Raw genomic sequence first — 56515 nt, 5'->3', positions numbered from 1 at the left:
GTGGCCCAGGCGGAGCCGGAACGGGTCGCGGTGGCCCGCCAGCAGCTGCGCGAACTGCTGCACGACTGGCCCTCCGCCGACCAGGTCGACTCCGCCGTCCTGCTGGTGTCCGAGATGCTGACCAACGTCCTCGTCCACACCGACGCCGACGCACTGCTGCTGGCGGAGGTCCGCGGGGAGGCGGGCGGGCGCCGGATGCGGATCGAGGTCACCGACACCAGCGACGACCTCCCCCACAAGCGCCGCCCCGGCGAACTGGCCTCCTCGGGCCGCGGCCTCATGCTGATCGAACTGCTCGCGGACCTGTGGGGGGTGGACCCCCAGGGCCAGGGCAAGAGCATCTGGTTCGAGCTCTACGAGTCCCCCGGCGAGATCTCGGGCGAGATCTCCGGTGAGATCTCCGGTGAGATCTCCGCTTAGGACGGGACGCACGGCAGGCGTCAACATGCGTCCTCGCCATCACCCGTTCAAGTGACCACCGAGCGACTGGCGGCGACGGCTCCCGCACCCCCTGCACGATGTGTGCCCTGGCCGCGATCCGACCGCACGCAAGGAAGTCGCATGGGCAAGCCCGCATCCCCGAAGGACCGCAAGGGGTCCTCGTTCTCGCTGTCGTACGAAGGCGTCCAACGCGACCCCGCCAACCACATCACGGTGGGAAAGGGCGGATTCTCGTTCAAGGGATCGACGAAGGCCCTCATAGCGCTCGCCGTACTCACCGCGGCCGGCGCGGCGGCCTACGTGTCGCTGGCCGGTCAGGGCCAGGGCAGCCCGAGCGGTACGAGCGTGACACCGGGCACGAGCGTGACAGCGGGTGGAGCCGGGGCCGCGGCGGCGCCGACGTAGGTCCGGATCACCGCAGTCCCCGACGCCGGGCGTCACACAGGCGGTCGACGCGGGTCCGGCTCAGGTACGGGAGCACCGCAAGATCGTCCTGCGCTCCGGGTCCAACGTGGACCTGGACTTCGTCAACGGCTCCTCCGACATCATCTTCTCCCTGCCCGCGAACACCGCCGACGGTTATGCCCTCGCCGGCGAGAACGGCGACCTGGCCACCGTCAACGGCCCGGCGAACGCGGAGAGTTGCGCCGCGGCCACCGAGTTCGGATTCGTCATCGACCAGAAGAACATCCGCCGGGGACTCACGGCGTGCGTGCTCACCGACGAGAACCGGGTCGCCGCCCTCACCGTCCTCGGCTGGCAGGCCGACGACGTGAACTACGCCGGCGGCCTGTCCTCCGTCACCATGGACGTCACCACCTGGGAGAAGCCCGAAGGCGCGGCCTGACGCCCGGGCGGGCGGCCTACGGCCCGCCCTCGGTCATTCCGTGGACCGCCGGGATCGTCCCGAGCCGCCCCTTCTGGAAGTCCTCGAACGCCTGCTGGAGTTCCTCGCGGGTGTTCATGACGAACGGGCCGTAGTGGGCCATGGGTTCGCGGATCGGACGGCCGCCCAGCAGGACGACCTCCATGTCCGGGGTGTGGGAGTCCTGCTTCTCGTCCGCGCGCACCGTCAGGGACGAGCCGGCACCGAACACCGCCGTCTGGCCCAGGTGGATCGGACGGCGCTCCGCGCCCACCGAACCGCGACCGGCGAGCACGTACGCCAGACCGTTGAAGTCCTCACGCCACGGCAGGGTGAGCTCCGCGCCCGGCGCCACCGTCGCGTGGATCATCGTGATCGGGGTGTGGGTGATGCCGGGGCCCTGGTGGCCGTCCAGCTCACCGGCGATGACGCGGAGCAGCGCGCCTCCGTCCGGCGTCGACAGCAGCTGCACGTTGCCGCCCCGGATGTCCTGGTAGCGCGGCGCCATCATCTTGTCCTTGGCCGGCAGGTTCACCCACAGCTGCAGGCCGTGGAAGAGACCGCCGGACATGACGAGCGCCTCCGGCGGGGCCTCGATGTGCAGGAGACCGGAGCCGGCCGTCATCCACTGGGTGTCGCCGTTGGTGATGGTGCCGCCACCGCCCTGCGAGTCCTGGTGGTCGAAGATCCCGTCGATGATGTACGTGACGGTCTCGAAGCCGCGGTGCGGGTGCCACGGCGTGCCCTTCGGCTCGCCCGGCGCGTACTCCACCTCGCCCATCTGGTCCATCATGATGAACGGATCAAGGTGGCGGTAATGGATCCCGGCGAACGCCCGGCGCACCGGGAATCCCTCGCCCTCGAAGCCACTCGGCGCGGTCGTCACGCCGAGGACGGGACGGGCCACCGCGTCCGCCGTCGCGGCCACGCGCGGCAGGGTCAGCGGGTTGTCGACAGTCACTGCAGGCATGTCGGTACCTCCTCGTGGTGCGAGTTTAGTTGAGCATTGAACTTTCTGCCACCTCTAACGGAAAGAGCCCGGAGGGCATTCCCTCCGGGCTCTCTCCGTACGGGGCGTACCGCGTCAGTTGCTGAAGTACAGGTACTTCCATGCCCCGTACGTCGTCGAGTTCACGCTGTCGCCGGACGAGCCGTTGACGTACACCGACCGCATCCGCGCCCGGATGCCGGACTCACCCGGTGCCTCGAGCGTGACGGCCGACTTGCCGCTCGTGCCGAGCGGGAAGTACTGCGAGTCCGCCGAGTACCAGGTGCCCTGGTAGTAGACCTGGAGGTCGAAGCGCTGCTGACGGCCCGGGTAGTAGGTCATCGTCGTGGTGAGCAGCGGATCGGTGTTCTTGTGGAACCAGTAGTACGACGTCGACCCGATCTTCGCCGTCTTGTAGTGCTTGGAGACGGCGGTGGAGACCTTGACCCGGGCGTAGGCCGTGGACTTGACCGTCTTCGGCTTGTAGCGGGCGTCGCCCGAGAAGACCGCGGTGACGGCCGTGTCCCGGGTCATGTCCACCCAGGCACTGATGTTGCCGTCGGCGTTCACCGTGCCGGTCTTGATCAGCTTCTTGCCCCTGTCGCTACCGAAGGGGTCGGCGTAGATCGAGACCGAGCGGTTCTTGTACGTCGTGCCGAGGTGCGCGGTGAACTTGACGTCGGTGCCGTAGTTGTACAGCTTGCCGTTGTTGTTCAGGCTCAGGGACGTGGACGCGAGGGAGACGTCGACCGTGTCGGAGGCGCTGACGGCCGTGTGCTCGGCGTCGCCCGCGTACTTCACCGTGTACTTGACCTTGCCGCCGGCCGGCGGGGTGTCGGTGAAGGAGTACGAGCCGTCGGCCTTCACCGTGACGGACGCCAGGGCCTTGCCGTTCGGGCTCTCCAGGTCGGTGCGGGTGACGGCGAGCTTGGTGCCGGCGGCGAACGGCACGTTGGCCGTGAGCTTGCCGGTGACGGTGAGCTGCTTGGCGCGGGGCGCGGTCGCGGGCGCGTTGACCGTGAGGGTGGGCACGCTGAGCGCCGGGCCGGTGAAGGCCCTCAGGGTGTAGGTGTTGTCCGCGTTGCCGGCCAGGGCGAAGACCCGGGAGGAGTCGGGGGCCCAGACCACCTCGCCCATGCCGGCCGTCCCGGCGTCGAAGCGCCGCACCGGAGTGGCGGAGCCCGCCTTGTAGACGTTGACGTGGCGGTCGTAGGCCTGGGCGATCAGACCGCCGGGCGAGACGTCGCCGGACCAGCCGGTCTCGGTGAGGCCCGCGCCCTCGGTGAAGGCGCCGTCGGCGTAGGTCAGCTTGCGATAGCCGTTCCACAGCAGCTGAGAGGTGCCGGGGACCAGGTCGAGGTCGTTGGTCCAGTGGTCGGTGTCCGTCTTGGCGATCACCTGCGGGGTGGCGCCGGAGACGTCGAGGAGGTTGATCGCGCCCGAGCGGTCACCGCTGTCGTGGAAGGCGAGCAGACCGGGCGAGGACGGGTCCGCGTCCAGGACGCCCGCGTTGTAGTACGGGGCGACACCCTCCGGGAGCTGTCCGAGGGTCACCGCGGTGGTGGCGTCGGCGGCGGTGGGGTCGATGACGCCCAGGTTCCCGTGGAAGCCGCTCTCGTCGCTCGTGCGGTACGTGAACCACACCCGCCCGCCGGCGACGGCGGCCTCGCGCGGGTCGATGCCGGCGCCGAGGTCGTAGCGGGTCCGGACCTCCAGGGTCGCCGCGTCGAGGGCCACGATCTCGTGGGTGGTCGGCAGGACCGCGTAAAGGGTGTGGCCGTCGTCCGAGAGCGCGAGGTCGCTGGGGCGGCCGAAGCCGACGTTCACGTCGACCAGAGTGCCGCTGTAGTCGGTGGCCAGGATGCGTCCGTTGTCCTGGTCCGCGACGAAGACGCGCTGGAGCGCGCCGTCCGCGACCAGTCCGACGGGCTGGGTGAGCACGGCCGACGCGGCCGAGGCGGAACCGGCCGCGGCGACGCTCAGCGCCACCGAGGAGAAGAGGACCGCGAACGCCGTCGCGGCCGAGGTGCTGCGCATGCGCACAGTGATGAACCCCCACAGAAGATCCCGGGGTCGCCGGGAGATGAGAGCGCCGCGCGGCACCCGGACGCGGACCGCGGTGAGGCGGTGGCGTGCCGGGGCGCGGCTGCCGGAGGGAACTCTATGGCATGGCTGTGACAACCGGGCGAGGGTTTTCGACCACCGGCCGACGGCTGTCCGTACCGGCCGACGGCTATCGGTACCGGCCGACGGCTATCCGTACATCCGCCGCATCGCGAACTCGACCATCTGCTCCACGGCCTTCGCGTCGAAGACGATGCGGTGCTCGCCCTCCATGTCGAGGACGAAGCCGTAGCCCGTGGGCAGCAGGTCGAGGACCTCCGCGCCGGTGATGACGAAGTACTTGGACTCCTTGCCCGCATACCGCCGCAGCTCCTTGAGCGTGGTGAACATGGGGATCACCGGCTGCTGGGTGTTGTGCAGGGCGAGGAAGCCGGGATTGTCACCGCGCGGGCAGTAGACCTTGGACGTGGCGAAGACCTGCTGGAAGTCCTCGGCCGCCAGCTGCCCGGTGGTGAAGGCACGCACCGCGTCCGCGAGCGAGGGCGGGGACGGCTCGGGGTAGAGCGGCGGCTGCTGGCCGTACCCGCCCACTCCGCCGGCCATGGGCTGCTGCGGCGGGACGCCGTACTGCTGCTGGGCACCAGCGCTCTGGTCGTAGCCGTACATGGGCGTAAGCGTACCGAGGGGGGTGGGGTCGGCGGGCGGCTACCGGCACCCGGGAAACCGACAGCGACCCGACAGCGGCAGGACCTGGGTTCCGGGCGGTCCGCGCTCGTAGCGTCGGTGCATGCGCAGACATGGTGACGACGAGGTCCACGAGCACGACCGAGGGCTCTCCCACGACCTTCCGGTGCTCGCCCGCCGACGGATGATCCGGCTGCTGGCGGGAGCGGGGGCGGGGTCCCTTCTGGTGCCCCTGGCGGGCTGCACCGCCGAGGACGGCGCCTCCTCCGCCGCGGACTGCGCCGCCGTTCCGGAGGAGACCGCGGGCCCCTACCCCGGCGACGGCTCGAACGGCGTGAACGTACTGAAGGAGAGCGGGGTCGTCCGCGCCGACATCACACGCAGCTTCGGTGACTCCGCGGGCGGGACCGCCGAGGGGGTCCCGCTGACCCTCACGCTCACGGTGGTGGACGCCGGTTCCGGTTGCGGGACCCCGCGCAGGGGCGCCGCCGTCTACGTCTGGCACTGCGACCGCGAGGGCGGCTACTCCCTTTACACGCAGGGCGTCACCGAGGAGAACTACCTGCGGGGTGTCCAGGAGACCGACGACCGGGGCCGGGCCACCTTCATCAGCGTCTTCCCCGGCTGCTACCCCGGCCGCTGGCCGCACGTCCACTTCGAGGTCTACGGCAGCCTCCGGGACGCGATCCGGGCCACCGCGATCACGAGCACCTCGCAGCTCGCGCTGCCGAAGGACGTCTGCGAGACGGTGTACGCGACCGAGGGTTACGAGCGCAGCGTGGACAACCTCGGCCGGCTCTCCCTGGAGTCGGACAGCGTCTTCGGGGACGGTCACGACCGGCAGCTCGCGGCGGTCGAGGGGAGCGTCGGGGCGGGGTACACCGCCACGCTGACCGTCGCGGTGTGAACCGTCACAGATGGCCGGATCGGGGTTGCGGCTTATTACCGACGGGTAGCATCATCGTAGCTACTTGTTGGTATGTGAACTAGCGCGAGGAACCAGGTGCCTCGCCGAACTCTTTACGGAGCCGTCGCCATGGGGCACTACAAGTCGAATCTGCGCGACATCGAGTTCAACCTCTTCGAAGTACTCGGGCGCGACAAGCTGTACGGCACCGGGCCCTTCGCGGAGATGGACGTCGAGACCGCGAAGAGCATCCTGGAGGAGCTGACCCGCCTCTCGGAGAACGAGCTGGCGGAGTCCTTCGCGGACGCCGACCGCAACCCTCCGGTCTTCGACCCCGAGACGAACACCGCGCCGGTCCCGGCGTCCTTCAAGAAGAGCTACAAGGCCTTCATGGACTCCGAGTACTGGCGGCTCGGCCTGCCCGAGGAGATCGGCGGCACCACCTCGCCCCGCTCCCTGATCTGGGCCTTCGCCGAGCTGATCCTGGGCGCCAACCCAGCCGTGTGGATGTACTCCTCGGGCCCCGCGTTCGCCGGCATCCTCTTCGAGGAGGGCAACGAGGTCCAGAAGCACATCGCCAAGGTCGCCGTGGAGAAGCAGTGGGGATCCACGATGGTCCTCACCGAGCCCGACGCGGGCTCCGACGTCGGCGCCGGCCGCACCAAGGCGGTCCAGCAGGAGGACGGCTCCTGGCACATCGAGGGTGTCAAGCGCTTCATCACCTCGGGTGAGCACGACATGGAGGAGAACATCCTCCACTACGTCCTCGCCCGCCCCGAGGGTGCAGGCCCCGGCACCAAGGGCCTCTCCCTCTTCCTCGTCCCGAAGTACCTGTTCGACTTCGAGACCGGCGAGCTGGGCGAGCGCAACGGCGTGTACGCGACGAACGTCGAGCACAAGATGGGCCTCAAGGCCTCCAACACCTGCGAGATGACCTTCGGCGACCGCCACCCCGCCAAGGGCTGGCTGATCGGCGACAAGCACGACGGCATCCGCCAGATGTTCCGCATCATCGAGTTCGCGCGGATGATGGTCGGCACGAAGGCGATCTCCACGCTGTCGACGGGCTACCTGAACGCGCTGGAGTACGCCAAGGAGCGCGTGCAGGGCCCCGACCTCGCGAACTTCATGGACAAGACCGCGCCCAAGGTCACCATCACCCACCACCCCGACGTGCGCCGCTCGCTGATGACACAGAAGGCGTACGCGGAGGGCATGCGCGCCCTGGTGCTGTACACGGCCTCGATCCAGGACGAGATCCAGGTCAAGGAGGCGGCGGGCGAGGACGTCAAGGCGCTGGAGGGGCTGAACGACCTGCTCCTGCCGATCGTCAAGGGCTACGGCTCGGAGAAGGGCTACGAGCAGCTCGCCCAGTCGCTGCAGACCTTCGGCGGCTCCGGCTTCCTGCAGGAGTACCCGATCGAGCAGTACATCCGCGACGCCAAGATCGACACCCTGTACGAGGGCACCACCGCGATCCAGGGCCAGGACTTCTTCTTCCGGAAGATCGTCCGCAACCAGGGCGCCGCCCTCAACTCCCTCGCCGAGGACATCAAGAAGTTCCTGGCGCTGGGCACCGGCGGCGAGGAGCTCGCGGGCGCCCGTGAGCACCTGGCCAAGGCGGCCGTGGAGCTGGAGGCGATCGTCGGTCTGATGCTGACCGACCTCGCGGCCACCGAGCAGGACGTCAAGAACATCTACAAGGTGGGCCTCAACACCACCCGCCTGCTGATGGCCTCCGGTGACGTGGTCGTCGGCTACCTGCTCCTCAAGGGCGCCGCGATCGCCGCCGAGAAGCTGGAGACCGCCTCCGCGAAGGACAAGGCGTTCTACACCGGCAAGATCGCGGCGGCGAAGTTCTTCGCGGCCAACGTCCTGCCCGGCGTGACCCTGGCCCGCAAGGTCGCCGAGGGCGTCGAGCTGGACCTGATGGAGCTGGACGAGGCCGCGTTCTAGTCCAGCGGGACCGCGACCCGGCCCCGCCGGGTCGCGGTCCCTGCACGGGGCCTCGTGCCAGTCCCGGCGAGGCCCCGGCCCCACCCAGTGCGACTCCCGTCCCGTTTCGGCGGAGTCCCGTTCCCATCCGGGCGGAGTCCCGCTCCCGTCCGGGCGGAGTCCCGCTCCCGTCCGGGCGGAGGCCCGCTCCCGTCCGGGCGGAGGCCCGCTCCCGTCAGAGGGAGGCCCCGGTGCCGTCCCGACGGAGGCCGGGTCCCATCCCGGCGGAGCCACGTGCCCGTCCCGGCGAGGCCCAAGCCCCATCCGAGCGAGACTCCCGTCCCGTTTCGGCGGAGGCCCGTTCCCATCCGGGCGGAGGCCCGCTCCCGTCAGAGGGAGGCCCCGGTGCCGTCCCGACGGAGGCCGGGTCCCATCCCGGCGGAGCCACGTGCCCGTCCCGGCGAGGCCCAAGCCCCATCCGAGCGAGACTCCCGGCCCATCCCGACGGAGGCCCCGACCCACCCCGACGGAGCCGCGTTCCCGTCCCGGCGAGGCCCAAGCCCCACCCGGGCGAGACTCCGTCCCGTTTCGGCGGAGGCCCCGGTGCCGTCCTGACGGAACCCCGTTCCCGTCCCGACGGACGCCCGGCCCCATCCATCCGAGCGGAGGCCCAGGCCCCACCCGGGCGAGACTCCCCGCCCGTCCCGACAGAGACCCCGCCCCCGCCCCGACGGAGCCGCGTTCCCGTCACGGCGGGAGGTCGGTCCCGTCACGGCGGGAGGTCGGTCCCGTCACGGCGGGAGCCTGGGCCCGTCCCCCGCGGGGCCGCGTTCTAGGACACACCCGTACAGCAGCACGCAGTCCTCACGAGGGCCCGCTCCCGCCGCCGGGAGCGGGCTCTCGTACGTCGTTAAGGTGAACCCCATGAGCGCACCCCACCGCCTCGACCGCGGCCACACCGACGACCTCATGACGTTCCTGGCGGCAAGTCCCACGCCGTACCACGCGGTGGCGAACGCCGCCCAGCGGCTGGAGAAGGCAGGCTTCCGCCAGGTCGCGGAGACGGACGCCTGGGACGGGACGAGCGGCGGCAAGTACGTGCTGCGCGGCGGCGCGATCATCGCCTGGTACGTCCCCGAGAACGCGGCGCCCCACACGCCGTACCGCATCGTCGGCGCGCACACCGACTCCCCGAACCTGCGGGTCAAGCCGCTGCCCGACAGCGGGGCGCACGGCTGGCGCCAGGTCGCCGTGGAGATCTACGGCGGTCCGCTGATGAACTCCTGGCTGGACCGCGACCTGGGGCTGGCCGGCCGGCTGACCCTGCGGGACGGCTCGACACGTCTGGTGAACGTGGACCGGCCGCTGCTGCGCGTGCCCCAGCTCGCCATCCACCTCGACCGCGCGGTCTCCTCGGACGGGCTCAAGCTCGACAAGCAGCGCCACCTCCAGCCGATCTGGGGACTCGGCGACGACGTGCGCGACGGCGACCTTATCGCCTTCCTGGAGGAGGAACTCGGGCTCGGCGCGGGCGAGGTGACCGGCTGGGACCTGATGACGCACTCGGTGGAGGCACCCGCCTACCTGGGCCGGGACAAGGAGCTGGTGGCCGGACCGCGGATGGACAACCTGCTGTCCGTGCACGCGGGCGTGGCCGCACTGGCCGCGGTGTCCTCCGGCGAACCGCCCTACATCCCGGTGCTCGCCGCCTTCGACCACGAGGAGAACGGCTCGCAGTCGGACACCGGCGCGGACGGGCCGCTGCTCGGCGGGGTCCTGGAGCGCTCGGTGTTCGCCCGCGGCGGCTCCTACGAGGACCGGGCGCGGGCCTTCGCCGGGACGGTCTGCCTGTCCTCCGACACCGGGCACGCCGTGCACCCCAACTACGCGGAACGGCACGACCCGACGCACCACCCGCGGGTCAACGGCGGACCGATCCTCAAGGTCAACGTCAACAACCGCTACGCCACGGACGGTTCGGGCCGCGCCGTGTGGGCCGCCGCCTGCGAGCGGGCCGGGGTGCCCTTCCAGTCGTTCGTCTCCAACAACTCGATGCCCTGCGGCACCACGATCGGCCCGATCACCGCGGCCCGGCACGGCATCAAGACCGTCGACATCGGTGTGGCGATCCTGTCCATGCACAGCGTCCGGGAGTTGTGCGGCGCGGACGACCCGCATCTGCTGGCGAACGCCCTGATCGCGTTCCTCGAAGGGTAGTTCGCGCTCTTCGAAGCGTAGTTCGCGAGAAGTGGGGGTACCCGGGATTCCGGACCGGAACTACCGGACCGGACAGGGAGGCGACACTCATGGGCCTCGGCGGGTGCATCATTCTCATCGCCGTGGGAGCAATCCTCACGTTCGCCACCGACTGGCACATGCAGGGGGTCAACCTCGACCTGGTCGGTGTGATCCTGATGATCGTGGGACTGATCGGCGTGACGACGTTCAGCAGCATCGCCCGGCGGCGGCGCGTGGTGGTCCCCCCCACCACGTCGACGGTCGTCGAGGAGCGGCGCCGGGACGGATACTCCGACGGATACGGCGTGTAAGGGACATCGAGCGGGACGGCGGACGCACAGGACCACCACAGACAACCGTGAGCAATCCGTAATCACGGTTGTCTTGTCCGCTTGTGTGGAAATAGTGAAAACTCGGGATCCTTGAGAGCCCGGGGGGTCAGCAGTGCCGGGCGTGAACCACCAGCACACCCGGGGGCTCCCCCTTGCTCCACTCCACGACGACACTTGAGGCGGCGCCGCCCGCGGCGCCGCCTCCGGCGCACGGTCCGCGATCACCGCGCCCCCACCGGCACGCCGCCCGCCGCGCCCACGCCGCACCCGACGAACTCGACGGTCCACCGCGCCTGGTGGCGCTGATACCGGCCCACAACGAACAGGACCGCATCGCCGACGCGATCCAGGGCCTGTGGCGGCAGACCCGGCGCCCCGACCTCATCGTCGTCGTCGCCGACAACTGCACCGACGCCACCGCCGAGATCGCCGTCGCGCACGGCGCCCGCGTCTTCACCACCGAGGGCAACACCCACAAGAAGGCCGGCGCCCTCAACCAGGCCATCGCCTGGGTACTGCCCCATCTCGAGGATCGCGACCTGCTGCTGGTGCAGGACGCCGACACCGTGCTCAACCCCTGGTTCAGCGAGACGGCGATCGGCACCTTCAACCGCAAGGTCGGCGCCGTCGGCGGGGTCTTCTACGGCGAGAACGGCGGCGGACTGCTCGGACTGCTCCAGCGCATGGAGTTCCACCGCTACGCCTGGGAACTGGAGCGCACCGGCGGCAAGGCCCAGGTGCTCACCGGCACCGGCACCATGTTCCGCGCCCGTGTCCTGCGCGAGGTGCGCGCCGCCCGCCGCGCCGGACGGCTCGGCGGCGGCCAGGCCTACTACAGCCTCGCCTCGCTCACCGAGGACGACGAGATGACCAAGGCGGTCAAGACCCTCGGCTACCGGACCATGTCCCCGGCCGGCTGCGCGGTCACCACGGAGGTCATGCCGACCCTGGGCAAGCTGTGGCACCAGCGGCTGCGCTGGCAGCGCGGCGCCCTGGAGAACCTGCGCGACTACGGCTGGACACGTGTCACCGCCCGCTACTTCCTGCAGCAGTTCCTCATGGGCTTCGGCGCGCTGTCCTTCCTGGTCTACCTGACCTACATGGTCACCTACACCACGCTGTACGGCTGGCCCGGCTTCTCGCCCTTCTGGACCGCGATCGGGCTGGTCTTCGTGGTCGAGAAGACGGTCTCCGTACGGCGGGCCGGGCCGCGCGCCGTGCTGGTGGCGGCGCTCATGGTGCCCGAGATGCTCTACGACCTTTTCCAGCACGCCGTCTACTTCACCTCGCTGTGGGGCCTGTTGCGCCGCAGCGAGGAGAAGTGGGTGGCGACGTAACCCTCGGATACATCCCTCATAGGAGAAAAGCGCATGTACGGAAGAGTGATCGGTGCCGGCACGACCGGGGCCGGAGGCGCCACGCTGGCCGCGACCGGGCTGTGGCTGAACAGCATGGCGATGCTGGTGACCGCCACGACGCTGGTGGCGGCGGGGGTCGCCCTGTTCAAGCTGGTCCCGCGCAGGCGGTAAGGCTTACGCGCTCTCGTCCGTCCCGGCGAGGACCAGCGCGAGCCGGCTGGTCCCGGTCCGGGTCAGGCGGACCGGAACTCCCCAGTCCTGCTGGTGCACATGGCAGGCCGGGTACTCGGCGGAGCCGTCGCCGGACGCCGTGTCGCAGGACGCGGCCATGGCCGAGAGGTGCAGGACGCCCTGCTCGACCGCGGGGTTCAGTTCGAGGGTGCGGGACAGTTCTGTTCCCGCACCCTCGCCGTCCTTCAGCAGTTCGGGCGGGGTGGCGGAGACCAGGAGGCGGGTCGCGGGGCCGTACCGGGTGTCCGGCTTCTGGCCCGCCGGGGCCTGGAAGACCACGTCCAACCGGAGCCTTCCGGGCGCCACTTCGGTGGCCGCGCGCCGGGTGCGGTGGGCCTTCGCCGCGACGCGTACGGCCTCCTCGGGCAGTCTGAGCCGGGTCAGACGGTGCCGGGCCGACTCGACGACCACGATCTCCGCACCGACCAGGACCGCGTCGCTCGGCTCCCGCAGATCCGTGGCGAGGGTGGTGACCTCGCCGGTCGCCGGGTCGTAGCGGCGCAGGGCGTGGTTGTAGGTGTCGCTGACCGCGACCGAACCGTCGGGCAGCACGGTGACACCCAGGGGGTGCTGGAGCAGGGCCTGTTCGGCGGCGCCGTCGCGGTGGCCGAAGTCGAAGAGGCCGGTGCCGACGGCGGTGTGCACGGCCCCGTCCAGGTCGACCCAGCGCAGGGCGGAGGTCTCGGAGTCGGCGAGCCACAGCCGCTCGCCGTCCGGGGACACCGCGAGACCGGAGGGCTGGGCGAACCAGGCCTCCGCGCCGGGGCCGTCGACCAGGCCCTCGTTGGTGGTGCCGGCCACGGCCGTGACGGTCCCCTCGCCCGGGTCGTAGGTCCACAGCTGGTGGACGCCCGCCATCGCGATCCACACCAGGCCGTTCCACACCGCCACGTCCCACGGGGAGGACAGGTCCGTCTCGCGCGCGGGTCCTGCGGTGGGGGAACCCCGCCACCACTGCCGTCCGGTGCCGGCCGGCGTGGTGACCTCCCCGGTGCCGGGATCGAGGCGGCGCAGGGCGTGGTTGACGGTGTCGGCGACGACCACGCTGCCGTCGTCGAGGAGTGCGAGCCCCTGCGGTTCGCTGAACGCGGCCGTCCGCGCGGTCCCGTCGGCGAAGCCGCGCACACCGGACCCGATCCGCCGGACGACGCTCTCCCCGTCCGCGGCGAGCTCCACGAGCTGGTGCCGGGTGGTGTCACTGACCAGGAGGTGCCCGGACGGCAGCAGCAGCGCCTTGCCCGGGAAGCGCAGCGTGGTCGGCTCGGGCTCGGGCGCCACGTACGGCCCGTCGCCGCGCCGCAGGGTGCCCTTCGCGGCGTGCTCGGCCTCCAGCTCCGTCACCAGCCGGTCGATCGCGTGCACATGCCCCTCACCGGCATGCTGCGCGACCACGTACCCCTCGGGGTCGATCACGACGAGCGTCGGCCAGGCACGGACCGCGTACTGCTTCCAGGTCGCGAGCTCCGGGTCGTCGAGGACGGGATGGGCCACCCCGTACCGCTCGACCGCGTCCGCCACCGCCGTGTGCTCGGCCTCGTGCACGAACTTCGGCGAGTGCACGCCGACCACCACGACGGTGTCGGAGTGCTTCTCCTCCAGCTCCCTGAGCTCGTCGAGGACATGCAGGCAGTTCACACAGCAGAAGGTCCAGAAGTCGAGAACGACGATGCGGCCCCGCAGGTCGGCGAGGGTGTACTGCTTCCCGCCCGTGTTCAGCCAGCCGCCCTTGCCGATCAGCTCGGGGGCGCGGACACGGACGCGACGGGGTGCGGAACCGCTCATGGATCAAGGGTGCCACCCGGCACCGACAATCACCCGAGCGCCCGTCCCGTCGTCACGTCCACATGGGCCGGGATCTCGTCGTGGCGGTCGCCGACCGTGGAGGTGCCGGTGGGTTCGAGGAGGAGGATGTCGGTCGGGACGGGGGCGTACGGCTTGTGCTCGACGCCTCGCGGGACGGTGAAGACGGACAGCTTCGGCAGCACGACCGTCCGCTCCCCGGCCGGCCCGCGCAGGGAGATGTGCAGTTCGCCGTCGAGGACGAGGAAGAACTCGTCGGTGTCGTCGTGCACGTGCCACAGGTGCTCGCCCTCGACGTGCGTGACGCGGACGTCGTAGTCGTTGACGGCGGTGACGATGCGGGGGCTCCACTGCTCGGTGAAGGAGGCCAGGGCGGTGGGCAGGGAGACGGGTTCGGTTGCCATGGGGTCATCGTGCGGGGTGGTCTGGACGGCCTGCGAGTGCTAGGAATCGCTTATGGCGCAAGGATCCTCTCAGCCGAGCTCTCGTCCGCACCGGGTCGCGGTGATCGTCGACGAGGGCACCAACCCCTTCGAAGTGGGCGTCGCCACCGAGCTGTTCGGGCTGCCGCGGCCCGAACTGGGGCGGCCGGGACCGCTGTACGAGGTGACGCTGTGCACGCCGGCTCCCGAGGTCCGGATGAACCACGGCTTCTTCACGCTGACCGGGGTGCCGGGGCTGGACGCCGTGGACGACGCCGACACCCTCGTCGTGCCGGGGCGCCCCGACAACGTCGTCCCGCGCGGGGCGGCCGTACGCGAGGCGATCCGCCGCACGCACGCGCGTGGCGCCCGGGTGGTCAGCCTGTGCACCGGCAGCTTCGCGCTCGCCGAGGCCGGGCTGCTGGACGGGCGGCGGGCCACCACGCACTGGATGTGGGCCGGTGCCTTCCGCGAGCTGCATCCCCGGGTCCGGCTGGAGCCGGACGTGCTGTTCGTGGACGAGGGCGACGTCCTGACGGCGGCGGGCAGCGCGGCCGCGCTGGATCTCGGGCTGTACCTGGTCCGGCGCGACCACGGTGCCGAGGTCGCCAACGCGGTGTCCCGCAGGCTGGTCTTCGCCGCCCATCGCGACGGCGGGCAGCGGCAGTTCGTGGAGCGGCCCGTGCCCGACGTACGGGACGAGTCGCTGGGCCCGCTGCTCGCGTGGGCGCAGGAGCGGCTGGGGGAGCCGCTGACCGTCGCCGACCTGGCGGCCCGTGCGGCCGTCTCCCCCGCGACCCTGCACCGCCGCTTCCAGGCCCAGCTCGGTACGACTCCGCTCGCCTGGCTGACGGGGGAACGGGTGGCCCTGGCGTGCCGGCTCATCGAGCGCGGCGAGGAGCGGCTGGACGTGGTGGCCGCGAGGAGCGGTCTGGGCACCGCCGCGAACCTCCGCGCGCGCGTGCGGCGCGAGACGGGACTCAGCCCGTCGGCCTATCGGCGGCGTTTCGGGACCGGCGCCGGGGAAGCGGTAACGGCATGAGATTCCTCGTGCGCGACCGGCTGCTCGGCATCGGTGACGACTACTGGATCGAGGACGACCGGGGCAACAAGGTCTTCCTCGTCGACGGCAAGGCCATGCGGGTCCGGGACACCTTCGAGCTGAAGGACACCCAGGGGCGGGTCCTGATCGACATCCACCAGAAGATGTTCGCCCTGCGCGACACGATGGTGATCGAGCGGGACGGCGAGCCGCTGGCGAGGATCAGGCGCAAGCGCCTGTCGCTGCTGCGCAACCACTACCGGGTGGCCCTGGCCGACGGCCGCACCGAACTCGACGTCAGCGGCAAGATCCTCGACCGGGAGTTCGCCGTCGAGTACGACGGTGAGCTGCTCGCGGTGGTCTCGCGGCGCTGGCTGCACGTGCGCGAGACCTACGGCGTCGACATCGTCCGCGACGACGCGGATCCGGCGCTGCTCATCGCGGTGGCGGTGTGCGTGATCCACCTCGCCGAGAAGGAACGCGAGGACGACTGACGCGGCGCCCGGATCAGAGCACCCGGTCCTTCAGCGCCGGGAACTGTTCCCGCGTCACGGCCACCTTCCCGGGGTCGAACTCCACCGTGAGGACCTCCTCGCCGGCGCCCGCCTCGGCGAGGACCTGGCCCCATGGATCCACCACGATCGAGTGACCGGCCTGCGGAACTCGCGCGTGCGTCCCGGCCGTTCCACAGGCGAGCACGAACGCCTGGTTCTCGACCGCCCGCGCCCGGGCCAGCAGCGTCCAGTGGTCGCGGCGGCGCTCCGGCCAGCCCGCCGGGATCACCAGGGTCTCGGCGCCCGCGTCGACCAGACCGCGGAAGAGCTCGGGGAACCGGAGGTCGTAACAGGTGGCGACGCCGACGGTGGTCTCGGGCAGACGGACCGTCACCAGGTCCTCGCCGCGGCCCATCAGGACGGCCTCGCCCTTGTCGAAGCCGAAGCGGTGGATCTTGCGGTAGGAGGCGGCGAGTTCGCCGGAGGGGGAGAAGAGGAGGGAGGTGTTGTACAGGGTGCCGTCGGGGGTGCGCTCGGGGATCGAGCCCGCGTGCAGCCACACGTCCGCGTCGCTCGCGGCCTTCGCCATGACCTCGTGCGTGGGCCCGTCCAGGGGCTCGGCCGCGCCGTCGAACTCCTCGAAGGCGAACGCCCCGGTGGTCCACAGCTCCGGCAGCACGACGAGGTCGGCTCCGGCCTGTTCCCGTACCAGTGACGCCATGCGACGCCGACGCGATTCGACCGATTCGCCCTCATCCACGGCGATCTGGATCAAAGAGGCGCGCACACTACCACCGTCCTGGCATTCGAGCCGTCCCTTACGGGCCTACGATCGTCACACGAAAGCACTGCCGGGGTGCCTCACAGCAGCGTAACTTAGCGTTCCAAGACACCCGCCGACAGCCACCGCCTCCACTGGCAACGCCGCCATCACCAGCCCGTGCTCCGACCGCCGAGGGGTCCCGTTCCGTGAGTCTGCATCCCACCCTCCAGCCCTACGCCGACGCCTGGACCCACTCCATCGACGCGATATCCGAGCTGGTGAACCCCCTCGTGGAAGGGGAGTGGAACCGCCGCACCCCCTGCCCGGGCTGGTCGGTGCGGGACGTGGTGTCCCATGTCATCGGCCTGGACTGCGAGATGCTGGGCGACCCGCGCCCCATCCACACCCTGCCTCGCGACCTCTTCCACGTCACCAACGACCACCAGCGGTACATGGAGATGCAGGTCGACGTCCGCCGCCACCACACGGCCCCGGAGATGACCTCCGAGCTGGAGTACGTCGTCATCCGCCGCAACCGCCAGCTGCGGAACGAGTCCCGTGACCCCGGCACGAAAGTCCGCGGCCCGCTCGGCACCGAACTGACGCTCGCGGAGTCCATGCGTCAGCACGCCTTCGACGTCTGGGTGCACGAGCAGGACCTGCGCACGGCTCTCGGCCGGCCCGGGAACCTCGACTCCCCCGGCGCGCACATCGCCCGTGACGTCCTGCTCGCGGCACTCCCCGACATAGTGGCCGTCAAGGCGGACGCGCCCCGCAGTTCGGCGATCGTCTTCGACGTGCACGGGCCGATCGAGTTCCTGCGCACGATCCGGGTCGACATCCAGGGCCGCGGCACCCTGGAGACCGCCCCCGCCCTCGGCCCGGCGGCCACCCTCAGCCTCGACTGGGAGACCTACGTCCGTCTGGCCTGCGGCCGCGTGAACCTGGAGTCGGTGACGGACCGGGTGAAGGCGGAGGGCGACCCGGAACTGACGTCGGCGATCCTGCGGAACTTCACGGTGACACCGTAGGAATCGGGTGTGAGCCCTGCGTGGCCCCGCGGGCTACGCAGGGACGTGCACGGTCTCCACGCGGCTCGCCACCAGCCGCTCCCGCTCCCGGCGGGCCGCCCGGCCGCGCAGCCGGAGGATCTGGCTGATGCCGAGCGCCTGGAGCACGAAGACGGAGGAGAAGGCGACGGTGTAGTTGTCGTCGGTCGCGTCCAGGAGCACACCGACGGCGAACAGGGTGGTCATCGACGCGACGAACCCGCCCATGTTGGTGATGCCGGACGCGGTGCCCTGCCGCTCCGGCGGGTTCGCGGGCCGTGCGAAGTCGAAGCCGAGCATCGACGCCGGTCCGCACGAGCCGAGCACCACGCACAGCACGACGAGCAGCCACATCGGCGCCCGCTCGCCCGGGTAGGCCAGCGTGGCCGCCCACAGCAGCGCCGTCGCCCCCACGGTCCCGAGGGCCAGCGGCAGCCGCGCCCCGTGGTGCCGGGCGACGACCTGGCCGTAGACGAGACCGACGACCATGTTGGACAGCACCACGAGGGTGAGCAGTTCGCCCGCCGCCGCCCGGGACAGTCCCTGTGCCTCGACGAGGAACGGCAGGCCCCACAGCAGCAGGAACACCATCGCCGGGAACTGGGTCGTGAAGTGCACCCACAGTCCGAGGCGGGTGCCGGGTTCCCGCCAGGAGGCGGCGATCTGCCGTCGTACGTAGGCCGCTCCCCGGTGCGGGAAGGGCTCCGGCTCGTGGCCTTCGGGGTGGTCCTTGAGGAAGAGCAGCAGCAGGACCAGGACGACGACACCCGCGAGCGAGCTGCCCGCGAACGCGGGCGTCCAGCCGATGCCGTGCAGCAGCCGGGCCAGGACCAGCGTGGAGACCAGGTTGCCCGCCATGCCGGCGAGTCCCGCGAGCTGGGCGACCAGCGGGCCGCGCCGGGCCGGGAACCAGCGGGTGCCGAGGCGCAGCACGCTGATGAAGGTCATGGCGTCGCCGCAGCCGAGCAGGGCGCGGGAGGCGAGGGCGGTGCCGTAGGACGGTGAGAACGCGAAGCCGAGCTGTCCCGCGGTGAAGAGCACCACGCCGAGCGTCAGCACCTTCTTGGTGCCGAGCCGGTCGACGAGCAGGCCGACCGGTATCTGCATGCCGGCGTAGACGAGGAGCTGGAGGATCGAGAAGGTCGACAGGGCCGAGGCGTTCACATGGAAGCGGTCGGCGGCGTCGAGGCCGGCGACCCCGAGGGACGTACGGAAGATGACGGCGACGAAGTAGACCGAGACGCCGATGCCCCACACGGCCATTGCACGCCGGCCGCCCGGAGGGGTCTTTTCTGAGGAAGTGTCACCCGTAGGAGTGGACTTGCTCATCGGACCTCGCCCCGGGCGAGGTGGGAGAACCATTCGACATGCCCGTGGATCAGGCCGACGACCGCCTCAGCGTCACCGGAGCGCAGGGCCTGGAGGATCTGCTCGTGCTCGACGAGGGTCTTGGTGATGCGGTCCGGGTGGGCGTGCATGACGGCGACGCCCATCCTGAGCTGGCGGTCGCGGAGCTGGTCGTAGAGCTTGTTCAGGATCTCGTTGCCGCCGCTGCGGACGATCTCGGCGTGGAAGCAGCGGTCGGTGACGGCGGCGCCGGCCAGGTCGCCCGCGGCCGCCTGCTCCTGCTGTCGCGCCAGGAGTTCCTCCAGGCGCGCGATGAGCCGCGGTGAGGCGGGTACGGCCTTGCGTGCGGCGTGCTCCTCGACGAGCTGGCGGGTCTCGACGACGTCGGCGATCTCCTGCGCGGAGACGGGCAGGACCAGTGCTCCCTTTTTCGGGTAGAGCTGGATCAGCCCCTCGACCTGGAGGCGCAGCAGCGCTTCGCGCACGGGTGTGCGGGAGACCCCGACGGCCTCGGCGAGCTCGCCCTCGGTGAGCAGGGTCCCGCCCTCGTAACGGCGGTCCAGGACGCCCTGCTTGACGTGGGTGTAGACGCGGTCGGCGGCGGGTGGCTGTTTCACGGCCAGACTCATGCCCACAGCATAGATACAACACGTACGCATGATGAGCCCCGTCCAGCATGCGGACCTCACGGGGAACTCCCGTCGGCGAAAGTCACACCCGCCCCGGCCGGAGCACAACCTTGTGTGCTAGTTACGTGTCACACACGTGCGGCCCCACTTTCTTCCCCTTCCAACTCGGCCGCACTCAGGGGCATTCGACGTATTCGGGGTATTTCAGTTGATTACCGCCACCAAGGGCCTCCGCGTCCGCAGAGCCGCAGCCGTCGCGATCACGACCGGCGCAGTGCTCGCCACCGGAGCTCTCACCGCGGCACCCGCGCAGGCACTCACGACGCCGACCATCACCGCCAAGGGCGGATTCCTGATGAACAGCGCGACCGGCACGACCCTCTACAGCAAGGCGCCGAACACGAAGCGGCTCACCGCTTCCACCACGAAGATCATGACCGCGAAGGTCGTGCTCTCGCAGTCGAACCTCAACCTGGACGCCAAGGTCACGATCAAGAAGGCGTACAGCGACTACATCGTCTCCAAGGGCGCCTCGTCCGCGCGCCTGATCGTCGGCGACAAGGTGACCGTCCGTCAGCTCCTGTACGGGATGATGCTGCCGTCCGGCTGTGACGCCGCGATGGCCCTCGCCGACAAGTTCGGTACGGGCTCGACGGTCTCCGCGCGCACCAAGTCGTTCATCGCGAAGATGAACACGACGGCCCGAAGCCTCGGCATGACGAACACGAAGTTCGACTCGTTCGACGGCATAAGCAATGGTGCGAACGCCTCGACGCCGAAGGACCTCACGCTGCTCGCCCGCAACGTGATGAAGAACTCGACCTTCAAGTCCGTCGTGAAGACCAAGTCCTACACGGCCAAGACGATCACCAAGACCGGCAGCACCCGCACCATGGGTACCTGGACGAACACCAACACCCTGCTCGGCTGGAACGGCACGCTCGGCATCAAGACCGGCTCGGGCACCGACTCCAAGTACTGCCTCGTCTTCGCCGCCACGAAGAACGGCGAGTCCGTCATCGGCACCGTCATGACGTCCTCGTCGGCCGCCAACCGCACCACCGACGTGAAGAAGCTCATCAACTACGGCTACGCCAAGATCAGCTGACGTCCTCGGACATCGCGAAGGGGCCTGCCGCTGTTCGAGCGGCAGGCCCCTTCGGGTGTGCCGGGTCAGGCCCAGGTGATGAGTTTCTTCGGCTGTTCCAGGATCGCCGCGATGTCGGCGAGGACTTTGGAGCCGAGTTCCCCGTCGATGAGGCGGTGGTCGAAGCTGAGGGCCAGGGTGGTGACCTGGCGGGGCTTGACCTTGCCCTTGTGGACCCAGGGCTGGGGCTTGATCGCGCCGACCGCGAGGATGGCGGACTCGCCGGGCGGCAGGATCGGGGTGCCGGTGTCGACGCCGAAGACGCCGACGTTGGTGATGGTGACGGTGCCGCCCTGCATGGCGGTGGGGCTGGTGCGGCCCTCCTTGGCGGTGGCCACCAGTTCGCCCAGTTCCTGGGCGAGTTGGGGCAGGGTCTTGGTGTGGGCGTCCTTGATGTTCGGGACGATCAGGCCGCGGGGGGTGGCCGCGGCGATGCCGAGGTTGACGTAGTGCTTGAGGACGATCTCCTGGTTCGTCTCGTCCCAGGAGGCGTTGACGTCGGGGTTGCGCCTGATGGCCACCAGGAGGGCCTTGGCGATCAGCAGGAGCGGGTTGACCCGCAGGCCCGTGAAGTCCTTGTCCTGTTTGAGTTCCTCGACGAGCTTGAGGGTGCGGGTGACGTCCACCGTCACGAACTCGGTGACGTGCGGGGCGGTGAACGCGGAACCGACCATGGCCTGCGCGGTGGCCTTGCGTACGCCCTTGACGGGGATACGGCTCTCGCGGGCCGTGTCGTAGGAGGCGGCGGGGGCCTGCGGGATGTGCACCGGTGCCGGGGCCGGGGTGGCCTCGGGCTGCGTCAGGGGTGCGGGGGCCTGGGCGGGGGCGGCCGCCGCGTGGACGTCCTCGCGGGTGATGATGCCGTCCGGGCCGGAGGGGATCACCGTGGTGAGGTCGACACCCAGGTCCTTGGCCAGCTTGCGGACCGGGGGCTTGGCCAGCGGACGGGACTGCCCGCCGGCGGCCGGCGCGGGCGCCTGGGGAGCCGGGGCAGCCGGGGCCGGGCTGTGGCCGTTCAGCTCCGTCTGGATCGACACCGAGGCCTGCTGGACCGGCAGTTCGGGGCCCTTGCGGGGGCGGCGCTTGGTCGAGGAGGCGGCCACGCCGTAGCCGACCAGGACCGGCTGACGGCCCGTGCCCGCCGCCTTGGCCTCGGGCGCCGCAGGAGCCTCGGCGGCCGGGGCCTCGATGGACTCTCCGGGCGTCTCCGCGTCGGCGGGGGTGTCGCCGCTCACGTCGATCGTGATGATCGCGGTGCCCACGTCGACCGTGGTGCCCTCGGGGAAGCACAGGTCGCGTACCACCCCGTCGTAGGGGATGGGCAGTTCGACGGCCGCCTTGGCCGTCTCCACCTCACACACCACCTGCCCGTCGGTGACCGTGTCGCCCACCTGGACGTACCACTTGAGGATCTCCGCCTCGGTCAGGCCCTCGCCCACGTCGGGCATCTTGAACTCGCGCACGGACGCATCCGTCATCGTCGTCACGGACCTCTCCTCAGTACGCCAGAGCGCGGTCGACGGCGTCCAGGACCCGGTCCAGGCCGGGCAGGTACTCCTCCTCCAGACGCGCCGGCGGATAGGGGGCGTGGTAGCCGCCCACCCGCAGCACCGGCGCCTCCAGGTGGTAGAAGCACCGCTCGGTGATCCGCGCGGCGATCTCCGCACCGGAGCCGAAGAACACCGGCGCCTCGTGCACCACCACCAGCCGCCGCGTCTTTTCCACCGAGGCCTGGACGGCGTCGAAGTCCAGCGGCGAGATGGAGCGCAGGTCCAGCACCTCCAGGTTCCTGCCCTCCTCCGCGGCCGCGTCCGCGACCTCCTTGCAGAGCTTGACCATCGGCCCGTAGGCGGCCAGCGTCAGATCGGTGCCCTCACGCACCACCCGGGCCTTGTGCAGCGGCCCGGGGATCGCCTCGGTGTTGACCTCGCCCTTGTCCCAGTAGCGCCGCTTGGGCTCGAAGAAGATCACCGGGTCGTCGCTCTGGATGGCCTGCTGCATCATCCAGTACGCGTCCGACGCGTTCGACGGCGAGACCACCTTCAGCCCCGCCACGTGCGCGAACAACGCCTCCGGGGACTCCGAGTGGTGCTCCACCGCGCCGATGCCGCCGCCGTAGGGGATCCGCACCACGACCGGCATCTTGACCTTGCCCAGCGAGCGGGCGTGCATCTTCGCCAGCTGGGTGACGATCTGGTCGTAGGCCGGGAACACGAACCCGTCGAACTGGATCTCCACCACCGGCCGGTAACCGCGCAGCGCCAGACCGATCGCGGTGCCCACGATGCCCGACTCCGCCAGCGGGGTGTCGATGACCCGGTCCTCGCCGAAGTCCTTCTGCAGGCCGTCGGTCACCCGGAACACCCCGCCGAGCTTGCCGACGTCCTCACCCATGACCAGGACCTTGGGGTCGGTGTCCAGGGCCCGCCGCAGCGATTCGTTGATCGCCTTCGCGAGAGCCATCTTTTCCACTGCCATGATCAGGCCCCTTCCCCATCCGCGAACGACGCCTGGTAGGCGGCGAAACCGGCCCGCTCCTCGTCGACCAGCGCATGCCCGTCCGCATACGCGTGCTCGAAGAGGGCGAAACGGTCCGGATCCGGCATCGCACGCACCGCCTCACGCACCCGCCTGCCCAACGCCTCGGACTCGCTCTCCAGTTCCGCGAAGAATCCCTCGTCCGCGTGGTTTGCGGCCTCCAGGTACCGGCGAAGGCGCAGGATCGGGTCCTTCGCCTCCCACGCCTCGCGCTCCTCGTCGGCCCGGTACTTGCTCGGGTCGTCGGAGGTGGTGTGGGCGCCCATCCGGTAGGTGTACGCCTCGACGAGCGTCGGGCCCTCACCCGCGCGGGCCCGCTCCAGCGCCCACTTGGTGACCGCCAGCGACGCGAGCACGTCGTTGCCGTCGACCCGTACGCCCGGGAAGCCGAAGCCCTGCGCGCGCTGGTAGAGCGGGACGCGGGTCTGCCTCTCGGTGGGCTCCGAGATGGCCCACTGGTTGTTCTGGCAGAAGAAGACGACCGGGGCGTTGTAGACCGCGGAGAAGGTGAACGATTCGGCCACGTCGCCCTGGCTGGAGGCGCCGTCGCCGAAGTAGGCGATGACCGCGGAGTCGGCGCCGTCCTTGGCGACGCCCATCGCGTAGCCCGTGGCGTGCAGCGTCTGGGAGCCGATGACGATCGTGTAGAGGTGGAAGTTGTTGCTGTTCGGGTCCCAGCCGCCGTTGTTCACCCCGCGGAACATGCCGAGCAGGTTGGTCGGGTCGACCCCGCGGCACCAGGCCACGCCGTGCTCGCGGTAGGTCGGGAAGACGTAGTCGTCGTCGCGCAGCGCCCGGCCCGAGCCGATCTGGGCGGCCTCCTGGCCGAGCAGCGAGGCCCACAGGCCCAGTTCGCCCTGGCGCTGGAGGGAGGTGGCCTCGGCGTCGAAGCGGCGGGTGAGCACCATGTCGCGGTAGAGGCCGCGGAGCGCTTCGGGGGTGATGTCGGCGACGTACTTGTCGTACTCGGCGTTCTTGACGCGCTTGCCCTCGGGCGTCAACAGCTGAACCAGTTCGGGCTTGGTGCTCGGGGACTTCCTCGTCCCGGCGCTGCGTCGCGGCTTGCGCGCGGCAGTGCTCTCCACGGTCACGTGTGCTCCTCCGTCGGTCCGGCCCCCGGGGTTGCCGGGTGTACCAGTGCGGCTCACCTGTTGCCGACACCCGTGCACGGGGTGGGTGCCACTCGGCCGGAACAGGCGTGACAGGTGCCCCGGCGAGCGCCCTGCAAGAATCACGTTACCCAGTGCTCCACATTTCTGTGAAACCCCCTTTGACCTGCGATTTTGCTTGGATTTCCAAGTAAATCGGAAAAGGGTCGAAGGGGTGCTGGTCACAGCCTTGCAGGAGGCCGGAGCAACGGCACGTTATCCCGTCCACCCAGGCCACCGGAAGACTTGCCGGGTGCGACTTGCCGAGGGGCGGTGAAGGAGAAATCAGGGCGTTCCTCCTGACCGAAGCAGACCGAGCGCGACCCTCTGTGGCGCTCTGTGACTGGCTGTGACAACGCCCAGCTCACAGCGCTGTCCTGTGCCCTAGCATCTGGCGCGTGCCGCGCTCTCCTGTACCACCCCTCATGCCACACGCGCCCCCGCTGGGCGCCCTCCTCAGCCAGTACGCCGCCGGAGCGGTGCTGGCCTGCGATCCCGTCGACCAGGGCCTGCTCAACCGCGGATACCGGCTCCGCACGACCCGCGGCCGCTACTTCCTCAAGCACCACTTCGATCCCGAGACGGCCGCCCCCGAGGCCATCGCCCGCCAGCACCGGGCGACCCAGCGCCTGGCCGACCTCGGCGTCCCGGTCGCCCCGCCCCTCCCCGCCCACGACGGCCGCACGGTCGCGGTCGTCGGCGGCCACGCCTACGCCCTGCACCCCTGGATCGAGGGCCGCCACCGCCACGGCGCCCAGCTCACCGCCGAGCAGTGCGGCCGGCTGGGCGCACTGCTGGGGGTGGTGCACGCGAGTCTGGAGCGGGTGATGCCGCTCCAGGGGTGCGAGCGGGCGGAAAGGGGTGCGCGGGCAGCCGGGGGCGTACGGACCGGGGAAAGCGCCCCAGGCCCCGAGCCGCACACGGCCGACGGGGAGCCCGTCGACGCCGGCGCCGACCCCGCCACCACGTTCGCCCTCATCGACGACCTCCTCGCGCGCGTGCGCCGGCACCGGCCCGCCGACTCCTTCGACGAACTGGCCAGGCACCGGCTCCTGGAGCGGCGTGCCCTGCTCGAACAGCACGTCGGGCGGCGGCCTCCGCACGGGGGGCCGGTGGGCTGGGTGCACGGCGACTTCCACCCCTTCAACCTGCTCTACCGGGGCGACGCCCCCGCCGCGATCGTCGACTGGGACCGGCTCGGTGTGAAGCCCCGCGCCGAGGAGGCCGTACGCGCCGCCGCGATCTTCTTCGTACGGCCCGCGGGAACGCTCGACCTGCCGAAGGTGCGGGCCTACGCGCGCGCGTACCGGCGTACGGCGAAAGCCACGCCCTCCGAGCTCGCGGCGGCCGTGCACCGCGTGTGGTGGGAGCGTCTCAACGACTTCTGGATGCTGCGCTGGCACTACGAGCGCGGCGACACCCGCGCGGATCCCCAGTTCCCGGCGGCCTCGGCGCTGGTGGTGTGGTGGACGCGGGAGTACGACGCGGTGTGCGACGCGTTCGTCGGCTGACCTGGGGGTGCCGGAAACGGCACGCGCGCGTGGCGCCCGCTTCCGGGGCCACGCGCGCGTGAAGCGTCGCGGTCGGTCGGGTCAGGAGGTGCCGCCCTCGCCGCCGCCGTCCGCGCCCCCGACCAGGCCGCCGGTCGGCTCCGCGGTGTCGGTGGGCTCCGCCGTGTCCGTCGGCTCGGCCGTGTCGGACGGCTGCGTGGCCGTCTCGGACGGCTGCGTGGCCGAGGGCGACGGCGTGTAGGAGGGGGTGTACGACGGCGTCCAGGACGGCGTGTAACCGGAGCCGCCCGAGCTGCCGTTGTCGTCCGTGGACGTGTCGGTCTCCTCGCTCGTCGCCTCGTCGCTCGGTGTCTCGCTGGCCGTCTGGTCGTCGGTGGTCTGCGAGGTGGTCGGCGACACGGACTTGCCGGTGCCGCCCCCGCCTCCGTCGCCCCCGCCGCCGTTCAGCGCGAGCGCGACACCCGCCGCGACGGCGATCACCGCGAGGACGGCGAGGATCCACAGCTTGCCGCGGCCACTGCCCCGGTTGCCGTGGCCCTCGAAGCCGCCGTCGTCCCCGCCTCCGTAGCCGGAGGGGAGGATCTGCTGGGGGATCTGGGTGGTGCCGGAGGTGGCGCCGGGGTGCGGCAGCACACTGGTGCTCGCGAAGCCCGCGGCGGGCGTGCCGCGGCCGTCGTGCGCCGTCACCGGGCCGGTGTTCCAGGTGCCGGTGTGGCCGCCCTGGTCGTACAGCATCTGAAGGCCGTACTGGACGAGCCCGCGCATCTCCTCGGCGGTCTGGAAGCGGTCGTCCGGCTCCTTGGCGAGCGAGCGCATGACCAGGCCGTCCAGCTCCGGCGGGACGGCGTCGGAGACCTGCGACGGCGGCGTCGGGATGTCCTGGACGTGCTGGTAGACCACGGACAGCGGGGTCTCGCCGGTGAACGGCGGACGCAGGGCGAGGAGTTCGTAGAGGAGACAGCCCGTCGCGTACAGGTCGGAGCGGTGGTCGACGGCCTTGCCGAGGGCCTGCTCCGGGGAGAGGTACTGCGGGGTGCCCATGACCATGCCGGTCTGCGTCATCGTCGTGGAGGCGCCGTGCAGGGCGCGGGCGATGCCGAAGTCCATCACCTTGACGGCGCCGTTGTGCGTGATGATCACGTTGGCGGGCTTGATGTCGCGGTGCACGATGCCGTGCTGGTGGGAGTAGGCGAGTGCCTCCAGGACCCCGGAGACGATGATCAGGGCCTGCTCGGGGCCGGGTGCCTCGGCGTTGAGGAGCAGATCGCGGATCGTCCGTCCCTCGACGATCTCCATGACGATGTACGGCACCGACTGGCCGCCGACGAAGTCCTCGCCGGAGTCGTACACGGCGACGATCGCGTGGTGGTTGAGGCCCGCCACCGACTGGGCCTCACGCGTGAAGCGGGCCTTGGAGGTGGGGTCCTCGGCGAGGTCGGCGCGCAGCAGTTTGACCGCCACGGTGCGCCCGAGCCGTACGTCCTCGGCCGCGAACACCTCGGCCATACCGCCCCGGCCGAGTCTGCGGGTCAGCCGATATCGGCCGTCCCCCACCAGTCCGCCGTTACCCCACAGCTCCGGCGCATCTGACATTCCGCCGCCAGTCGCCTCGGGGTCGGACGGGCCCTGAGCGCGCTGCTGCTGTGCCATCGGTCCTCGCCGTCGTTTCTGCCCGCGGTGCGCGCGGTGTTGTTACGGTCTCCGTCGGCCACGCTACAGCCTTCACGCAAGCCGCCGGTCCGGGATGAGCCCGGGGACCGGCCCGAGACGGACCGGCCATCAAACCTGCATTACGTCTCGGCGTGCAAATTCTGTGTACCGGCGGTAGGGCAGCTGTAACGCCCGCACGACCTTTCTTTCGCGTACGGTCACGGAACGGGCACCGCGTCCGACGGGCGGCCGGGCCTCACCCCGTGGCCAAACTCACGAAGAAGAACCCGAACGAGCGTTTCCCACCGGTGACATGACAGAGGTGACGAGAAGGGCCCGGCAGCATCGGCTGCCGGGCCCCTGTCGGTCGTGGTTTACAGGTACGGTCCGCCCGAGCGGCCGCCCGCGCGCGGGTCGACGCCGTCCTCGTGACCGCCGACGCCCGGCGGCAGGGCGCGGCGCATCTGCTCCAGCTGGGCCCGCGCGGCCATCTGCTGGGCGAACAGCGTGGTCTGGATCCCGTGGAAGAGGCCCTCGAGCCAGCCCACCAACTGGGCCTGGGCGATGCGCAGTTCCGCGTCGCTCGGGGTCGCCTCCTCGTTGAAGGGCAGCGAGAGCCGCTCCAGCTCCTCCACGAGCTCGGGAGCGAGACCGTCCTCCAGTTCCTTCACCGAGCTGGCGTGGATCTCCTTGAGCCGGGCCCGGCTGGCCTCGTCGAGAGGAGCCGCGCGCACCTCTTCGAGCAGCTGCTTGATCATGCTGCCGATCCGCATGACCTTCGCGGGCTGCTCGACCATCTCCGTGACCGGGACCTCGCGGGAGTCGTCGTCACCCCCGCCGCCCAGTGCCATCCCGTCCTGGCCCACGACCAGGATCTGGGGACTTTCCGGCGAACCTTCGTTCCTCGGCATCTCCATGCCGCCATTCTCTCGCACCCCTGCACCTCATCACTGGGGTGCCCCCACTGTGTGCTGATCCACCGTTCCCGGAGCGGTTCGCCCCCATGGCGTCACCCGGAATGCCGGTCTCCTGGTGTAATGCCAGTCTTGTCGCGTGACTTTCTGGCTGCGCGCGACGGTACTGGCGATCGTGGTGGGCGCGAGCGTGACGGTCCTGCCCCAGGCCGGTCCCGCGTACGGCGCCGAGACGACACCGCTCGTGGTGGCGGGCGCGCCCCAGGGACAGCCGACCGACCCGGTACTCCCGCACGAACCACCGCGCGCCGCCGCCACACGGTCGCCGGAGCCGGCACCGGCCGCCCGCAGGACACCTCCCAAGGCCGTACGCCCGTACGCGCACACCGCTCCGGTCCCGTCCGCCTCCCCCTCCGGCACCCGGTCGAGCCCGACGCCGGATCATGCCTCGCGGCACCCCGCCTCGCCGCCCGCCGCCCCCTCGCGTCCCGGGCACGGCCGCGGGCCGGAGCGGGCCTCGCCCTCGGCCTCCCTCGCGCCCACCCCCTCGGCCGCCACTCCCTCCCGTGCGGGAAGCCGCGCGGGAGAGGGACGGGAGCGGCCGGGCCGGCGGCAGGAGCCGGAGACCCAGGACGAGGAGGGCACGCAGTCCGCGGGCCCCGACTCCGGGGACGGCGACCTCACCGCCGTGTCCGAGCCGCCCGCGCAGACCGCCGCGGCCCGGCCGTCGCCGGTCGCGGAGCGCCCGGTGGCCGGGCCCAAGGTGTTCATCCTGCCGCTCGGCACCGGGCTGGTGCTGGTCGGCGCGGGCCTCGGGCTCGGCCTGTTCGCGCTGCGGCTGCGGCGCGGGTGACCCCGTACCGCACCCCTAAGACGTGACCAGCAGGACCTTGCCGATGTGTCCGCTCTCCTCGACGACCCGGTGCGCGGCGGCCGCGTCGCTCATCGGCAGCTCGCGGTCGACGACGGGCCGGATGTGCCCGGCGTCCAGCAGGGGCCACACATGCTCGCGTACGGCCGCCACGATCGCCGTCTTCTCGGCCGGCGGCCGCGCCCGCAGCGAGGTCGCGCTGATCGCGGCACGCTTGTTCAGCAGCGTGGCGATGTTCAGCTCGCCCTTGACGCCGCCCTGCATGCCGATGATCGCGAGCCGTCCGTTGATCGCGAGGGCGTTGACGTTGCGGTCGAGGTACTTGGCGCCCATGTTGTCGAGGATGACGTCGGCGCCCGCCCCGTCCGTGGCCTTCCTGATCTCCTCGACGAAGTCCTGCTCCCGGTAGTTGATCAGCACGTCCGCACCGAGCTCGGCGCAGCGGTCCAGCTTCTGCGCGGTGCCCGCGGTCACCGCGACCTTGGCGCCCACGGCCTTCGCGAGCTGGATCGCCATCGTGCCGATGCCGCTGGAGCCGCCGTGCACCAGCAGGGTCTCACCGGGGCGCAGATGGGCGACCATGAAGACGTTGGACCAGACCGTGCACACCACCTCGGGCAGCGCGGCCGCCCGCCGCACGTCGACGCCCTTGGGCACGGGCAGCAGCTGCCCGGCCGGCACGGCGACCTTCTCGGCGTAGCCCCCGCCCGCGAGCAGCGCGCACACCTCGTCACCGACGGCCCAGCCGGAGACGCCGGGGCCGATCGCGGCGATCCGCCCGGAGCACTCCAGGCCGGGGTAGGGGGAGGCACCGGGCGGGGGGTTGTAGAAGCCCTGCCGTTGCAGGATGTCGGCGCGGTTGACGGCCCCGGCCACCACGTCGACCAGCACCTCGCCCTCACCGGCCTCGGCATCCGGGACCTCGCTCCAGACCAGCGCCTCGGGTCCACCGGGTTCGGGAATCGTGATCGCATACATGGGGGCGACGCTACTCCCCGGCCCTGGCCGGGCGCCCGGAGCCGCTGCCCCGGAAATTCGCTGTGCGCCACCGATGAGTTTGCGCGACGGTAAAGGTCTCCCCATGCGTAGCCCAAGCACGCGGAAGGAATCCCGCCCATGAGCCAGCACACGTCAGCCCTGGCGATCGAGACCGCGGGCCTCGTGAAGACGTTCGGCGAGACCAGGGCCGTCGACGGAGTCGACCTCGCGGTGCCGGCCGGCACGGTCTACGGCGTCCTCGGCCCGAACGGCGCCGGCAAGACGACCACCGTGAAGATGCTCGCCACCCTTCTGCGGCCGGACGGCGGCGAGGCCCATGTCTTCGGCCACGACGTCGTCCGCGAGGCCGACGAGGTCCGCGGCCGCGTCAGCCTCACCGGCCAGTACGCCTCCGTCGACGAGGACCTCACCGGCGCCGAGAACCTGGTCCTGCTGGGCCGTCTCCTCGGCCACCACAAGAAGGCGGCACGCGAGCGCGCCGGGCAGCTCCTGGAGGCCTTCGGTCTCGCCGAGGCGGCCGGAAAGCAGGTCAAGCACTACTCCGGCGGCATGCGGCGCCGCATCGACATCGCCGCGTCCATCCTCAACACCCCCGAGCTGCTCTTCCTCGACGAGCCCACCACCGGTCTCGACCCGCGCAGCCGCAACCAGGTCTGGGACATCGTGCGCGCGGTCGTCGCCCAGGGCACCACCGTGCTGCTGACCACGCAGTACCTGGACGAGGCCGACCAGTTGGCGTCCCGGATCGCCGTCATCGACCGCGGCCGGGTGATCGCGGAGGGCACCAAGGGCGAGCTGAAGGCCTCGGTCGGCGCCGGGACCGTCCATCTGCGCCTGAGGGACGGTGGGCGGCGGCCCGAGGCGGCGGAGATCCTGCGGCAGGCCCTGGACGCCCAGGTACAGCTGGAACCCGACCCGGTGGCCCTGACGGCCCGGCTCGCCACGGCGGCCGGCGACACGGCCGCCGAACAGGCCTCCCGCGCCCTCGCCGAACTGGCCCGCACCGGGATCACCGTCGACAACTTCTCCCTCGGCCAGCCCAGCCTGGACGAGGTGTTCCTCGCCCTCACCGGACACACCACCGACAACACCGACGCCGAGGAGATGGCGGCATGAGCACCGTGACCCAGAGCGAGGCCAAGGACCTCTCCCCCGTCAGCGCCGAGTCGCTGGCCGCGCTGCTGGTCACCGGGGAGCGGCCGCCTCGTCCGAGCGCGTTGTCGGCCTCGCTGACCTTCGGCTGGCGGGCGGTCCTCAAGATCAAGCACGTGCCGGAGCAGCTCTTCGACGTCACCGCGTTCCCGATCATGATGGTGCTGATGTACACGTACCTGTTCGGGGGCGCCCTGGCCGGGTCCCCGAAGGAGTACATCCAGTTCCTGCTGCCCGGGATCCTCGTCATGTCGGTCGTGATGATCACGATGTACACCGGCGTCTCGGTCAACACGGACATCGAGAAGGGTGTCTTCGACCGCTTCCGCTCGCTGCCCATCTGGCGTCCGTCGACGATGGTCGGCTATCTGCTCGGCGACGCCCTGCGCTACACGATCGCGTCCGTCGTGATGCTCACCGTCGGTGTGATCCTGGGCTACCGACCGGACGGCGGGGTCGGCGGTGTGGTCGCCGGGATCGCGCTGCTGGTCGTGTTCTCGTTCGCGTTCTCGTGGATCTGGACGATGTTCGGGCTGCTGTTGCGCACCGAGAAGTCGGTGATGGGCGTCAGCATGATGGTGATCTTCCCGCTGACCTTCCTGTCCAACGTGTTCGTCGACCCGAAAACCATGCCGGGCTGGCTCCAGGCCTTCGTCAACAACAGCCCCATCACCCATCTGTCCTCGGCCGTGCGCGGGCTGATGGCGGGCGACTGGCCCACCGACGAAGTCGCCTGGTCGCTGGGGTGGGCGGGACTGTTCGTGGCGGTCTTCGGGCCGGTCACCATGCGGCTGTACAACCGCAAGTGACCTGACCGGCGTTCGCTCCTGCGTTCAGTGCGGCATTCAGTCCTGCGGAAGCGGGCGGGCGTCGGGTGCCACCTGGGTGCCCGGCGTCGCGCGCACGATCGTGATGAGGCGGTCCGTCAGCTCCAGCGTCCCGACGGCCGGATCGTCGTAGCCGAGCACCCGGTGCCCGCGCAGGACGCTCACCACCAGGTCGTCCGTCTCCCTCGGCTTCCTGCCCACCTCGGCCTTTATGACCGGGCGTTCGACGATGTCGAGGCCGCTGCCCTGCTGGATGAGGTCCTCCATCACCATGCCGGCGGCGGGACTGAGCACCGACAGGCCGAGCAGCCGGCCCGCCGCGCTGGCGCTGGTGATGACGGCGTCCGCGCCGGACTGCTTGAGCAGGGGCGCGTTCTCCTCCTCGCGCACCGCGGCCACGATCTTGGCGGCCTTGTTGAGCTGCCGGGCCGTCAGCGTCACCAGGACGGCGGTGTCGTCGCGCTGGGTCGCGATGATGATCTTCCGGGCCCTGTGCACCTCGGCCCGCTTCAGCACCTCGCTGCGGGTGGCGTCCCCGATGACGCCCGCGTAGCCCTCGGCGGTCGCGGCGTCGATCACCTTGCTGCTGGGGTCGACCACGACGACCTGCTCCTTCTTCAGACCCGTGGCGCACACGGTCTGGATCGCCGACCGGCCCTTGGTTCCGAAGCCGACGACGACGGTGTGGTCGCGCAAGGTGGACCTCCAGCGGTTGAGTCGCCACTCCTCGCGGGTGCGCTCGGTGAGGACCTCGAGCGTGGTGCCGACCAGGATGATCAGGAACAGCACACGCAGGGGCGTGATGACGAGGATGTTGGTGATCCGGGCCGTGTCGCTCACCGGGGTGATGTCGCCGTACCCGGTGGTGGAGAGCGTGACGGTCGCGTAGTACCAGGCGTCCAGGAAGTCGACGGACTGGTCGGAGTTGTCGTTGTAGCCGTCATGGTCGGCGTAGACGATCAGCGCGGTCGCCGCCAGCACCAGCAGGGCCATCAGCACGCGCTTGGCGACCTGACGGAAGGGGTGCTCCACGATCTTGCGCGGGAGCTTCACCTTGTGGGTCACGAGATGTTCGTCCGCCTGGCGGGCGATCGCGTCATGGCCCGGAAGTTTCACGTGAAACACACCCCGATCCCGGCGGACGCCCAGGGCAGATCGAGCAGTTCGGCCTCCTGCCCCGGCCGGGCACCCCCGGGCGGGACGACGGCGAGGGCGTCGGCGGCCGCGATGCCCCGCAGCATGGCCGGACCGTTGTAGTGCAGGGGAACCGCGCTGTCACCGCGCAGGACGACGGGGACGAGCCGGGTGTCGTACGGGTGTCCGTGGGCCTCGTCCCTCAGGGGCAGCGTGTACGGCTCCGGGGCGGGGCGGGCGGCCAGGGTGCGCAGCAGCGGTTCGGCGAGCGTGAGCAGGCCGGAGACGGCGGCCAGGGGGTTGCCCGGCAGGCCCACGAGGTGCTGGTGCTCCTTGGTGCGGGCCAGCAGCATGGGGTGGCCGGGGCGCACCTTGACGCCGTCGACGAGGAGTTCGGCGCCGATGCGGCGGAGCACGGGGTGCACGTGGTCGACGGGCCCGGACGCGGTGCCGCCGGTGGTGACGATCACGTCCGCCTGTGACGTGGTGACCGCCTTGTGCAGGGCCTCGGCGGAGTCGCCGAGCCGGCGCACGGCGGTGACCTCCGCGCCGAGCGCGCGCAGCCAGGGCGGCAGCATGGGGCCGAGGGCGTCCCGGATCAGGCCGTCGCGCGGGGTGCCCTCGGTGAGCAACTCGTCGCCCAGGACGAGGACTTCGACGCGGGGGCGGGGGACGACGGCGAGGGTGTCGTACCCGGCGGCCGCGGCGAGGCCCAGGACGGCCGGGGTGGCCAGGGTGCCCGGTGGCAACAGCTGGTCGCCGCTGCGGCACTCCTGGCCGCGCGGACGGATGTCCTGGCCGTGCACGACCTCCCGGGTGGCGTGCAGCCGTCCCTTCTCGTCGGTCTGCCCGTGCTCGCTGCGCAGGACGGCGGTGGTGTCCGGGGGGACGCGCGCGCCCGTGGCGATCCGGGCCGCCTCGCCGTCGGTGAGGGGCTCGGGCTCGGCGTGCCCGGCGAGCACGCCCTCGTCCCGTACGGCCCAGGGGCCGGGCCCCGCGACCGCCCAGCCGTCCATGGCCGAGGTGTCGAAGGAGGGGAGGTCGGTGAGGGCGTCGAGCGGGGCCGCCAGGGTGAGGCCGAGGGCCTCGTCGAGCCGTACGGAGACGGGGGCGCGGCCCGCCCCGCGGGTGACCGCGCGGGCGGACCGGGCGGCGGCGGACCGGGCCTCGGGCCAAGGGGTCGCGCGGTGGTGGGCGTCCGGCCCGGCTGCCGGCCCTGAGCCCTGCGGCGGGGGCGCGGGAGGGCGGTACCCCCCGGGGTGCCCGGTGCCGTTGTCTTCTCTCACCAGGGCCAGCGCCTCCTCGACGTCGAGATCGTCGGCGTCCTGGGCCGGGCCGGCGTGGTCGCCGGCACGCACGGACCGGGCGGTCATCCGGCGTCCGGACGCTGGTCCGGGGTGCCCGGGGTGCCCGGGGTGTCCGGGGTCCCGCCGGGCCCGGCGGCGTCCCCGTCGGCCTCCTCCGCCCAGCGCACGGCCAGGGCCGCGGCCTTGCGGGAGGCCTCGGCGACCGCCTCGGGATCGCCGCCCGCCCGTGCGGCCGCGTAGCCGACGAGGAAGGTGGTCAGCGGTGCCGCGGGCCTGGCCACGCCGTGCGCGGCGTCACGGGCGAGATCGAGCAGCACGCCGGTGTCGACGTCGAGGTCGATGCCCAGCTCGTCCTTGACTGCGGAAATCCATTCATCCAACACGTGCCCATGCTCCCTGATGCGTGCCCTGGCGGTGGCGATGTCGTCCCAGGTGTCGCAGTCGAAGGACGCGACGGGGTCGGGGACGCGGGTGAGGTCGAGCGCGGCGGTCAGCCGGCGCAGCGGAAGGCCGGTGAGAGAGCCGTGCTCCTTCGTGAGTGCGGCGAGTTCGCCTCGCAGCGAGGGGATGCGGTACGCGGCCACGAGCGGTTGGTCGCGGCCGTCGGCGTCGGTGAGCAGCACGCCGTCGGCGCCGCCCGTGCGCAGGACGGTCAGCAGCAGCCGTGCGGTGGCCTCCTGGAGGAAGGGCAGGTCGGCGGAGAGGACCACGACGTACCGCGCGGTGGCGTGCCGCAGACCGGCGTCGAGGGCGGCCAGCGGGCCGCCGCCGGGCGGGTCCTCGCGGGCCCAGACGACCGGCCGGGCGGTGGGGCGGGGGTCGGCGACGACGACGGTGGTGGAAGCGTCGGGGCAGGCCGCGAGGACGCGGTCGAGCAGGGCGCGTCCGCCCACCCGCACGCCGGGTTTGTCCGCGCCGCCGAGCCGCCGGGCCGCACCTCCGGCGAGCACGACCACGTCGTACACGGGACCGGCGCCTGGGCCGCGCGGGGGCTCGTACGAAGTCACCCCCCGAGTATGCGTGCCGTCGCGATCACAGGGAACGTGCGGCGGCGCCGGGATCGCGCGCCGCCGCACCGGCGGCGCGCGATCCCGGGTGTGCGGCTGTCCCGGTCACAGGGTGCGCAGCAGCACCGCCGGCTGTTCCACGCAGTCCGCCACGTACCGCAGGAAGCCGCCCGCGGTGCCGCCGTCGCACACCCGGTGGTCGAAGGTGAGCGAGAGCTGGACGACCTGACGCACCGCCAGCTCGCCCTCGTGCACCCACGGCTTGGGAATGATGCGGCCGACGCCGAGCATGGCCGCCTCGGGGTGGTTGATGATCGGCGTGGAGCCGTCGACACCGAACACGCCGTAGTTGTTCAGCGTGAAGGTGCCGCCCGTGAGTTCAGCGGGGGTGAGGCTGCCGGTGCGGGCCGCCTCGGTGAGCCGGGCGAACTCCGCGGACAGCGACTCGGCGTCCCGCGCGTGGGCGTCCTTCACGACCGGTACGACCAGTCCCCGCTCGGTCTGCGCGGCGAACCCGAGATGCACGGCCTCCAGCCGCACGATCTCCCTGGCCGCCGTGTCCACCGTCGAGTTGAGCTCCGGGAAACGGGACAGGGCGGCGGTGCAGATCCGGGCCAGCAGCGCGAGCAGGGAGATCTTGGGGCCCCCGGACGCGTTCATCGCCGCACGCGCGCGCATGAGTTCCGTCGCGTCGGCGTCCACCCAGCAGGTGGCGTCGGGGATCTCGGTGCGGCTGCGGGACAGCTTGTCGGCGACCGCGCCCCGGACGCCCTTGAGGGGGATGCGGGTCGCGGCGGGGGCCGCCGCTCGGGCCGCTGCCGGGGTCTGCGGGGTGCCGACCGGGGCCGGTGCGGCGACGGTGGGGGCCGGGGCGGCGACTGCCGGTGCCGGGCGCCCCTGGGAGGCGGCGGCACTCAGCGCGTACTCGACGTCGGCCCGCAGGATCAGTCCGTCGGGACCTGAGCCGGTGAGCTGCCTGAGGTCGAGGCCGTTCTCGCGGGCGAGGCGGCGGACCAGCGGGGAGATCACCGGGACCGGGCCCTCGACCACCTCGGGGGGTGCTGCCGGCCTGCCGTTCACCGGTACCGGGACCTGCTGCTCCCGCCGCACCCTGCGCCTGCGCGCGGGCGCCTCCGAGGTGCCGTATCCGACCAGGACGTTCCCCGAGCCCTCGGAGGGGGTGTCGGACTCGGCGGCCGGCGCGCCCACCGCCACGGTGATGAGCGGTGACCCCACCGGGAGTTCGCTGCCCTCCTCGCCGAAGCGGGCCGTGACGACCCCGGCGTACGGGCAGGGGACATCGACCATCGCCTTGGCCGTCTCGACCTCGACGACCGGCTGGTCGACCGCGACGACGTCACCGACCTCCACCAGCCAGCGGACGATCTCCGCCTCGGTCAGGCCTTCGCCGAGATCCGGCAGCCTGAACTCCAGGACCTGCGCCATCAGCTCTCCGCCTCCCACTGCAGACGCCCCACGGCGTCCAGGATCCGGTCCACGCCGGGCAGGTGGTGACGCTCCAGCATCGGCGGCGGGTAGGGGATGTCGAAACCGGCCACGCGCAGCACCGGCGCCTCCAGATGGTGGAAGCAGCGCTCCGTGACCCTGGCCGCGATCTCCCCGCCCGGTCCGCCGAACCCGCCCGACTCGTGCACGACGACCGCTCGCCCGGTCCGCCGTACGGAGGCCGCGACCGTGTCGTCGTCGAACGGCACCAGGGAGCGCAGGTCGACCACTTCGAGGTCCCACCCCTCCTCCCGCGCGGCCTCGGCGGCTTCGAGGCACACGGGTACGGACGGCCCGTACGTGATGAGTGTGGCGCTCCGGCCGGGGCGCCGCACCACCGCGCGGCCCATCGGCTCAACGCTCTGCGGCTCCTCCGGGTTCCAGGCGTCCTTCGACCAGTACAGCCGCTTGGGCTCCAGGACGACGACCGGGTCGTCGGAGGCGATGGCGGCGCGCAGCAGCCCGTAGGCGTCGGCGACGGTCGCGGGCGTCACGACGTGGAGCCCCGGGGTCGCCATGTAGTAGGCCTCGGAGGCATCGCTGTGGTGCTCGACCCCGCCGATGCCGCCGCCGTAGGGCACCCGGATGGTGATCGGGAGCGGCATCGCCCCGCGGGTGCGGTTGCGCATCTTCGCCACATGGCTGATCAGCTGCTCGAACGCCGGGTACGCGAAGGCGTCGAACTGCATCTCCACGACCGGCCGCAGCCCGTACATCGCCATGCCGACGGCCGTGCCGAGGATGCCCGCCTCGGCGAGCGGGGTGTCCGTGCAGCGGTCCTCACCGAACTCCTTGGCCAGTCCGTCGGTGACCCGGAAGACGCCGCCGAGGGTGCCGACGTCCTCGCCCATGACGTGCACGGTGGGGTCGGCCGCCATCGCGTCGCGCAGCGCGCGCGTGAGGGCCTGCGCCATGGTGGCCGGCTTGAGGGCGACGGTGGTCATCGGTGCGTACCCCCGTGGGAGTCGTGCTCGGCTTCCAGCTCGGCGCGCAACTGGGCCTGCTGCTCGCGCAGTTGCGGGGTGGGCTCGGCGTAGACGTGGGCGAACAGGTCCATCGGGTCGAGGGCCGGGTCCTGGTTCATGCGCTCGCGCAGGCCGGCGGCGAACTCCTCGGCGTCCTGGCGTACGGCCTCGATGCCGGCCTCGTCGATCAGGCCGCGCTCGGTCAGTTCGTGTTCCAGGAGGGCGATCGGGTCGTGTCCGCGCCAGGTCTCGACCTCGGCGTCGCCGCGGTAGCGGGTCGCGTCGTCGGCGTTGGTGTGGGCGTCCACGCGGTAGGTGATCGCCTCCACCAGGGTGGGTCCGCCGCCCTCGCGCGCGTGGCGTACGGCGGCGGTGAGGACCTCGTGCACGGCGGCCGCGTCGTTGCCGTCGACCAGGCGGCCGGGCATGCCGTAGCCGACGGCCTTGTGGGCCAGCGACGGGGCCGCGGTCTGCTTGGCGAGCGGGACGGAGATCGCGAAGCCGTTGTTCTGGACCAGGAAGACGACCGGGGCCTGCCAGACCGCGGCGAAGTTCAGCGCCTCGTGGAAGTCGCCCTCGCTGGTGCCGCCGTCGCCGACCATGGCGAGCGCGACCACGTCGTCGCCCTTGAGGCGGGCGGCGTGCGCGAGACCGACGGCGTGCGGGAGCTGAGTGGCGAGGGGGGTGCACAGCGGGGCCACGCGGTGCTCGCGCGGGTCGTAGCCGGTGTGCCAGTCGCCGCGCAGCAGGGTCAGCGCCTGCACGGGGTCGAGGCCCCGGGCGACGGCGGCGAGGGTGTCGCGGTAGCTGGGGAAGAGCCAGTCGCGCTCCTCGAGGGCCAGCGCGGCGGCGACCTCGCAGGCCTCCTGGCCGGTGCTGGAGGGGTAGACGGCGAGACGGCCCTGCTTGGTGAGCGCGGTGGCCTGGGTGTTGTAGCGGCGGCCCCGCACCAGCTCGGCGTAGAGCCGGCGCAACAGGGCCGGGTCGGCCTGCGCGGCCGCCTCGGTGCCGAGGACGCGATGGGGTTCGGCGTCCGGCAGCAGGGGCCCGGGGTCCGTGCGGGGCTGCCAGGCGGGCGGCGGTGATGGCCGGTACGCGCCCCGCTGCTCCATGACCGTCATGACGGCACCTCCTCGTGGGAGCGGCTGGTGGCGCACCACGGGTGTGAGGCGCCTCACCTACCGATTGTTCGGTCGTCGGCACATTTTGGCTACAGGCCCCCTCAGGCTGTGGACAAACGGTTCTCCACGGCCTGAGATGGACGCAGTACGTCCATGGTAGGGAGGCGGGGGGACATGGCACCTGAACAAATGGCCGCAGGCGCGGAGAGCGGGACTGCGGAGAGCGGGACTGCGGAGAGCGGAACCGCAGTGAGCGGGAGCCCCCTTCCGCCCCCGCGTCCGCTCGACGCCATCGATCAGGACATCCTCCAGATGCTCCAGGCTGACGGCCGCGCGTCGATACGGTCGGTCGCCGAACGGGTCCACGTCTCCCGGGCCAACGCCTACGCGCGGATCAACCGGCTCGTCGAGGACGGTGTCATCCGCGGCTTCGGCGCCCGCGTCAACCACGAGCGGGCCGGGCAGGGGACTTCGGCGTACATCACCCTGAAGATCGTCCAGAACTCCTGGCGCACGGTGCGCGAACAGCTCCGGCAGCTGCCCGGGGCGTCGCACATCGCGCTGGTCGGCGGCGACTTCGACGTGCTGCTGCTCGTCCACACCCCGGACAACAGGTCCCTGCGCGAACTGGTCCTCACCCGTCTCCAGGCCATCCCGGAGGTCCTCAGCACGCGCACCCTGCTGGTCTTCGAGGAGGAGGACCTGGAGCCGCAGGGCTGAGCTCAGGACGCCCGGCGCAAACCCCCGAAGATCAACTGGGCCACCGCGTCGGCGACCTCGCGTTCGTTCATGCCCCGGCCGTCCGGGCGGTACCACTCCACGATGGAGTTGATCATCCCGAAGACCAGGCGGGTCGCGAGGCGCACCTCGACGTCACCGCGTACGTCACCGTCGGCCGCGGCCGCCCTCAGGAGTTCGGCGACCCGGTGGTCGAACTCGCGGCGCCGCTCCAGGGCCCACCGCTCGGTGTCCGTGTTGCCGCGCACCCGCAGCAGCAGGGTCACGTACGGGAGTTCGGCGATCAGCACCTCGACCATGCGCCGCACGACGTACTCCAGGCGGCCGGAGGCACGGCCCACGCGCGCGTGCTCCTCGTCGAGGATGCCGAAGAGGCCGTCCAGGGCCCGGCTGACGGCCCGGCGCAGGAGCTCCTCCTTGCCGGACACGTGGTGGTAGATCGACGACTTGGAGATGCCCGCCGCCCTGGAGAGGTGCTCCATGGAGGTGCCGTCGTAGCCGCGCTCGTTGAAGACCTGGACGGCGACGGTCAGCAGCGTCTCGGGGGTGTACGTGTCCCGCTTGGCGGTCGTCATGAGGTGCTGCCCTCCCGCTTGTCGGAGGCGTACGCGTGCCGGTACAGCGCGAGCGAGGGCGCGTACCGTCCGGACGGGTCGCGCAGGTGCAGGTCGTCGAGGAGGGCGTAGGCCCAGTTGCGGCCGAGCCTGCGGCTCCACTCGAAGGGGCCGAGCGGGTAGTTCACCCCGAGCCGCATGGCGGTGTCGATGTCCTCCTGGGTGGCCACGCCCTTGGCGACGGCGTCGTGCGCCAGGTCGACGATCCGGGCCACCGTACGGGCGACGATCATGCCGGGCACGTCCCCGATGACGCTGACGTCCTTGCCGAGTGCCTGGAAGAGCCCGACGGCCTCGGTGAGCGTCTGCTGCGAGGTGTCCTGGGACGCGGAGAGCGCGATGCGGGTGGCCCTGCGGTAGTCGAGCGCGAGGTCGAAGTAGACGACGTCCCGGAACTCCACCGAGGTCTGTCCGTCGGCGAGCGCGAGCTGTCCGCCGCTCGGCAGGACCAGCCGGGTGCCGTGGTCCTCCTCGTCCTCGCGGACCTGGATGCCCGCCTCGCGGATCAGCGCGAGCAGTTCGGACGCGGGGCCCAGATCGCCTTCGGCGACGACGTACGCGGGCGCCTGGGCCGGCTCCGCGGTGTGCGGCTCGTCCCTCTCGGCGCCGTCCGTGTAGTCGTACCAGCCCCGCCCGCTCTTGCGGCCGAGCCGGCCCGACTCGACCAGGCGCTGCTGGGCCAGGGAGGGCGTGAAGCGCGCGTCCTGGAAGAAGGCGCGCCACACGGAGTGCGTCACGGACTCGTTGACGTCCTGTCCGATCAGGTCGGTCAGTTCGAACGCGCCCATCCTGAAGCCGCCGCACTCGCGCAGGACCGCGTCGATGGTGGCGGGCTCGGCGCCCTGCGCCTCGTAGACCGCGAACGCCTCGGCGTAGAAGGGCCGCGCGATGCGGTTGACGATGAAGCCGGGGGTGTCGGCGCAGGCGACCGGCGTCTTGCCCCACGCGCGTGCCGTCTCGTACGCGCGCGTGGCCGAGGAGACGTCGGTGGCGAACCCGGAGACGACCTCGACCAGCGGCAGCAGCGGGGCGGGGTTGAAGAAGTGCAGGCCCACGAAGCGTCCGGGGTGGCGCAGGGCGCCGGCGATGGCCGTCACCGACAGGGAGGAGGTGTTGGTGGCGAGCAGACAGTCCTCGCCGACGACGTCCTCCAGCTCCCGGAACAGCTGCTGCTTGACGTCCAGCCGCTCCAGGACGGCCTCGACGACCAGCGTGCAGTCCGCGAGGTCGGTGAGCTGTTCGGCGGCCACGAGACGGGCGCGCGCCGCGTCCCGGTCGGCGGCGGTGAGCCGGTCCTTCTCGACGAGCCGGTCAAGGCGGGCGGCGATCGCGTCGGCCGCCTCCCGGGCCCGGCCGGGTGCGGCGTCGTAGAGCCGCACGGGGTGCCCGGCGACCAGCGCGACCTGGGCGATGCCCTGGCCCATGGTGCCGGTGCCGACGACGGCCACGGGGCTGCTGAGGTCGAGTCCTGTCATGTGCGCGATCCTCCCGCACGGGGTTTTCCACAGATGCGGCGGACCCCCTTGTCCCGACCGATCGTTCGGTTACTCTAACCCTGACCGGCTGTTCCTGCCCATATCTCTGCCCAGGTCATGAGCTCGACGAAGAGTTCGAAAGACGAGGAGTTGGTCCCGCATGGCCGCCGAACTGACCGCCCACGAGCTGATCGCCAAGCACCGGCCCACCCTCGACCAGGCGCTGGAGGCGATCCGCACCCGCGCCTACTGGTCCCCGCACCCCGAGCACCCCAAGGCCTACGGGGAGAGCGGCAGCCTGGACATGGCGGCGGGCAAGGCCGCCTTCGACGCCCTCCAGGGCACCCGCCTCGACCTCGGCCAGCCCGGCACCGACGACTGGGTGGGCGGCGAGGTCTCGCCGTACGGCATCGAACTGGGCGTCGAGTACCCCCACGCGGACCTCGACGTGCTGCTGCCCGCGATGAGGGCGGGCCAGAAGGCCTGGCGGGACGCGGGCGCAGAGATGCGCGCGGTGGTCTGTCTGGAGATCCTCAAGCGGATCAGCGACCGCACCCACGAGTTCGCGCACGCGGTCATGCACACCAGCGGCCAGGCGTTCATGATGGCGCTCCAGGCGGGCGGCCCGCACGCCCAGGACCGCGGCCTGGAGGCGGTGGCCTACGCGTACGTGGAGCAGGTCCGCACCCCCGACACCGCGGAGTGGACCAAGCCGCAGGGCAAGCGCGACCCGCTCGCGCTGACCAAGCAGTTCACGCCGGTCCCGCGCGGGATCGGCCTGGTCATCGGCTGCAACACCTTCCCGACGTGGAACGGCTATCCGGGCCTGTTCGCCTCCCTGGCCACCGGCAACGCGGTCCTGGTGAAGCCGCACCCGCGCGCGGTGCTGCCGCTGGCGCTCACCGTCCAGGTGGCGCGGGACGTCCTCGGCGAGGCCGGCTTCGACCCGAACCTGGTGGCCCTGGCCGCCGAGCGCCCCGGCGAGGGCATCGCCAGGACCCTGGCCACGCGCCCCGAGATCCGCATCATCGACTACACCGGCTCGACGGAGTTCGGCGACTGGCTGGAGGCCAACGCCCGTCAGGCGCAGGTCTACACGGAGAAGGCCGGCGTCAACACCGTGCTCGTGGAGTCGGCGGGCGACTACCAGGGCATGCTCTCCAACCTGGCCTTCTCCCTGTCCCTCTACAGCGGCCAGATGTGCACGACCCCGCAGAACCTGCTGATCCCCCGGGACGGCATCCGCACCGACGAGGGCCCCAAGACCTTCGACGAGGTGGTCTCGGACCTCGCCCGCGCGGTCGACGGCCTCCTCGGCGACGACGCGCGCGCCAACGCGCTGCTGGGCGCCCTCGTCAACCCGGACGTGAAGGCGCGCCTGGAGGCCGCGGCGGGCCTGGGCGAAGTCGCCCTGGCCTCGCGGGAGGTCGGCAACCCGGAGTTCCCGGGCGCGGTCGTGCGCACACCCGTGATCGTCAAGCTCGACGGGGCCAAGCCGGACGACGAGGCCGCCTGCATGAGCGAGTGCTTCGGACCGGTGTCCTTCGCCGTCGCGGTCGACTCGGCCGCCGACGCGGTGGAGCTGCTGCGGCGCACGATCCGCGAGAAGGGCGCGATGACGGTCGGCGCGTACACCACCGACGAGGAGGTCGAGCAGGCCGTCCAGGAGGTCTGCCTGGAGGAGGCGGCACAGTTGTCGCTGAACCTGGTCGGCGGGGTCTACGTCAACCAGACGGCCGCGTTCTCCGACTTCCACGGCTCGGGAGGCAACCCGGCGGCCAACTCGGCGCTGTGCGACGGAGCCTTCGTCGCCAACCGGTTCCGGGTGGTCGAGGTGCGCCGGGAGGCCTAGGAAGCGCCGAGACTCCAGTGGTAGAGGGTCATCGCCACACTGGTCGCCAGGTTGTAGCTGGAGACCTGGGGGCGCATCGGAAGGGCCACCAGATGATCGGCACGCGCGCGTAGTTCGGGCGACAGCCCACTGCGCTCCGAGCCGAAGGCGAGGACGGCGTCGTCCGGGAGCTTCACGCCCCGGATGTCGTCGCCCTCGGGGTCCAGGGCGAACACCGGTCCTGGCGGCAGCTCGGCGACCGTCAGGCGCTCCACCGCGGTCGCGAAGTGCAGTCCCGCCCCGCCGCGTACGACCGTCGGGTGCCAGGGGTCGAGCGTGCCCGTGGTGACCACGCCGGTCGCCCCGAAGCCCGCGGCCAGGCGGATCACGGCCCCGGCGTTGCCGAGGTTGCGTGGATTGTCGAGGACCACGACCGGGGCGGTGCGCGGTGTGTGGGCCAGCCTCTCCAGACGGTGGGCCCGGGGCGGCCGTACGGCCAGGGCCGCCACCGCCGTGGGATGCGGGCGCGGCACGAGGGACGCGTATGCCGGCTCAGGGACCTGCGTCAGCAGGGCGTCCAGGGTGTCCCGTACGTCCGGGGCCAGTTCCTCGGCCAGGGCGAGCGTGGCGGCCCGGTCGACGGCGACCGCCACCGGGACCTCGGCCCCGAAGCGCACGGCGTGCTTGAGGGCGTGGAAGCCGTCGAGCAGCACGGAGGTGTCGGCGAGCCGGTGCCACAGGCTCACGGGATCGGGACCGGTCATGCGGGGAAGCCTACGTGCCGGGGATCGGGGTTCTCGGGGTCACCGGGATGGTCGCCCGGGCGGCGCGCCGGGGGCGGGGTCTGCGCGGCCCCCGGCTCCGTCGACGGGAGCGGCCGGCCGGGAGCGGGCAGCCCCGTGCCGCCCCTGCCCGGCGGACGTGCCCGCAGCCGTGCACGCACACGTGCGGCCCCGTCGCCGAGCCGGCGCAGGAACGACGTCGGCAGGAAGACCGAGTCGGCGGCGATCATCGCCAGTGAGAAGAACGGCAGACCGAGGACGACCGCGATCACCGCGTGCTCGGTGATCATCGCGGCCAGCAGGACGTTCTTGACCCGCCGGTTGAACAGCGTGAACGGGAAGGCGACCTGTACGGCGACCGTGCCGTACGTCACCAGCATCACCATGACGCCGTTCGCCGAGAGCAGGTCGGCGAGGGCGGGCCACGGGGAGAAGGACTCCAGGTGGAGGGGGTAGTAGACGGCGGTGCCGTCCTGCCAGCGGGAGCCCTGGATCTTGTACCAGCCGGCCGTCGCGTAGATGAGACAGGCCTCGGCCATGATCACGAGCAGGGCGCCGTTGTGGACGATGTTGGCGATCACGTCGAGCGTGATCCGCGACTGGCCCGACCGGGCGAACCGTCCGACCGCCCACCACAGGGCCTGCGCCAGCCACACCGCCCACAGGAGTGCCGGCACGAACCAGTCGCCGTTCAGCTTGTCCAGGAAGGCCGCCGACATCAGCACGAGCCCGAGGACGGTCCACAGGGCCGGGCCGACACGGTCCACGACGTGCTCGCCACGCGCGCGTGCGTCCCGTGTGCGCCGGGCCCGTCGCTCGTCCAGGGACCAGACCTGGCCGCAGCGGGTGAAGACGAGGTAGACGCACATCAGGTGCAGGACGTTGTCGCCGCCGTCGCCCATGAAGATGCTGCGGTTCTGGAGCGAGAGCACGCCGACCATGAAGAGCACGGACATCGCGCGGGTGTGCCAGCCGAGCAGCAGAAGGAGGCTCGACAGGACGGCGAGCACGTAGACCGTCCCGAACCAGAACTGGCCGTTCGACCACATCAGGGCCGTGAAGGCGCCGTTGAGCGAGATCAGCTGGTCGGCGAGGTTCCAGCTCCACGGGCCGTCCGGGCCGTACAGCTCCTGGCGGTGCGGGAACTCGCGCAGCAGGAACAGCAGCCAGGTCGCGCTGAAGCCGATACGGATCATCGCGGTCTGGTGGGGGCCGAGCGCGGCCTCGGTGACGCGGGCGATGGCGGTGGACACCGCGAGGGCGAACCGGTTCACCGGACGCTCCCCTCGGTGTCGTCCGCCGCCACGGGCCACCAGGGCAGTTCACGGTAGACGGGCTGCACCGAGACCTTCTCCTCGCTCCACTTCGGCGGGGGCACGCTTGAGGTCCGGGAACGGACCTGGACGCTCACCAGGACGTCGTCCCGCGTGGTCACGTGGACGCGCTCCAGACGCAGCACGACGATGCGGCGGAGGTAGCTCTCGGACAGGGTGCCGCGCAGCCCGACCGGGCGGTTGTCGGCGCCGTGCGTGGCGACGAAGAGGTCCCAGGAACGGCGCACTTCGTTCTGCTGGGTGTGGCTCGGGAGCAGGTTGCCGTCGATGGCCCGGCCGTCCTGGGCGGACAGGTCGTACCAGCCGGTGGTACGGCTGCCACCGTCGGCGGTCCGTATCCGGGCCCGGACCTGCACCGCGATGTTCTGCTGGAGGGGGTTCGGCGCGAAGAGCTTCCAGTTCTGCTCGAACTCCGGGTAGACCCAGTCGTCGACCGCTCTGCCGTGCTGCTTGGTCACCGTGTTCGACGGCGCGACGTGCAGAAACACCATCCCGATGTGCACGCAGACGGCGACGGCCACGACGGCGAGCGCCAGGACGACGACGACCTGATGGCGGAGGGAGAGGCCCGCCACGCCGGGTGCCGCGCCCGGGCCGGGCACCGCACCGGGACCGTCCGTCCCCTGCGGCTCCTCGGGCTGGTCCGACGGCTCCGGCTCGGGGGCATCACCGGGCTCGGGTGCATCGCCGGGTTCGGGGACAGCGCCCGGCTCGGGCGCATCGCCTGGCTCGGGAACAGCACCCGGCTCAGGCGCCCCGCCGGGCCCGCTGGCCCCGCCTGGCCCGCTGGCCCCGCCTGGCCCACTCGCCGCGCCCGGCCCGCTCGCCACGCCCGGTCGTCGCCGGGCGTTCGAGCCTCCGTCGTACGCGTCCATTCCGCCCCGCTCCCGATTCCGGTCCGTCCACCGCCGCCGACCGCGGAGGAGGCGGCCCCGCCCGGCGGCCGGCGTCCGGACTCGCTGCGCCGCGGTGGCTCGCACCGGCACGGTACTCAGGCCCGAGCGCGCCGCACAGCCCCTTCCGACCTGTCCGGCCGTGGCCGTGCTCACTCCCGCCCCGGTTCTCCACAGTCCGCCCCGCGGGTTTTCCACAGCGGTTGACACCTTACGGCGCCGGGCACACCCTGAAATCGCACAGACCGAACGATCGGTCGGAGATGGGTTCCGGCGACACCCGCAGGCGGGCGGGAGGAGCCCGTTCCCTTCTTCTAGAACCTGTTCTATCTTGACGGACCGTCAGATCAGCTGACCCGATCTGCCGACCGTCGGAAGGACAGGGACCGTGGACTTCACCTTCAGCGAGGAGCAGCAGGCGGCGGCCGAGGCGGCGCGGGGGGTGTTCGCCGATGTCGCGCCGGACGCGGTGCCGTCCCCCGCGCTGACGACTGGCGCCGTGGCCGACACGTGCGACCGCGCCCTGTGGGCCAGGCTCGCCGACGCGGACCTGCTGAGCCTGCTGTCGGCGCAGGAGTACGGCGGGGCCGGCCTGGACGCCGTCGCGCTGTGCCTGGTGCTGCGCGAGTCGGCGAAGGTGCTGGCCCGGGTACCCCTGCTGGAGCACAGCGCGGCCATGGCGGCCGTACAGGCTCACGGCGGCCCCGAGTTGAAGGGGCAGGTGCTGGAGCGGGCCGGGCGCGGGGAGGTCGTCCTGACCGTCGCCGCGAGCGGCCGCACCGGACACGACCCCGCCGAACTCGCCGTCACCGCGCGACGGGAGGAGGGGGAGGACGGCGACTGGATCCTGGACGGGGTGCAGACGGCGGTGCCGTGGGCCTACGACGCGGACTTCGTCGTCGTACCGGCGCACACGGCCGCGGGCCGGGCCGTCCTCGCGCTGGTGCCCCGGGCCCATGACGGGGTCGCGCTCGGCGAGCAGTTCTCCACCAGCGGGGAGCGGCTGGGCGAGCTGCGGCTGGACTCGGTGCGGATCGCCGCGCCGGACGTGATCGACGTCGAGGGCGCGTGGGAGGGGCTGCGGGACCTGCTGACCACGGGGACCTGTGCGCTGGCTCTCGGGCTGGGGGAGCGGGTGCTGCGGATGAGCAGTGAATACACCAGCAAGCGGGAGCAGTTCGGGTTCCCGGTCGCCACCTTCCAGGCCGTCGCCGTGCAGGCCGCCGACCGTTACATCGACCTGCGCGCGATGGAGGTCACGCTGTGGCAGGCCGCCTGGCGGCTCACCCCGGGAGCGCGCGGGACGCTGCCGGTCGCGGGGGACGTGGCCGTGGCGAAGATCTGGGCGTCGGACGGGGTGCGCAGGGTGGTGCAGACGGCTCAGCATCTGCACGGCGGGTTCGGCGCCGATGTCGACTACCCCCTGCACCGGTACCACGCCTGGGCCAAGCACCTGGAGCTGTCGCTCGGTCCGGCTGCGGCGCACGAGGAGGCGCTGGGTGACCTGCTGGCGGCACATCCCCTGGGGTGAGTGAAACCGCGGGGTGTCTGGTGGGCGGCCCGCGGCGGGCGCGCTGGACGCGTGCGGCGTCGGCCATGACCCTCGCAGTGGGCGGACTGGCCCGCCGCGCGAACCGTTACGACCGAAACCCGAGCGGCACGGACGCCTGAGCGCCGGCCGCCAGGGGCCGCGGAGGGCCGGAGCTGCCGTCGGCCAGACCTACCGACCGCCAGACCTACCGACCGCCACAGCTGCCAACGGCCAGAACTACCGACCGCCAGAACTGCCAGCGGCTAGAGCACGAACCCCGGTCGGCCGTCGTCCGTCACCACGGGGCGGCCCACCTCGGCCCACAGCTGCATCCCGCCGTCGACGTTCACGGCGTCGATGCCCTGCTGGGCCAGGTACATCGTGACCTGGGCGGAGCGGCCGCCGGACCGGCAGATCACATGGACGCGGCCGTCCTGCGGGGCGGCCTCGGTCAGCTCGCCGTAGCGGGCCACGAACTCACTGATGGGGATGTGCAGCGCCCCTTCGGCGTGCCCCGCCCGCCACTCGTCGTCCTCCCGGACGTCCAGCAGGAAGTCGTCGTCCTTGAGGTCCGTCACCTGCACCGTGGGCACACCACCGAAATTCATGAGGCCGACGCTACCTGACGCCCCCAGGGACGCGGCCGGTCACTCCTGCGCGAGCAGTTCCCCGAGCTCCGCCTCGCGCGTGGAGACGTCGGCCAGGAGCTTCTCGGCGATCTCCTCCAGGAGGCGGTCCGGGTCGTCCGGTGCCATCCGGAGCATCGAGCCGATCGCGCTCTCCTCCAGCTCCCGCGCGACCACGGAGAGGAGTTCCTTGCGCTGGGCGAGCCATTCGAGCCGGGCGTAGAGCTCCTCGCTGGGGGTGGGCCCCTGCTCCGGCGGCTTGGGGCCGGCGGCCCACTCCTCGGACAGTTCCCGCAGGAGCGGCTCGTCGCCGCGGGAGTAGGCCGCGTTGACCCGGGTGATGAACTCCTCGCGACGCGCCCGCTCGGTGTCGTCCTGGGCGAGGTCCGGGTGGGCCTTGCGGGCGAGCTCGCGGTAGAGCTTGCGGGCCTCGTCGCTGGGACGCACCCGCTGCGGGGGCCGCACCGGCTGCTCGGTGAGCATCGCGGCCGCTTCCGGGAACAGGCCCTCCCCGTCCATCCAGCCGTGGAACAGCTCCTCGACGCCGGGCATCGGCAGCACCCGGGCCCGGGCCTCCTCCGCCTTGCGCAGATCCTCGGGGTCGCCGCTGCGGGCGGCCCGGATCTCGGCGATCTGCGCGTCCAGCTCGTCGAGGCGGGTGTACATGGGGCCGAGCTTCTGGTGGTGCAGGCGGGAGAAGTTCTCCACCTCGATGCGGAAGGTCTCCACCGCGATCTCGTACTCGATGAGCGCCTGCTCGGCGGCCCGCACGGCACGCTCCAGCCGCGCGGTGCCTGCGGCGGCTGGGCCGTCGGTCTCCGGGGACGTCATCCGGACAGCGTAACCGTGTCGGTGCGAGGCCGGCGCCATCCGGGGTGCCAGGTCAGGTGGTCGGGCGGGTGCGGGTGGCGTCGGGGCTGGTCGCGCGGTTCCCCGCGCCCCTGGGGTGGGTGCAGCAGCGCCCGTCCAAGGGACCCGTGGCCTCCTCACACCCCCGTCTCCGCCGCCACCCTCCCCGACCGGATCGCCGTCACCAGTTCCGTGTGGTCCGCCTCCGTGCGGTCCGCGTAGGTCACCGCGAACGTGGCGATCGCCTCGTCGAGCTCGTCGTTCTTGCCGCAGTAGCCGGCGATGAGGCGGGGGTCGGCGCTGTGCGAGTGGGCGCGGGCCAGGAGGGCGCCGGTCATCCGGCCGTAGTCGTCTATCTGGTCGGCGGACAGGGCGGCCGGGTCGACGCTGCCCTTGCGGTTGCGGAACTGGCGGACCTGGAAGGGGCGGCCCTCCACGGTCGTCCAGCCCAGCAGGATGTCGCTGACGACCTGCATCCGCTTCTGGCCGAGGACCACCCGGCGGCCCTCGTGGTCCACCGACGGGGCCTCGAAGCCGGCGGTGACCAGGTGCGGCAGGAGGGCCGAGGCCCGCGCCTCCTTGACCTGGAGGACCAGCGGTTCACCACGGTGGTCCAGCAGCAGGACGACGTAGGAGCGCGTGCCCACGCTGCCCGTGCCGACGACGCGGAACGCCACGTCGTGCACCGCGTGGCGGGCCAGCAGCGGCAGACGGTCCTCGGAGAGGGTGGTCAGGTAGTGCTCCAGGGACGCGGCCACCGCCGCGGCCTCCCCGTCGGGCACCCGGCGCAGCACCGGCGGGGCGTCCACGAACCGCCGGCCGCCGTCCTCGGTGAGCTCCGTCGACCTCGCCGCGAAGCGTCCGCTGGTGTTGGCCCGCGCCTTCTCCGAGACCCGCTCCAGCGTGCCGACCAGGTCGTGGGCGTCGGTGTGGGAGACGAGCTCCTCGTCCGCGATCGCGTTCCACGCGTCCAGCACCGGGAGCTTGGCGAGCAGCCGCATGGTGCGCCGGTACGCGCCGACCGCTCCGTGCGCCGCCGCGCGGCAGGTGTCCTCGTCGGCGCCGATCTCCCGGCCGGCGAGGACCAGGGAGGCGGCGAGCCGCTTGAGGTCCCACTCCCAGGGGCCGAACACCGTCTCGTCGAAGTCGTTCAGGTCGATGACCAGGCCGCCGCGGGCGTCGCCGTACAGGCCGAAGTTCGCCGCGTGCGCGTCGCCGCAGATCTGGGCGCGGATCCTGGTCATCGGGGTGCGGGCCAGGTCGTACGCCATGAGCCCCGCCGAGCCGCGCAGGAAGGCGAACGGCGTGGCAGCCATCCGGCCCACCCGGATCGGTGTGAGCTCGGGGAGGCGGCCCCGGCTCGACTCCTCGACCGCGTCGACCGCGCCGGGGCGGGAGATGTCGAGGTCGAGCGCCGCGTGCGCGCTGCGCGGGACGCTCTCCCGCAGGGCCTTGCCCTTCTTCTTGGGCGAGCCCTCCACGGGCCACTGGGCGAACCCGCGCACCCGGGGCCGCCGCGCCCCGGCCGCCGCGTCGGCCGGCTCACCGGCCCGCGCCCCGGCCGTCGTCTCCGCATCGGCCTCGGTCACCGCGACCGCCTCCCCCGTGACTCGCAGGAACATCAACTCGTGCCGACCGTACAACCACCAGCCGAAACGCGTCAGGCCCTGTGGACAACTCCGCGGTTGTGCACAACGGCTGCGGAACCTGCCGGCACGGGCCGCCCCGGCGTCGCAGGCCACGTCACGCAGACGCCGTCACGCATGCGACGTCAGGCATGAGACGCAGGTGACGTCACCACGCGCCCGCGACGCAGGGCCACATCACGCCCGCGACGCAGGCCACGTCACGCCCGCAAGTACGCCAGCACCGCCAGCACCCGCCGATGCGTCTCGTCCGCGGGCGGCAGGTCCAGCTTCGTCAGGATGCCCCCGATGTGCTTGCCCACCGCCGCTTCCGACACGACCAGCGCCCGCGCGATGGCCCCGTTGGACTTGCCCTCCGCCATCAGCGCCAGCACCTCCCGCTCGCGCGGGGTGAGCCGCTCAAGGGGGTCACGGCGCCGGCGCAGCAACTGCCGTACGACCTCGGGGTCCACGACGGTGCCGCCGTCCGCGACCGCGGACAGCGCGTCGACGAACTCCTCGACCTGACCGACACGGTCCTTGAGCAGATAGCCGACGCCCGTGCCGTCGCCGGAGTCGAGGAGTTCGGCGGCGTACGTGCGCTGCACGTACTGGCTGAGCACCAGCACCGGCAGCGCGGGGCGGCTCTCCCGCAGGCGGACCGCCGCGTGCAGGCCCTCGTCCTGGAAGCCGGGCGGCATGCGCACGTCGGTGACCACGATGTCCGGGCCGTGCTCCTCGACCGCCGCGATCAGCGCCTGCGCGTCCCCGACGGCGGCGACGACCTCGTGACCGCAGCGGCCGAGCAGGCCCATGAGGCCCTCGCGCAGCAGCACGCTGTCCTCGGCCAGGACTACGCGAAGCGGTCGGCCGGCTCGCGCAACTCGGTCACCTCGCAAGGGAACTCCACACGCAGCAGGGTCGGTCCGCCCGGTGGGCTGGACAGGGAGAGTCTGCCATCCAGGACCGACACCCGGTCCGCGAGTCCGGTCAGTCCGCTGCCCGCGGAGGCGTCGGCGCCGCCGCGGCCGTCGTCGCGGACCTCGAGGACCAGCCGTCCGCCCGTGTGCCCGCCGCGGACCTCCGCGCGGCTCGCCCCGCTGTGCTTGGCGATGTTGGCGAGGGCCTCGCAGACCACGAAGTACGCGGCCGCCTCCACCGCCTGCCCGAACCGTCCCGGCAACGGGAGGTCCACGTCGACGGGGACCACGGAGCGGTCGGCGGCGTCGGCCACCGCGGCCCCGAGGCCGTAGTCCGCCAGGACCTTCGGATGGATGCCCCGGATGAGTTCCCGCAGTTCCGCGAGGGCTTTGCCCGCCTCGTCGTGGGCCTTGGCGAGCTGGTCGGCGAGGGGTCCCGGCGGGGCGTCCAGGCGGGCCAGGCCCAGGGTCATCGTCAGGGCGACCAGGCGCTGTTGGGCGCCGTCGTGCAGATCGCGTTCGATGCGCCGGCGCTCCGCCTCGAAGGCGTCCACCAACCGCACGCGCGAGCGGCTCAGTTCGACCACCCGGGCGCCCAGGTCGCCGTCCCGGTCGGCGATCAGCAGCCGGGTCAGCTCGGCGCGGGCACCTGCCGCGACGCCCAGGACGTAGGCGCCGAGGGCCAGCAGCAGCAGTCCGAGCAGGGCGACTCCGAAGGCCGTCGGCCAGGTGGTGACCGTCCACTGCTTGAGCACCTTCGTCTCACGTCCCTCGCCGACAGTGGCCAGGAGCAGCGGGGTGGCTGCCATGGAGAGGGGGAAGAGCAGCGCGACCGTGAACACCAGCGCGTCCAACGGCCACAGCAGGACCGCGAGCAGCACGGTGTACGCGAGTTCGCGCCAGGTGACCTGCTCCTTGAGCCGGGTCCTCAGCCAGGGCACCAGTCCCTCGGCGGGCGGTGGCCGGTGCGGGCCCGGCGCCGGGTCGAGGTCGACCAGGCCGAGCCTGTGCCGTTCCGTCCAGGCCACCGGCAGCCCGGCGAGGGCGAGCACGACCAGCAGCGGCAGCCCCACGAGGACCAGGGCCAGCGCCCCGCCGACGGCCACGAGCGTCACCAGTCCGACCAGGGCGAGGACACCGGTGACCACGCCGGTCAGCAGGTAGCCGACCGAGCGCCAGGGCCACGCCGACAGCAGGAAACCCGGCCGGGACATGGCCTGCCACACATTCCGAGGGTGCATGGGAGTCACCGTAGAAGGACGGCCGGACGGGCGGCCATGGGTCCAGGGGGCGGGCCGGGGGTAGGGCAGGCCATACCCCCGACGACGTGAATGACGGAAGCCGGGCAGGTCGACGCGGGACGTGCGCCCCCGCGGCCCATCCGCCCCCACCCGGGCCGGGGTCCGTCGTACGGCCGGAGGGCGGGCAGGTCGGCGCGGGGAGCCACCGGCGCGGTACCGCTTACCCCCACCCACGCCGGGCGAGCGCTGACCGAGACGCCGGACGGGACCGCCGACAGGCCGCCCACGGCAGCGGTTTGAACGCTGCTCCTACGACAGCGGGGGCGCCCTGCGCGGCTTCATCCGCTCGATCCGCTCCCCCGCGGCAAGCCCCCGGTGCCCCCGCCCGAGCCCAGTAGGTATGCCCAGCCCTACCCCAAGCCTCGCCCCTGCCGCACTGCGCCCGAGGGCCCCCACGCGCTTTCGTGGAGACGCCCCGAGGACGAGAGAGGCGGCACGCGGATGACGGCTTGGCCAAAGGACCAGATGGCGGCGCACAACTGTGCCGGCGACCTCCCGCCACGCCACCCACCAGCCACGCGCGACACCGCGCCCGGCTCACCGACACCCGAACCCTCCGCCCCGCCCGGACGCGCGGGAGGACCGACACCGAACGAGTGGGGACAGATGAACGACGACGCCGTCCAGTTGCGCTCCGTCAGCAGGAGCCACGGGTCGGGGGACAGCGCCGTGACGGCCCTCGACCAGGTCTCCCTCGCCTTCCCGCGCGCCACCTTCACCGCCGTCATGGGCCCCTCCGGCTCCGGCAAGTCGACCCTGCTCCAGTGCGCCGCGGGCCTGGACCGCCCCACCTCGGGTTCGGTCACGGTGGGCGGCACCGAGCTGACCACGCTCAGCGAGACCAGGCTGACGCTGCTGCGCCGCGAGCGCATCGGGTTCGTCTTCCAGGCGTTCAACCTGCTGCCCGCGCTGACCGCGGAGCAGAACGTCGCCCTGCCGCTGCGCCTGGCCGGCAAGCGGGTGGCGAAGGCCCGGGTCCGTGAGGTGCTACGGCAGGTCGGTCTCGGCGACCGCGCCCGGCACCGGCCGACCGAGATGTCCGGCGGCCAGCAGCAGCGCGTCGCGCTGGCCCGCGCGCTGATCACCCGCCCCGAGGTCCTCTTCGGCGACGAGCCGACCGGCGCCCTGGACACGCGAGCCGGCCACCAGGTGCTGGCCCTGCTGCGTTCCCTGGTCGACCGCGAGGGCCAGACGGTGATCATGGTCACTCACGACCCGGTGGCCGCCTCCTGGGCCGACCGCGTGGTCTTCCTGGTCGACGGCCGTGTCAACGGCGAGCTGACCGGCGCGAGCGCGGACGACATCGCCGCACGCATGACCAGGCTGGAGGCCGTGCCGTGCTGAGCGTCGCCCTGCGCACCCTGCGCACCCGCTGGGTCACCTTCGTCGGCAGCTTCGTCGCGCTCTCGCTCGGTGTCGCCCTGCTCGCCGTGACGGGCCTGGCCCTCGCCTCCTCGCTGGACGCGCCCGAGCGGCAGCCGGAACGGTTCGCCGCCGCCCCGGTCGTCGTCCAGGGCCAGGACACCCTGTCCGTGCCGACCCCGATCGGCGACCGCACCCACAAGCTCGCCCACCCGCGCGCGGTGCCTGAGGCGACGGTGGCAAGGCTCCGGCGGCTCGGCACGGTCGTCCCGGACCGGTCGTTCGCCGTACGGGCCGCGAAGGGCCCCGGCGACCTGGTCGGGCACCCCTGGTCCACGGCCGCCTTCGCGCCCTACGCGCTCAACGGGGGCCGTGCTCCCCGAACCGCCGGCGAGGTCGTCGTCACCGGCGGCTGGGCGCGGCCCGGTGAGCGCGTCACGACCGACCGCGGCACCGTGACGGTCGTCGGCACCGTCTCCTCGCGCGGCTTCGAGGACGCCGTCTTCTACACCGACGCCCGGGCCGCCGAACTGTCCCCGAAGAGCACCCAACTGGTGGTGAAGGCGGACCCGGCGGACGTCCGCGCGGCCGTCGCGGGCCAGGACGTCCAGGTCCTCACCGGCACCGACCGCCGCCTGGCCGACGCCGACCCGGACCGCGACAGCGAGGCGCTCACCGCGATGAACGCCCTGTTCGGCACCGCGGGCGGAGTCACGGCGTTCGTGTCGGTGTTCGTGGTGGCGTCCACGTTCTCCTTCGCGGTGGCCCAGCGGCGCCGGGAGTTGGGACTGCTGCGCACCGCGGGGGCCACGCCCGGCCAGGTCCGGCGGATGGTGTTCGCGGAGGCCCTGGCGGTCAGCGTGCCGGCGTCGGCGGCGGGCTGCCTGCTGGGCGCGTACGGCGCCCCGGAGCTGGCCGCGTGGATGGTCGACGGCGGTCTCGCGCCCGACTGGTTCACCATCGGCGACTTCACCTGGCCGTACCACATGGCCTTCTGGACCGGTCTGCTCGTCGCGCTGCTCGGGGTGATCGCCGCGTCCTGGCGGGCCGGCCGCACCGGCCCCGCGCAGGCGCTGCGCGAGGCCTCCGTGGACGGGAAGGCGATGACCCGGGGCCGCCTGCTGTTCGGCACAGGCCTGCTGCTGACCGCGGCGGTGACCCTGGGCCTGGCCCTGGTCTCCGACCCGGGCGAGCTGCTGCACCGCAAGACCTACGTCAGCCGTCCCATGCTGCTGATCACCGCGATCG

Annotated in this window: 52 protein-coding genes (2 of these 52 only partly in view); 22 read left to right on the top strand and 30 right to left on the bottom strand. The window is 71.9% G+C overall.

What is annotated here, in order from left to right; genetic code table 11:
• The 3 genes from M2163_RS26195 to M2163_RS26185 all read left to right on the top strand — a co-directional run.
• Window positions 1-420, top strand: partial view of a SpoIIE family protein phosphatase gene (locus tag M2163_RS26195; protein WP_280895187.1) — the end only. Its footprint begins 1761 nt before the window's first position; only the last 420 of its 2181 coding nucleotides appear in the window; its start codon lies beyond the left edge, outside the window; it ends in the stop codon at window positions 418-420.
• 141 nt (window positions 421-561) lie between these two features.
• Complete coding sequence (locus M2163_RS26190) at window positions 562-846, top strand: hypothetical protein (protein WP_280895186.1); 285 nt, start codon at window positions 562-564, stop codon at window positions 844-846.
• Complete coding sequence (locus M2163_RS26185) at window positions 815-1288, top strand: hypothetical protein (RefSeq protein WP_280895185.1); 474 nt, start codon at window positions 815-817, stop codon at window positions 1286-1288. The genes M2163_RS26190 and M2163_RS26185 overlap by 32 nt, the downstream gene beginning before the upstream one ends.
• A 16-nt stretch (window positions 1289-1304) precedes the next feature.
• Here the strand turns inward: M2163_RS26185 and M2163_RS26180 are convergent, their stop codons facing one another.
• The 3 genes from M2163_RS26180 to M2163_RS26170 all read right to left on the bottom strand — a co-directional run bounded on the left by M2163_RS26180 (window position 1305) and on the right by M2163_RS26170 (window position 5024).
• Complete coding sequence (locus M2163_RS26180) at window positions 1305-2276, bottom strand: pirin family protein (RefSeq protein WP_280895184.1); 972 nt, start codon at window positions 2274-2276, stop codon at window positions 1305-1307.
• Between the two features lie 114 nt (window positions 2277-2390).
• The gene (locus tag M2163_RS26175; RefSeq protein ID WP_280850425.1) at window positions 2391-4331 is read right to left on the bottom strand and encodes an Ig-like domain repeat protein; all 1941 of its coding nucleotides are present in this window, start codon (window positions 4329-4331) and stop codon (window positions 2391-2393) included.
• Between the two features lie 216 nt (window positions 4332-4547).
• Window positions 4548-5024: an SseB family protein gene (locus M2163_RS26170; RefSeq protein ID WP_053850737.1), complete on the bottom strand. Its 477-nt coding sequence runs from the start codon at window positions 5022-5024 to the stop codon at window positions 4548-4550.
• A gap of 121 nt (window positions 5025-5145) precedes the next feature.
• Between M2163_RS26170 and M2163_RS26165 the strand changes: the two genes are divergently transcribed.
• From M2163_RS26165 to M2163_RS26140, 6 genes are all read left to right on the top strand, one after another.
• Window positions 5146-5949, top strand: coding sequence for an intradiol ring-cleavage dioxygenase (locus M2163_RS26165; protein WP_280895183.1), 804 nt, complete (start codon window positions 5146-5148; stop codon window positions 5947-5949).
• A 129-nt stretch (window positions 5950-6078) separates the two neighbouring features.
• Window positions 6079-7905, top strand: coding sequence for an acyl-CoA dehydrogenase (locus M2163_RS26160; protein WP_280850427.1), 1827 nt, complete (start codon window positions 6079-6081; stop codon window positions 7903-7905).
• A 903-nt stretch (window positions 7906-8808) separates the two neighbouring features.
• The gene (locus M2163_RS26155; RefSeq protein WP_280850428.1) at window positions 8809-10101 is read left to right on the top strand and encodes a M18 family aminopeptidase; all 1293 of its coding nucleotides are present in this window, start codon (window positions 8809-8811) and stop codon (window positions 10099-10101) included.
• Between the two features lie 89 nt (window positions 10102-10190).
• Entirely contained in the window at window positions 10191-10433 is a 243-nt protein-coding gene (locus M2163_RS26150; RefSeq protein ID WP_031037977.1) for a DUF6458 family protein, read from the top strand.
• Between the two features lie 317 nt (window positions 10434-10750).
• Entirely contained in the window at window positions 10751-11791 is a 1041-nt protein-coding gene (locus M2163_RS26145) for a glycosyltransferase family 2 protein (RefSeq protein WP_280895182.1), read from the top strand.
• A 33-nt stretch (window positions 11792-11824) separates the two neighbouring features.
• A complete protein-coding gene (locus tag M2163_RS26140) occupies window positions 11825-11983 on the top strand; it encodes a hypothetical protein (protein WP_020119422.1) in 159 nt (52 codons plus the stop codon).
• A 3-nt stretch (window positions 11984-11986) separates the two neighbouring features.
• On the opposite strand, the gene M2163_RS26135 is transcribed toward M2163_RS26140, so the two are convergent.
• Window positions 11987-13825, bottom strand: coding sequence for an NHL domain-containing thioredoxin family protein (locus M2163_RS26135; protein WP_280895181.1), 1839 nt, complete (start codon window positions 13823-13825; stop codon window positions 11987-11989).
• 29 nt (window positions 13826-13854) lie between these two features.
• Entirely contained in the window at window positions 13855-14247 is a 393-nt protein-coding gene (locus tag M2163_RS26130) for a cupin domain-containing protein (protein WP_280895180.1), read from the bottom strand.
• A 52-nt stretch (window positions 14248-14299) separates the two neighbouring features.
• Between M2163_RS26130 and M2163_RS26125 the strand changes: the two genes are divergently transcribed.
• Window positions 14300-15307, top strand: coding sequence for a helix-turn-helix domain-containing protein (locus tag M2163_RS26125; protein ID WP_280895179.1), 1008 nt, complete (start codon window positions 14300-14302; stop codon window positions 15305-15307).
• Window positions 15304-15801, top strand: a complete 498-nt coding sequence (locus M2163_RS26120) for an LURP-one-related family protein (protein ID WP_280850433.1) — start codon at window positions 15304-15306, stop codon at window positions 15799-15801. Before M2163_RS26125 ends, M2163_RS26120 begins: the two co-directional genes overlap by 4 nt.
• A 13-nt stretch (window positions 15802-15814) precedes the next feature.
• On the opposite strand, the gene M2163_RS26115 is transcribed toward M2163_RS26120, so the two are convergent.
• Entirely contained in the window at window positions 15815-16588 is a 774-nt protein-coding gene (locus M2163_RS26115) for a carbon-nitrogen family hydrolase (RefSeq protein ID WP_280895178.1), read from the bottom strand.
• Window positions 16589-16770: 182 nt separating this feature from the next.
• Between M2163_RS26115 and M2163_RS26110 the strand changes: the two genes are divergently transcribed.
• Entirely contained in the window at window positions 16771-17595 is an 825-nt protein-coding gene (locus M2163_RS26110) for a maleylpyruvate isomerase family mycothiol-dependent enzyme (RefSeq protein WP_280895177.1), read from the top strand.
• Window positions 17596-17628: 33 nt separating this feature from the next.
• Here M2163_RS26110 and M2163_RS26105 read toward each other — a convergent pair whose 3' ends face one another.
• Both M2163_RS26105 and M2163_RS26100 read right to left on the bottom strand, forming a co-directional pair.
• Complete coding sequence (locus M2163_RS26105; protein WP_280850436.1) at window positions 17629-18876, bottom strand: MFS transporter; 1248 nt, start codon at window positions 18874-18876, stop codon at window positions 17629-17631.
• Window positions 18877-18938: 62 nt separating this feature from the next.
• The gene (locus tag M2163_RS26100) at window positions 18939-19589 is read right to left on the bottom strand and encodes a GntR family transcriptional regulator (RefSeq protein ID WP_280850437.1); all 651 of its coding nucleotides are present in this window, start codon (window positions 19587-19589) and stop codon (window positions 18939-18941) included.
• Window positions 19590-19797: 208 nt separating this feature from the next.
• Here M2163_RS26100 and M2163_RS26095 point away from each other — a divergent pair, with 208 nt between their 5' ends.
• Window positions 19798-20697 (top strand): serine hydrolase, encoded by a 900-nt coding sequence (locus tag M2163_RS26095; protein WP_280850438.1) that lies wholly within the window; start codon window positions 19798-19800, stop codon window positions 20695-20697.
• Window positions 20698-20762: 65 nt separating this feature from the next.
• Here M2163_RS26095 and M2163_RS26090 read toward each other — a convergent pair whose 3' ends face one another.
• Genes M2163_RS26090 through pdhA (M2163_RS26080) form a run of 3 tightly spaced genes read right to left on the bottom strand, consistent with a single transcriptional unit; the run spans window position 20763 to window position 24365 of the window.
• Complete coding sequence (locus M2163_RS26090; RefSeq protein ID WP_280895176.1) at window positions 20763-22223, bottom strand: dihydrolipoamide acetyltransferase family protein; 1461 nt, start codon at window positions 22221-22223, stop codon at window positions 20763-20765.
• 10 nt (window positions 22224-22233) lie between these two features.
• Complete coding sequence (locus tag M2163_RS26085; protein ID WP_280850440.1) at window positions 22234-23214, bottom strand: alpha-ketoacid dehydrogenase subunit beta; 981 nt, start codon at window positions 23212-23214, stop codon at window positions 22234-22236.
• A 2-nt stretch (window positions 23215-23216) separates the two neighbouring features.
• Window positions 23217-24365, bottom strand: coding sequence for a pyruvate dehydrogenase (acetyl-transferring) E1 component subunit alpha (gene pdhA / locus M2163_RS26080; RefSeq protein ID WP_280850441.1), 1149 nt, complete (start codon window positions 24363-24365; stop codon window positions 23217-23219).
• Between the two features lie 482 nt (window positions 24366-24847).
• Between pdhA (M2163_RS26080) and M2163_RS26075 the strand changes: the two genes are divergently transcribed.
• A complete protein-coding gene (locus M2163_RS26075; protein ID WP_280850443.1) occupies window positions 24848-25933 on the top strand; it encodes a phosphotransferase in 1086 nt (361 codons plus the stop codon).
• An 81-nt stretch (window positions 25934-26014) separates the two neighbouring features.
• Here the strand turns inward: M2163_RS26075 and M2163_RS26070 are convergent, their stop codons facing one another.
• Window positions 26015-27583: a protein kinase gene (locus M2163_RS26070; protein WP_280850444.1), complete on the bottom strand. Its 1569-nt coding sequence runs from the start codon at window positions 27581-27583 to the stop codon at window positions 26015-26017.
• A 374-nt stretch (window positions 27584-27957) separates the two neighbouring features.
• The gene (locus M2163_RS26065) at window positions 27958-28500 is read right to left on the bottom strand and encodes a bacterial proteasome activator family protein (protein ID WP_280850445.1); all 543 of its coding nucleotides are present in this window, start codon (window positions 28498-28500) and stop codon (window positions 27958-27960) included.
• Between the two features lie 136 nt (window positions 28501-28636).
• On the opposite strand from M2163_RS26065, the gene M2163_RS26060 reads away from it, so the two are divergent.
• A complete protein-coding gene (locus M2163_RS26060) occupies window positions 28637-29350 on the top strand; it encodes a hypothetical protein (RefSeq protein WP_280895175.1) in 714 nt (237 codons plus the stop codon).
• A gap of 15 nt (window positions 29351-29365) precedes the next feature.
• Here the strand turns inward: M2163_RS26060 and M2163_RS26055 are convergent, their stop codons facing one another.
• Window positions 29366-30346 carry an NAD(P)H-quinone oxidoreductase gene (locus tag M2163_RS26055; RefSeq protein ID WP_280850447.1) on the bottom strand — a complete coding sequence of 327 codons (981 nt, stop codon included), beginning with the start codon at window positions 30344-30346 and terminating at the stop codon, window positions 29366-29368.
• Between the two features lie 138 nt (window positions 30347-30484).
• On the opposite strand from M2163_RS26055, the gene M2163_RS26050 reads away from it, so the two are divergent.
• The gene (locus M2163_RS26050) at window positions 30485-31483 is read left to right on the top strand and encodes an ATP-binding cassette domain-containing protein (protein ID WP_280895174.1); all 999 of its coding nucleotides are present in this window, start codon (window positions 30485-30487) and stop codon (window positions 31481-31483) included.
• Window positions 31480-32328: an ABC transporter permease gene (locus M2163_RS26045; RefSeq protein ID WP_280895173.1), complete on the top strand. Its 849-nt coding sequence runs from the start codon at window positions 31480-31482 to the stop codon at window positions 32326-32328. Before M2163_RS26050 ends, M2163_RS26045 begins: the two co-directional genes overlap by 4 nt.
• A 36-nt stretch (window positions 32329-32364) precedes the next feature.
• Here the strand turns inward: M2163_RS26045 and M2163_RS26040 are convergent, their stop codons facing one another.
• The 6 genes from M2163_RS26040 to pdhA (M2163_RS26015) form a co-directional block, all read right to left on the bottom strand.
• A complete protein-coding gene (locus tag M2163_RS26040; RefSeq protein ID WP_280850450.1) occupies window positions 32365-33462 on the bottom strand; it encodes a potassium channel family protein in 1098 nt (365 codons plus the stop codon).
• Window positions 33459-34853: a molybdopterin molybdotransferase MoeA gene (locus M2163_RS26035; RefSeq protein ID WP_280850451.1), complete on the bottom strand. Its 1395-nt coding sequence runs from the start codon at window positions 34851-34853 to the stop codon at window positions 33459-33461. The genes M2163_RS26040 and M2163_RS26035 overlap by 4 nt, the downstream gene beginning before the upstream one ends.
• Window positions 34850-35794 carry an NTP transferase domain-containing protein gene (locus tag M2163_RS26030; protein ID WP_280895172.1) on the bottom strand — a complete coding sequence of 315 codons (945 nt, stop codon included), beginning with the start codon at window positions 35792-35794 and terminating at the stop codon, window positions 34850-34852. The genes M2163_RS26035 and M2163_RS26030 overlap by 4 nt, the downstream gene beginning before the upstream one ends.
• Window positions 35795-35899: 105 nt before the next feature.
• Window positions 35900-37240, bottom strand: a complete 1341-nt coding sequence (locus M2163_RS26025) for a dihydrolipoamide acetyltransferase family protein (RefSeq protein ID WP_280895171.1) — start codon at window positions 37238-37240, stop codon at window positions 35900-35902.
• Window positions 37240-38244, bottom strand: coding sequence for an alpha-ketoacid dehydrogenase subunit beta (locus M2163_RS26020; RefSeq protein WP_280850454.1), 1005 nt, complete (start codon window positions 38242-38244; stop codon window positions 37240-37242). The genes M2163_RS26025 and M2163_RS26020 overlap by 1 nt, the downstream gene beginning before the upstream one ends.
• A complete protein-coding gene (gene pdhA, locus M2163_RS26015) occupies window positions 38241-39386 on the bottom strand; it encodes a pyruvate dehydrogenase (acetyl-transferring) E1 component subunit alpha (protein ID WP_280895170.1) in 1146 nt (381 codons plus the stop codon). The genes M2163_RS26020 and pdhA (M2163_RS26015) overlap by 4 nt, the downstream gene beginning before the upstream one ends.
• 174 nt (window positions 39387-39560) lie before the next feature.
• Between pdhA (M2163_RS26015) and M2163_RS26010 the strand changes: the two genes are divergently transcribed.
• On the top strand, window positions 39561-40106 hold the full coding sequence (locus M2163_RS26010) for an Lrp/AsnC family transcriptional regulator (RefSeq protein WP_280850456.1): 546 nt from the start codon (window positions 39561-39563) through the stop codon (window positions 40104-40106).
• 2 nt (window positions 40107-40108) lie between these two features.
• Here M2163_RS26010 and M2163_RS26005 read toward each other — a convergent pair whose 3' ends face one another.
• Window positions 40109-40699, bottom strand: a complete 591-nt coding sequence (locus M2163_RS26005; RefSeq protein WP_280850457.1) for a TetR/AcrR family transcriptional regulator — start codon at window positions 40697-40699, stop codon at window positions 40109-40111.
• Window positions 40696-42213: a 3-hydroxyacyl-CoA dehydrogenase gene (locus tag M2163_RS26000; protein WP_280850458.1), complete on the bottom strand. Its 1518-nt coding sequence runs from the start codon at window positions 42211-42213 to the stop codon at window positions 40696-40698. Before M2163_RS26000 ends, M2163_RS26005 begins: the two co-directional genes overlap by 4 nt.
• 160 nt (window positions 42214-42373) lie before the next feature.
• Here M2163_RS26000 and paaN point away from each other — a divergent pair, with 160 nt between their 5' ends.
• Complete coding sequence (gene paaN / locus M2163_RS25995) at window positions 42374-44065, top strand: phenylacetic acid degradation protein PaaN (protein WP_280850459.1); 1692 nt, start codon at window positions 42374-42376, stop codon at window positions 44063-44065.
• On the opposite strand, the gene M2163_RS25990 is transcribed toward paaN, so the two are convergent.
• Genes M2163_RS25990 through M2163_RS25980 form a run of 3 tightly spaced genes read right to left on the bottom strand, consistent with a single transcriptional unit; the run spans window position 44062 to window position 47035 of the window.
• Complete coding sequence (locus M2163_RS25990; protein WP_280850460.1) at window positions 44062-44808, bottom strand: TrmH family RNA methyltransferase; 747 nt, start codon at window positions 44806-44808, stop codon at window positions 44062-44064. The two genes, paaN and M2163_RS25990, sit on opposite strands and share 4 nt — an antisense overlap.
• Entirely contained in the window at window positions 44805-46100 is a 1296-nt protein-coding gene (locus tag M2163_RS25985) for an HTTM domain-containing protein (RefSeq protein WP_280895169.1), read from the bottom strand. Before M2163_RS25985 ends, M2163_RS25990 begins: the two co-directional genes overlap by 4 nt.
• Window positions 46097-47035 (bottom strand): DUF5819 family protein, encoded by a 939-nt coding sequence (locus M2163_RS25980; protein ID WP_280895168.1) that lies wholly within the window; start codon window positions 47033-47035, stop codon window positions 46097-46099. The genes M2163_RS25985 and M2163_RS25980 overlap by 4 nt, the downstream gene beginning before the upstream one ends.
• Window positions 47036-47441: 406 nt before the next feature.
• Here M2163_RS25980 and M2163_RS25975 point away from each other — a divergent pair, with 406 nt between their 5' ends.
• The gene (locus M2163_RS25975; protein ID WP_280850463.1) at window positions 47442-48584 is read left to right on the top strand and encodes an acyl-CoA dehydrogenase family protein; all 1143 of its coding nucleotides are present in this window, start codon (window positions 47442-47444) and stop codon (window positions 48582-48584) included.
• A gap of 263 nt (window positions 48585-48847) precedes the next feature.
• On the opposite strand, the gene M2163_RS25970 is transcribed toward M2163_RS25975, so the two are convergent.
• From M2163_RS25970 to M2163_RS25950, 5 genes are all read right to left on the bottom strand, one after another.
• Window positions 48848-49177, bottom strand: a complete 330-nt coding sequence (locus M2163_RS25970; RefSeq protein WP_280854146.1) for a rhodanese-like domain-containing protein — start codon at window positions 49175-49177, stop codon at window positions 48848-48850.
• A 54-nt stretch (window positions 49178-49231) separates the two neighbouring features.
• The gene (locus M2163_RS25965) at window positions 49232-50041 is read right to left on the bottom strand and encodes a J domain-containing protein (RefSeq protein ID WP_280850464.1); all 810 of its coding nucleotides are present in this window, start codon (window positions 50039-50041) and stop codon (window positions 49232-49234) included.
• A 155-nt stretch (window positions 50042-50196) separates the two neighbouring features.
• Window positions 50197-51681 carry a DUF2252 domain-containing protein gene (locus M2163_RS25960; protein ID WP_280850465.1) on the bottom strand — a complete coding sequence of 495 codons (1485 nt, stop codon included), beginning with the start codon at window positions 51679-51681 and terminating at the stop codon, window positions 50197-50199.
• A gap of 224 nt (window positions 51682-51905) precedes the next feature.
• Window positions 51906-52499: a response regulator transcription factor gene (locus tag M2163_RS25955; RefSeq protein WP_280854147.1), complete on the bottom strand. Its 594-nt coding sequence runs from the start codon at window positions 52497-52499 to the stop codon at window positions 51906-51908.
• Between the two features lie 38 nt (window positions 52500-52537).
• Window positions 52538-53818: a sensor histidine kinase gene (locus tag M2163_RS25950; RefSeq protein WP_280854148.1), complete on the bottom strand. Its 1281-nt coding sequence runs from the start codon at window positions 53816-53818 to the stop codon at window positions 52538-52540.
• A 693-nt stretch (window positions 53819-54511) separates the two neighbouring features.
• On the opposite strand from M2163_RS25950, the gene M2163_RS25945 reads away from it, so the two are divergent.
• Both M2163_RS25945 and M2163_RS25940 read left to right on the top strand, forming a co-directional pair.
• A complete protein-coding gene (locus tag M2163_RS25945; protein ID WP_280895167.1) occupies window positions 54512-55249 on the top strand; it encodes an ABC transporter ATP-binding protein in 738 nt (245 codons plus the stop codon).
• Window positions 55243-56515, top strand: the 5' portion of a protein-coding gene (locus M2163_RS25940) for an ABC transporter permease (RefSeq protein ID WP_280895166.1). 1169 nt of this gene lie beyond the right edge of the window; the window shows 1273 of its 2442 coding nt (coding positions 1-1273); its start codon is at window positions 55243-55245; the stop codon falls past the right edge of the window. Before M2163_RS25945 ends, M2163_RS25940 begins: the two co-directional genes overlap by 7 nt.

It is taken from the genome of Streptomyces sp. SAI-135, assembly GCF_029893805.1.
GTDB lineage: Bacteria > Actinomycetota > Actinomycetes > Streptomycetales > Streptomycetaceae > Streptomyces.
The sequence above is the reverse complement of the archived record's forward strand: the minus strand, read 5'-3'. Positions and strand labels throughout refer to the sequence as shown.

Excerpts from the sequence above, each read along its gene's own strand:
- M2163_RS26190 (WP_280895186.1), top strand. The coding sequence starts at position 562 with ATGGGCAAGCCCGCATCCCCGAAGGACCGCAAGGGGTCCTCGTTCTCG.
- M2163_RS26180 (WP_280895184.1), bottom strand. The coding sequence starts at position 2,276 with ATGCCTGCAGTGACTGTCGACAACCCGCTGACCCTGCCGCGCGTGGCC.
- M2163_RS26175 (WP_280850425.1), bottom strand. The coding sequence starts at position 4,331 with ATGCGCAGCACCTCGGCCGCGACGGCGTTCGCGGTCCTCTTCTCCTCG.
- M2163_RS26170 (WP_053850737.1), bottom strand. The coding sequence starts at position 5,024 with ATGTACGGCTACGACCAGAGCGCTGGTGCCCAGCAGCAGTACGGCGTC.
- M2163_RS26165 (WP_280895183.1), top strand. The coding sequence starts at position 5,146 with ATGCGCAGACATGGTGACGACGAGGTCCACGAGCACGACCGAGGGCTC.
- M2163_RS26160 (WP_280850427.1), top strand. The coding sequence starts at position 6,079 with ATGGGGCACTACAAGTCGAATCTGCGCGACATCGAGTTCAACCTCTTC.
- M2163_RS26155 (WP_280850428.1), top strand. The coding sequence starts at position 8,809 with ATGAGCGCACCCCACCGCCTCGACCGCGGCCACACCGACGACCTCATG.
- M2163_RS26150 (WP_031037977.1), top strand. The coding sequence starts at position 10,191 with ATGGGCCTCGGCGGGTGCATCATTCTCATCGCCGTGGGAGCAATCCTC.
- M2163_RS26140 (WP_020119422.1), top strand. The coding sequence starts at position 11,825 with ATGTACGGAAGAGTGATCGGTGCCGGCACGACCGGGGCCGGAGGCGCC.
- M2163_RS26135 (WP_280895181.1), bottom strand. The coding sequence starts at position 13,825 with ATGAGCGGTTCCGCACCCCGTCGCGTCCGTGTCCGCGCCCCCGAGCTG.
- M2163_RS26130 (WP_280895180.1), bottom strand. The coding sequence starts at position 14,247 with ATGGCAACCGAACCCGTCTCCCTGCCCACCGCCCTGGCCTCCTTCACC.
- M2163_RS26125 (WP_280895179.1), top strand. The coding sequence starts at position 14,300 with ATGGCGCAAGGATCCTCTCAGCCGAGCTCTCGTCCGCACCGGGTCGCG.
- M2163_RS26120 (WP_280850433.1), top strand. The coding sequence starts at position 15,304 with ATGAGATTCCTCGTGCGCGACCGGCTGCTCGGCATCGGTGACGACTAC.
- M2163_RS26105 (WP_280850436.1), bottom strand. The coding sequence starts at position 18,876 with ATGGCCGTGTGGGGCATCGGCGTCTCGGTCTACTTCGTCGCCGTCATC.
- M2163_RS26100 (WP_280850437.1), bottom strand. The coding sequence starts at position 19,589 with ATGAGTCTGGCCGTGAAACAGCCACCCGCCGCCGACCGCGTCTACACC.
- M2163_RS26085 (WP_280850440.1), bottom strand. The coding sequence starts at position 23,214 with ATGGCAGTGGAAAAGATGGCTCTCGCGAAGGCGATCAACGAATCGCTG.
- M2163_RS26075 (WP_280850443.1), top strand. The coding sequence starts at position 24,848 with ATGCCACACGCGCCCCCGCTGGGCGCCCTCCTCAGCCAGTACGCCGCC.
- M2163_RS26070 (WP_280850444.1), bottom strand. The coding sequence starts at position 27,583 with ATGGCACAGCAGCAGCGCGCTCAGGGCCCGTCCGACCCCGAGGCGACT.
- M2163_RS26065 (WP_280850445.1), bottom strand. The coding sequence starts at position 28,500 with ATGGAGATGCCGAGGAACGAAGGTTCGCCGGAAAGTCCCCAGATCCTG.
- M2163_RS26055 (WP_280850447.1), bottom strand. The coding sequence starts at position 30,346 with ATGTATGCGATCACGATTCCCGAACCCGGTGGACCCGAGGCGCTGGTC.
- M2163_RS26050 (WP_280895174.1), top strand. The coding sequence starts at position 30,485 with ATGAGCCAGCACACGTCAGCCCTGGCGATCGAGACCGCGGGCCTCGTG.
- M2163_RS26045 (WP_280895173.1), top strand. The coding sequence starts at position 31,480 with ATGAGCACCGTGACCCAGAGCGAGGCCAAGGACCTCTCCCCCGTCAGC.
- M2163_RS26035 (WP_280850451.1), bottom strand. The coding sequence starts at position 34,853 with ATGACCGCCCGGTCCGTGCGTGCCGGCGACCACGCCGGCCCGGCCCAG.
- M2163_RS26025 (WP_280895171.1), bottom strand. The coding sequence starts at position 37,240 with ATGGCGCAGGTCCTGGAGTTCAGGCTGCCGGATCTCGGCGAAGGCCTG.
- M2163_RS26020 (WP_280850454.1), bottom strand. The coding sequence starts at position 38,244 with ATGACCACCGTCGCCCTCAAGCCGGCCACCATGGCGCAGGCCCTCACG.
- pdhA (WP_280895170.1), bottom strand. The coding sequence starts at position 39,386 with ATGACGGTCATGGAGCAGCGGGGCGCGTACCGGCCATCACCGCCGCCC.
- M2163_RS26010 (WP_280850456.1), top strand. The coding sequence starts at position 39,561 with ATGGCACCTGAACAAATGGCCGCAGGCGCGGAGAGCGGGACTGCGGAG.
- M2163_RS26005 (WP_280850457.1), bottom strand. The coding sequence starts at position 40,699 with ATGACGACCGCCAAGCGGGACACGTACACCCCCGAGACGCTGCTGACC.
- M2163_RS26000 (WP_280850458.1), bottom strand. The coding sequence starts at position 42,213 with ATGACAGGACTCGACCTCAGCAGCCCCGTGGCCGTCGTCGGCACCGGC.
- paaN (WP_280850459.1), top strand. The coding sequence starts at position 42,374 with ATGGCCGCCGAACTGACCGCCCACGAGCTGATCGCCAAGCACCGGCCC.
- M2163_RS25990 (WP_280850460.1), bottom strand. The coding sequence starts at position 44,808 with ATGACCGGTCCCGATCCCGTGAGCCTGTGGCACCGGCTCGCCGACACC.
- M2163_RS25980 (WP_280895168.1), bottom strand. The coding sequence starts at position 47,035 with ATGGACGCGTACGACGGAGGCTCGAACGCCCGGCGACGACCGGGCGTG.
- M2163_RS25965 (WP_280850464.1), bottom strand. The coding sequence starts at position 50,041 with ATGACGTCCCCGGAGACCGACGGCCCAGCCGCCGCAGGCACCGCGCGG.
- M2163_RS25960 (WP_280850465.1), bottom strand. The coding sequence starts at position 51,681 with ATGTTCCTGCGAGTCACGGGGGAGGCGGTCGCGGTGACCGAGGCCGAT.
- M2163_RS25955 (WP_280854147.1), bottom strand. The coding sequence starts at position 52,499 with ATGGGCCTGCTCGGCCGCTGCGGTCACGAGGTCGTCGCCGCCGTCGGG.
- M2163_RS25950 (WP_280854148.1), bottom strand. The coding sequence starts at position 53,818 with ATGTCCCGGCCGGGTTTCCTGCTGTCGGCGTGGCCCTGGCGCTCGGTC.
- M2163_RS25945 (WP_280895167.1), top strand. The coding sequence starts at position 54,512 with ATGAACGACGACGCCGTCCAGTTGCGCTCCGTCAGCAGGAGCCACGGG.